This window comes from Pandoraea soli, assembly GCF_902459595.1.
GTDB lineage: Bacteria > Pseudomonadota > Gammaproteobacteria > Burkholderiales > Burkholderiaceae > Pandoraea > Pandoraea cepalis.
In genome coordinates this window covers 518,059-575,729 of record NZ_CABPSG010000001.1, presented here as the reverse complement: position 1 = coordinate 575,729, position 57,671 = coordinate 518,059, and the positions used below count along the sequence as shown (strand labels likewise).

47 protein-coding genes and 1 tRNA gene (1 of these 48 running past the window's edge) are annotated in these 57,671 nt (G+C 64.0%); 30 read left to right on the top strand and 18 right to left on the bottom strand.

All coding sequences use genetic code 11. The features are described from left to right. From PSO31014_RS02365 to PSO31014_RS02325, 9 genes are all read left to right on the top strand, one after another. A protein-coding gene (locus PSO31014_RS02365; protein WP_150550130.1) for a TadA family conjugal transfer-associated ATPase crosses the window boundary here: on the top strand, nucleotides 1–1,117 show its 3' portion. Its footprint begins 257 nt before the window's first position; the window shows 1,117 of its 1,374 coding nt (coding positions 258–1,374); its start codon lies off the left edge, out of view; its stop codon occupies nucleotides 1,115–1,117. After that, complete coding sequence (locus PSO31014_RS02360) at nucleotides 1,114–2,037, top strand: type II secretion system F family protein (RefSeq protein ID WP_150550129.1); 924 nt, start codon at nucleotides 1,114–1,116, stop codon at nucleotides 2,035–2,037. Before PSO31014_RS02365 ends, PSO31014_RS02360 begins: the two co-directional genes overlap by 4 nt. Nucleotides 2,038–2,056: 19 nt before the next feature. Beyond that, nucleotides 2,057–3,076 (top strand): type II secretion system F family protein, encoded by a 1,020-nt coding sequence (locus tag PSO31014_RS02355; protein WP_150550128.1) that lies wholly within the window; start codon nucleotides 2,057–2,059, stop codon nucleotides 3,074–3,076. Then, nucleotides 3,073–4,041, top strand: a complete 969-nt coding sequence (locus PSO31014_RS02350) for a tetratricopeptide repeat protein (RefSeq protein WP_150550127.1) — start codon at nucleotides 3,073–3,075, stop codon at nucleotides 4,039–4,041. Before PSO31014_RS02355 ends, PSO31014_RS02350 begins: the two co-directional genes overlap by 4 nt. A gap of 70 nt (nucleotides 4,042–4,111) precedes the next feature. Further along, nucleotides 4,112–4,651 (top strand): DUF3613 domain-containing protein, encoded by a 540-nt coding sequence (locus PSO31014_RS02345; RefSeq protein WP_174976350.1) that lies wholly within the window; start codon nucleotides 4,112–4,114, stop codon nucleotides 4,649–4,651. A 6-nt stretch (nucleotides 4,652–4,657) separates the two neighbouring features. After that, complete coding sequence (locus PSO31014_RS02340; protein ID WP_150550125.1) at nucleotides 4,658–6,742, top strand: pilus assembly protein TadG-related protein; 2,085 nt, start codon at nucleotides 4,658–4,660, stop codon at nucleotides 6,740–6,742. 130 nt (nucleotides 6,743–6,872) lie between these two features. Then, complete coding sequence (locus PSO31014_RS02335; protein ID WP_150550124.1) at nucleotides 6,873–8,288, top strand: sigma 54-interacting transcriptional regulator; 1,416 nt, start codon at nucleotides 6,873–6,875, stop codon at nucleotides 8,286–8,288. A gap of 441 nt (nucleotides 8,289–8,729) precedes the next feature. Then, a complete protein-coding gene (locus PSO31014_RS02330) occupies nucleotides 8,730–9,458 on the top strand; it encodes a DUF2968 domain-containing protein (RefSeq protein WP_150550123.1) in 729 nt (242 codons plus the stop codon). Nucleotides 9,459–9,872: 414 nt separating this feature from the next. Then, nucleotides 9,873–11,765 carry a potassium transporter Kup gene (locus tag PSO31014_RS02325; protein ID WP_150550122.1) on the top strand — a complete coding sequence of 631 codons (1,893 nt, stop codon included), beginning with the start codon at nucleotides 9,873–9,875 and terminating at the stop codon, nucleotides 11,763–11,765. A 240-nt stretch (nucleotides 11,766–12,005) separates the two neighbouring features. Here PSO31014_RS02325 and PSO31014_RS02320 read toward each other — a convergent pair whose 3' ends face one another. Continuing rightward, entirely contained in the window at nucleotides 12,006–14,354 is a 2,349-nt protein-coding gene (locus PSO31014_RS02320) for a Tex family protein (RefSeq protein ID WP_150550121.1), read from the bottom strand. Nucleotides 14,355–14,495: 141 nt separating this feature from the next. On the opposite strand from PSO31014_RS02320, the gene PSO31014_RS02315 reads away from it, so the two are divergent. The 3 genes from PSO31014_RS02315 to PSO31014_RS02305 all read left to right on the top strand — a co-directional run bounded on the left by PSO31014_RS02315 (nucleotide 14,496) and on the right by PSO31014_RS02305 (nucleotide 17,931). Continuing rightward, nucleotides 14,496–15,338 (top strand): hypothetical protein, encoded by an 843-nt coding sequence (locus PSO31014_RS02315; protein WP_150550120.1) that lies wholly within the window; start codon nucleotides 14,496–14,498, stop codon nucleotides 15,336–15,338. Between the two features lie 45 nt (nucleotides 15,339–15,383). After that, the gene (locus PSO31014_RS02310; protein ID WP_150550119.1) at nucleotides 15,384–15,587 is read left to right on the top strand and encodes a YdcH family protein; all 204 of its coding nucleotides are present in this window, start codon (nucleotides 15,384–15,386) and stop codon (nucleotides 15,585–15,587) included. Between the two features lie 157 nt (nucleotides 15,588–15,744). After that, the gene (locus PSO31014_RS02305; protein WP_246176215.1) at nucleotides 15,745–17,931 is read left to right on the top strand and encodes an ATP-dependent DNA helicase; all 2,187 of its coding nucleotides are present in this window, start codon (nucleotides 15,745–15,747) and stop codon (nucleotides 17,929–17,931) included. A 114-nt stretch (nucleotides 17,932–18,045) separates the two neighbouring features. On the opposite strand, the gene PSO31014_RS02300 is transcribed toward PSO31014_RS02305, so the two are convergent. Next, nucleotides 18,046–18,870, bottom strand: a complete 825-nt coding sequence (locus PSO31014_RS02300) for an outer membrane protein assembly factor BamD (protein ID WP_150550117.1) — start codon at nucleotides 18,868–18,870, stop codon at nucleotides 18,046–18,048. A gap of 21 nt (nucleotides 18,871–18,891) precedes the next feature. On the opposite strand from PSO31014_RS02300, the gene PSO31014_RS02295 reads away from it, so the two are divergent. Continuing rightward, nucleotides 18,892–20,052 carry an RluA family pseudouridine synthase gene (locus PSO31014_RS02295; RefSeq protein WP_174976348.1) on the top strand — a complete coding sequence of 387 codons (1,161 nt, stop codon included), beginning with the start codon at nucleotides 18,892–18,894 and terminating at the stop codon, nucleotides 20,050–20,052. Beyond that, nucleotides 20,033–20,854: a peptidoglycan editing factor PgeF gene (gene pgeF / locus PSO31014_RS02290; RefSeq protein WP_425494833.1), complete on the top strand. Its 822-nt coding sequence runs from the start codon at nucleotides 20,033–20,035 to the stop codon at nucleotides 20,852–20,854. Before PSO31014_RS02295 ends, pgeF begins: the two co-directional genes overlap by 20 nt. A 37-nt stretch (nucleotides 20,855–20,891) precedes the next feature. Here pgeF and PSO31014_RS02285 read toward each other — a convergent pair whose 3' ends face one another. Next, a complete protein-coding gene (locus tag PSO31014_RS02285; RefSeq protein WP_150550116.1) occupies nucleotides 20,892–21,137 on the bottom strand; it encodes a hypothetical protein in 246 nt (81 codons plus the stop codon). 194 nt (nucleotides 21,138–21,331) lie between these two features. On the opposite strand from PSO31014_RS02285, the gene phaC reads away from it, so the two are divergent. From phaC to PSO31014_RS02245, 8 genes are all read left to right on the top strand, one after another. Next, complete coding sequence (gene phaC, locus PSO31014_RS02280) at nucleotides 21,332–23,182, top strand: class I poly(R)-hydroxyalkanoic acid synthase (RefSeq protein ID WP_425494832.1); 1,851 nt, start codon at nucleotides 21,332–21,334, stop codon at nucleotides 23,180–23,182. Between the two features lie 61 nt (nucleotides 23,183–23,243). Then, complete coding sequence (locus PSO31014_RS02275) at nucleotides 23,244–24,425, top strand: acetyl-CoA C-acetyltransferase (RefSeq protein ID WP_150550114.1); 1,182 nt, start codon at nucleotides 23,244–23,246, stop codon at nucleotides 24,423–24,425. 181 nt (nucleotides 24,426–24,606) lie between these two features. Beyond that, nucleotides 24,607–25,347, top strand: a complete 741-nt coding sequence (locus PSO31014_RS02270) for a 3-ketoacyl-ACP reductase (RefSeq protein ID WP_150550113.1) — start codon at nucleotides 24,607–24,609, stop codon at nucleotides 25,345–25,347. Nucleotides 25,348–25,511: 164 nt separating this feature from the next. Continuing rightward, nucleotides 25,512–26,087: a polyhydroxyalkanoate synthesis repressor PhaR gene (gene phaR, locus PSO31014_RS02265; protein WP_017234064.1), complete on the top strand. Its 576-nt coding sequence runs from the start codon at nucleotides 25,512–25,514 to the stop codon at nucleotides 26,085–26,087. A 256-nt stretch (nucleotides 26,088–26,343) separates the two neighbouring features. After that, nucleotides 26,344–27,711: a 30S ribosomal protein S12 methylthiotransferase RimO gene (rimO, locus tag PSO31014_RS02260; RefSeq protein ID WP_150550112.1), complete on the top strand. Its 1,368-nt coding sequence runs from the start codon at nucleotides 26,344–26,346 to the stop codon at nucleotides 27,709–27,711. Beyond that, a complete protein-coding gene (locus PSO31014_RS02255) occupies nucleotides 27,711–28,646 on the top strand; it encodes a sugar kinase (RefSeq protein ID WP_150550111.1) in 936 nt (311 codons plus the stop codon). The genes rimO and PSO31014_RS02255 overlap by 1 nt, the downstream gene beginning before the upstream one ends. 237 nt (nucleotides 28,647–28,883) lie before the next feature. After that, nucleotides 28,884–30,065: a beta-ketothiolase BktB gene (gene bktB / locus PSO31014_RS02250; protein ID WP_150550110.1), complete on the top strand. Its 1,182-nt coding sequence runs from the start codon at nucleotides 28,884–28,886 to the stop codon at nucleotides 30,063–30,065. A gap of 52 nt (nucleotides 30,066–30,117) precedes the next feature. Beyond that, nucleotides 30,118–31,335 (top strand): cystathionine beta-lyase, encoded by a 1,218-nt coding sequence (locus PSO31014_RS02245; RefSeq protein WP_150550109.1) that lies wholly within the window; start codon nucleotides 30,118–30,120, stop codon nucleotides 31,333–31,335. A 60-nt stretch (nucleotides 31,336–31,395) separates the two neighbouring features. On the opposite strand, the gene serB is transcribed toward PSO31014_RS02245, so the two are convergent. From serB to mfd, 8 genes are all read right to left on the bottom strand, one after another. Next, nucleotides 31,396–32,301: a phosphoserine phosphatase SerB gene (serB, locus tag PSO31014_RS02240; RefSeq protein ID WP_150550108.1), complete on the bottom strand. Its 906-nt coding sequence runs from the start codon at nucleotides 32,299–32,301 to the stop codon at nucleotides 31,396–31,398. A 134-nt stretch (nucleotides 32,302–32,435) separates the two neighbouring features. Next, nucleotides 32,436–33,452 carry a GlxA family transcriptional regulator gene (locus PSO31014_RS02235; protein WP_150550107.1) on the bottom strand — a complete coding sequence of 339 codons (1,017 nt, stop codon included), beginning with the start codon at nucleotides 33,450–33,452 and terminating at the stop codon, nucleotides 32,436–32,438. A 58-nt stretch (nucleotides 33,453–33,510) separates the two neighbouring features. After that, nucleotides 33,511–34,077, bottom strand: a complete 567-nt coding sequence (locus PSO31014_RS02230; protein WP_150550106.1) for a cysteine hydrolase family protein — start codon at nucleotides 34,075–34,077, stop codon at nucleotides 33,511–33,513. Nucleotides 34,078–34,235: 158 nt separating this feature from the next. After that, nucleotides 34,236–35,261, bottom strand: coding sequence for an ornithine cyclodeaminase family protein (locus PSO31014_RS02225; protein ID WP_150550105.1), 1,026 nt, complete (start codon nucleotides 35,259–35,261; stop codon nucleotides 34,236–34,238). A 133-nt stretch (nucleotides 35,262–35,394) separates the two neighbouring features. Continuing rightward, nucleotides 35,395–36,423: a threonine/serine dehydratase family protein gene (locus PSO31014_RS02220; protein ID WP_150550104.1), complete on the bottom strand. Its 1,029-nt coding sequence runs from the start codon at nucleotides 36,421–36,423 to the stop codon at nucleotides 35,395–35,397. 101 nt (nucleotides 36,424–36,524) lie between these two features. Further along, on the bottom strand, nucleotides 36,525–37,811 hold the full coding sequence (locus tag PSO31014_RS02215) for an MFS transporter (protein ID WP_150550103.1): 1,287 nt from the start codon (nucleotides 37,809–37,811) through the stop codon (nucleotides 36,525–36,527). A 191-nt stretch (nucleotides 37,812–38,002) separates the two neighbouring features. Further along, a complete protein-coding gene (argE, locus tag PSO31014_RS02210) occupies nucleotides 38,003–39,220 on the bottom strand; it encodes an acetylornithine deacetylase (protein ID WP_150550102.1) in 1,218 nt (405 codons plus the stop codon). Between the two features lie 156 nt (nucleotides 39,221–39,376). Continuing rightward, nucleotides 39,377–42,841: a transcription-repair coupling factor gene (mfd, locus tag PSO31014_RS02205; protein WP_150550101.1), complete on the bottom strand. Its 3,465-nt coding sequence runs from the start codon at nucleotides 42,839–42,841 to the stop codon at nucleotides 39,377–39,379. A gap of 108 nt (nucleotides 42,842–42,949) precedes the next feature. Between mfd and ispD the strand changes: the two genes are divergently transcribed. After that, complete coding sequence (ispD, locus tag PSO31014_RS02200; protein ID WP_150550100.1) at nucleotides 42,950–43,672, top strand: 2-C-methyl-D-erythritol 4-phosphate cytidylyltransferase; 723 nt, start codon at nucleotides 42,950–42,952, stop codon at nucleotides 43,670–43,672. Between the two features lie 100 nt (nucleotides 43,673–43,772). Next, complete coding sequence (gene ispF, locus PSO31014_RS02195; RefSeq protein ID WP_150550408.1) at nucleotides 43,773–44,258, top strand: 2-C-methyl-D-erythritol 2,4-cyclodiphosphate synthase; 486 nt, start codon at nucleotides 43,773–43,775, stop codon at nucleotides 44,256–44,258. Between the two features lie 149 nt (nucleotides 44,259–44,407). On the opposite strand, the gene PSO31014_RS02190 is transcribed toward ispF, so the two are convergent. The 4 genes from PSO31014_RS02190 to ompR form a co-directional block, all read right to left on the bottom strand. Next, nucleotides 44,408–44,935: a carboxymuconolactone decarboxylase family protein gene (locus tag PSO31014_RS02190; RefSeq protein ID WP_150550099.1), complete on the bottom strand. Its 528-nt coding sequence runs from the start codon at nucleotides 44,933–44,935 to the stop codon at nucleotides 44,408–44,410. 59 nt (nucleotides 44,936–44,994) lie between these two features. Further along, nucleotides 44,995–45,543, bottom strand: coding sequence for a peroxiredoxin (locus PSO31014_RS02185; RefSeq protein ID WP_017234080.1), 549 nt, complete (start codon nucleotides 45,541–45,543; stop codon nucleotides 44,995–44,997). Nucleotides 45,544–45,773: 230 nt separating this feature from the next. Beyond that, nucleotides 45,774–47,114, bottom strand: a complete 1,341-nt coding sequence (locus PSO31014_RS02180; RefSeq protein WP_150550098.1) for an ATP-binding protein — start codon at nucleotides 47,112–47,114, stop codon at nucleotides 45,774–45,776. A 180-nt stretch (nucleotides 47,115–47,294) separates the two neighbouring features. Then, the gene (ompR, locus tag PSO31014_RS02175; RefSeq protein WP_017234082.1) at nucleotides 47,295–48,020 is read right to left on the bottom strand and encodes an osmolarity response regulator transcription factor OmpR; all 726 of its coding nucleotides are present in this window, start codon (nucleotides 48,018–48,020) and stop codon (nucleotides 47,295–47,297) included. A gap of 169 nt (nucleotides 48,021–48,189) precedes the next feature. Here ompR and PSO31014_RS02170 point away from each other — a divergent pair, with 169 nt between their 5' ends. The 3 genes from PSO31014_RS02170 to PSO31014_RS02160 all read left to right on the top strand — a co-directional run bounded on the left by PSO31014_RS02170 (nucleotide 48,190) and on the right by PSO31014_RS02160 (nucleotide 51,785). Continuing rightward, entirely contained in the window at nucleotides 48,190–48,519 is a 330-nt protein-coding gene (locus tag PSO31014_RS02170) for a hypothetical protein (protein WP_150550097.1), read from the top strand. Between the two features lie 111 nt (nucleotides 48,520–48,630). Then, the gene (locus tag PSO31014_RS02165) at nucleotides 48,631–50,379 is read left to right on the top strand and encodes a DUF1800 domain-containing protein (protein WP_150550096.1); all 1,749 of its coding nucleotides are present in this window, start codon (nucleotides 48,631–48,633) and stop codon (nucleotides 50,377–50,379) included. Nucleotides 50,380–50,558: 179 nt separating this feature from the next. Further along, the gene (locus PSO31014_RS02160; protein ID WP_150550095.1) at nucleotides 50,559–51,785 is read left to right on the top strand and encodes a DUF1501 domain-containing protein; all 1,227 of its coding nucleotides are present in this window, start codon (nucleotides 50,559–50,561) and stop codon (nucleotides 51,783–51,785) included. Between the two features lie 300 nt (nucleotides 51,786–52,085). Here the strand turns inward: PSO31014_RS02160 and PSO31014_RS02155 are convergent, their stop codons facing one another. Continuing rightward, entirely contained in the window at nucleotides 52,086–52,961 is an 876-nt protein-coding gene (locus PSO31014_RS02155; protein ID WP_150550094.1) for a squalene/phytoene synthase family protein, read from the bottom strand. Nucleotides 52,962–53,277: 316 nt separating this feature from the next. Here PSO31014_RS02155 and PSO31014_RS02150 point away from each other — a divergent pair. From PSO31014_RS02150 to PSO31014_RS02140, 3 genes are all read left to right on the top strand, one after another. Beyond that, nucleotides 53,278–53,364 (top strand) — tRNA-Leu (locus PSO31014_RS02150). Between the two features lie 188 nt (nucleotides 53,365–53,552). Further along, complete coding sequence (locus tag PSO31014_RS02145) at nucleotides 53,553–54,557, top strand: tyrosine-type recombinase/integrase (protein ID WP_150550093.1); 1,005 nt, start codon at nucleotides 53,553–53,555, stop codon at nucleotides 54,555–54,557. 679 nt (nucleotides 54,558–55,236) lie between these two features. Then, complete coding sequence (locus PSO31014_RS02140) at nucleotides 55,237–55,602, top strand: hypothetical protein (RefSeq protein WP_150550092.1); 366 nt, start codon at nucleotides 55,237–55,239, stop codon at nucleotides 55,600–55,602. 143 nt (nucleotides 55,603–55,745) lie between these two features. On the opposite strand, the gene PSO31014_RS02135 is transcribed toward PSO31014_RS02140, so the two are convergent. Both PSO31014_RS02135 and PSO31014_RS02130 read right to left on the bottom strand, forming a co-directional pair. Next, nucleotides 55,746–56,624 carry a restriction endonuclease gene (locus PSO31014_RS02135; RefSeq protein WP_150550091.1) on the bottom strand — a complete coding sequence of 293 codons (879 nt, stop codon included), beginning with the start codon at nucleotides 56,622–56,624 and terminating at the stop codon, nucleotides 55,746–55,748. Next, on the bottom strand, nucleotides 56,621–57,532 hold the full coding sequence (locus PSO31014_RS02130) for a hypothetical protein (RefSeq protein ID WP_150550090.1): 912 nt from the start codon (nucleotides 57,530–57,532) through the stop codon (nucleotides 56,621–56,623). Before PSO31014_RS02130 ends, PSO31014_RS02135 begins: the two co-directional genes overlap by 4 nt. Between the last annotated feature and the right edge of the window lie 139 nt (nucleotides 57,533–57,671).

The window sequence follows — 57,671 nt, the reverse complement described above, 5'->3', positions numbered from 1 at the left end:
CGGCTTCGGACCCATCGAGGATCTGCTCGCGGACCCGGCGGTGGAAGACATTCTGATCAACGGGTACAACGACGTGTATGTCTCGCGCGAAGGCGTGCTGGCGCGCGAAGCGTTGCGCTTTTCGGACAATCAGCATCTGCTGCGCATCGTGCGACGCATTCTTGCCCCCATCGGGCGCCGTCTCGACGAGTCGAACCCGATGGTCGACGCGCGCCTGCCCGACGGCGGGCGTCTGAACGTCGTGATCGAGCCGTTGGCCGTCGACGGGCCGGTGGTGTCGATTCGCAAGTTTCGCAAGGATCCGCTCAAGCCGTCCGATCTGCTCGCGCTCGGCAGCTTCAACGAAGAGATCTACGCGCTGCTCGACGCGGCGGTGCGCTCGCGCTGCAACATTCTTGTCTCGGGCGGGACCAGCTCGGGCAAGACCTCGCTACTCAACGCACTGGCGAGTTTCATTCCGGCGACCGAGCGCGTGGTGACGGTCGAGGATACGGCCGAACTCTCGCTCAACCACCCGCACGTGGTGCGGCTCGAATCGCGTCAGGGCGGCTTCGACGGCGCGGGCGAGGTGTCGATTCGCGATCTGATTCGCAACAGTTTGCGCATGCGGCCCGACCGCATCATCGTGGGCGAAGTGCGCGGGTCCGAAGTGCTGGAAATGATGCAGGCAATGAACACCGGCCACGAAGGCTCGATGGCGACGATCCATGCCAACTCGCCGCGCGAATGCCTCTATCGCCTGGAGATGCTGGCGGGCTTTGCCGGATTTCAGGGCAGCGAGAGCAGCCTTCGCCGGCAAATCACCAGTGCGCTTGATTTCATCGTGCAAATCGGCCGTCTGTCGAGCGGACGCCGACGCATTCTGTCGATTACCGAAGTGACCGGGGTGTCGGATACGGTGATCTCGACGCAGGAGTTGTACCGTCACGAATCGGTCGTGGGGCCCGACGGCGAAGAGAAGGATCGTTGGGTCTCGCTCGGCCTTCAGCCGCACTCGCCGAAGTTGCAGCGGTTCAGGGAGCAGACGCGCCATGCGGCGGCGGCCGCGGCGCAATCGCAAGGCAACACGCCCCCGGATTCGGGCGGCGGTGGCGGCTTTTTCGGACGCCGTCGATGAATGCCATCGTGCTGTGGGTCATTGGCATCGCCCTGCTGCTGATCGCCGCAGGGCTGGAGCTATGGCGCCGCACGCACCAGCGCGTGAGAGCGCAGGCTACGAGCGCGTTCCTCGAGCGGCAGCTTGCCCAGAACGCGCCGCGGTTCGCGGCGAACGAGGGCGACGCCGCGCGCGCGCCGCGCCGCAAGTCGTTGCCGTGGGAGTTCTTCTTCGAGCGCGCGGGCGTGCAGACCGATCCCATGTTCTACACGACGTTGGTCGCGCCCGGCCTGCTGCTGGTGATGCTGTTCTGGATGTGGCACGGACCGCTCTCGGCCATCGTCGTACTGTTGATGTACGCCGTCGGCACGGTGCTGCGCTACTGGTTCAAGGCGGCGCGCCGGCATCGCAATATCGTGCGGCAGTTGCCGATCTTTCTCGACGGCATGGTGCGGATGCTGACCGTCGGCAACAGTCTGCCGGCTGCGTTCCAGACCGCCGCGGGCAATGCCGACATGCCACTGCGCGAGCTGCTCGACCGTGCCGTGCGACAGGTGCAGGCCGGTGTGGATCTCGACGTTGCGCTCAAGCAGATCGCGCGTGTCTATCACGTCGAAGAGATTTATCTGTTCGCGTCGGTGGTCGACCTCTCCACCCGGTTCGGGGGACGCGCCGACCAGATCCTGTCGCGCATGGCGGGCTTCATGCGCGATCGCGAGCAGGCGCAAGCGGAACTGTACGCATTGTCGTCAGAGACACGGCTATCGGCATGGGTGCTGGCCGCGCTCCCAATCATTGTCAGTGCCGTGCTGATGTTGCTCAATCCGAAATTCTTCGAGCCGATGTTCCAGGAGGCGTCCGGGCAGCGGCTGCTCGCGATTGGCCTGGGACTGGAAGTCTTTGGCGGCTTCCTGTTGTACCGGCTCGCCAAGTCGCTGTGAGCGAGAGGGACTGATCGACATGCACCTCGCCAACTCGCACCTGTGGATGATGCTGGGCCTGTTGATGGTCGCGGCCGGGCTGTTGCTGGCGGCGTCGGCGTTGCTGTTGCGTGCGATGCGTCAGGGACGCAGTGAACGGATGATCGATCAGGTGCTGGCCAGCCGTCAGCAACAGGCGCTGGCGGCACTGCGTACGGCGAGTGCGCCGGGCGGGCGGCATGCGACGCCTGACGACGACACGCTGGCGACTCATGAGGGCCGACAGCGCGGCTGGCGCGCGTTGTTCGACCGTGCCGCGGCGCTGGGCAAGCAGTGGTCGGAAACGCGCCTGGGTCAGCATCTGATTGCAGCCGAGGATCGCCTGCTGCTCGCGCAATGCGGCTACGACAGCGTGCGGGCCAAGTCGCTGTTCCTGTTCGCGCGGGTGGCGCTTGCGGGTGTGCTGCCGTTGCTCGTCTGGATGTGGTTCCCGGGCAGCGGGGGTGTTGGCACGATGCTGCGCCTGATCGGTGCAGCCGGGGCCGGACTGCTCGTGCCGAAGTTCTATGTGCAACGCAAGGCGACCCAGCGCCGTCGCGAACTGATCGAGGAACTGCCATTGCTCATCGACTTGCTGCGGTTGCTGCAGGGGGTGGGCCTGTCGATGGATCAGAGCCTGTATGTGCTGGTATCGGATTTCCGCGAAGTGCTGCCGATCCTGTCTAAGGAATTCGAAAGCGCCAATCGTCAGCACGCTTCCGGGCGTGGTCGCGAGGCGTCGCTGGGTCGCTTGCGCGAGGTCTACGACAACGACGATTTGCGCGCGCTGGTGCGGCTTATCGTGCAGGTCGAGCAACATGGCGGGGCGGTGCAGGAGCCGTTGCAACAGTTCAGCGATCGTTTGCGCGAACAACGCCGGCAGACGATGAAGGAGCGCATCGGCAAGCTCACGGTGAAGATGACGTTGGCGATGATGCTGACGCTGTTACCCGCGCTGATGCTGGTGGTTGCGGGACCGGCGATCCTGTCGCTAACGAAATCGATGGAGGCTATGCAGTGACCCGACGAATTCAGACACGACGCCTCGCCCGGGCCGCTGCCGCGACCCGCGCCCCACAGCCACCGCGCGCCCGACGCGCGATGGCCGGCTCGCTGATGGCCGTGCTGTGCGCGGCCGTGCTCGCCGGGTGCGGCGGGCAGCGTATCGGTGGCTACGGTGCGCCGTCGGCGGCGGCGCTCATGCAGGCAGAGCAGAACGACGAAGCCATGGCCAAGGCGGCCAAGCCCGACACACGCGGGTTGTATCTGTCGATGATTCGCCAGATGCAGGAGCAGGGCGCGTATTTTGCGTCGCTGGCGCATATCGACGAGTTTCGGATGCAGTACGGCGCGGCGCCGGATATCGACATTCTCCGGGCCGATGCCTTGCGCGAGACCGGGCAGCCCGACGCCGCCGAGCAAGCCTATCGCCCGTTGCTGATCGGCAGCGAAGCGGCGGCGGCATGGCATGGCATGGGGCTGGTGGCGGCCCAACGCAAGGATTACGCGGCGGCGACGCGGGCGCTGCGCGAGGCAGTGACGCGCGCGCCCACACAGGCGTTCTACCTGAGCGATCTCGGCTTCGCGCTGTTGCGCAGCGGCGATACGGGCGCTGCCCGGGTGCCGCTCGCTCAGGCAGCCGAGCTGCGGCCGGACAGCCGCAAGGTGTTGAGCAATCTGGCGGTGTATCTGGTCGTGGCGGGCGAGCGCTCGCGGGCCGATGAGGTGATGACGCGCGCCGACATGCCCCAGGCGACGCGCGACGCCATCGACAGACTGGCCGCCGATATCCGCGCCGAGGGACAAGCGCGCCGGGCGGCGGCCGATGCAGCGGCGGCACGCGCCGCCGCGCAGGCCGCGGCATCGATTCCGGCACCGCTGGCGCAGGCCCGGCTTGCACGTGCCGCGGTGGCGGCCGATGCCACCGATGGCACCCGTAGCGACATGCCGATGTCGCTGATGGACCGTTTCAGCCACTCGCAGTGATGCGGTGGCTGCCGCCTTCATGCAGGGTGCAAGGCGCACGACGAGAATCACGCAATACCAGGGAGACGTGATGATGGCAGGTCAGAAACCACATGGAACATCGAACGCCTGGCCATGGCGGGCGACGCAGCTCGTTGCGGCCGCGCTCGCGCTCTGGTCGGGGACGGTCGCGGCGCAACTCAATGCGCCGATCACGGGATCGATGGGCGGCGCCGATGCACGTAACGTCGCCGCACCGGCGCCGGTTGTCTCGGCAACGCCCGCAGCGCAAACGGCGGCTGCGCCTGTAGAACAAGCGAGGCGTGTGCCGCACAACGTCGTTCGGCGCGATACGGCACTGCGTGTCGGCGAGCATGCCCGCGACGGTATGCTCGGCGACGAAACCGAAGCGTTGCTCGCGCTGCAGGCGGGCAACCTGGCCGCCGGGCCCGGACTGCCGATGCTCGGCTCGACGGCGTCGCGTGCCTACAAGCGCTATCTGGATAGCTTCACGTATCCGATTCCTCAGTTCTATCCGGCGATCGTCCAGGGCGACACGGGGACCGGCAACAATGGCGGGGGCAGCGCGGGTGCTGCGCCTGCCGCAGCGGGGGCTGGCGCGAGCCAGTAACGTGTCATGACTGTGCGTGCGCGTTTGCGCCGAACGAATCGTAATGCCTCGTCACGTGGGGCGCAGCGGGGATCGGTTCCGATCCTCGCCTTCGTCTTCGTGATCGTGGCACTGATTCTGGCGTTCGCCATCGATGTGGGCTATGCGTTCATGCAACGACGCGATCTGCAGCGCGCGGCCGACATGGCTGCGCTCGCCGGTGCGCAGACGCTGCCGGGATGCGCCAACGCCACGTCGTATGCGAGCGTCGCACAGGCCAACGTGACATCGAACATGGGCAGCAGCGTCACCGGCTTGCAGGTGACGACGTCGTGCGGCGTCTGGACATCGCCGTCGGCGTCGGCGACCGGGCCGGGCACGTTCGTCGCGACCAATGCTGGCAATGCCGCAAGTGGTAACGCTGTGTCGGTGACGTTGTCGTTGGGCGTTCCGTCCTTCTTCCAGCTCGCCGGTACGCGCACGATCACCGCCACCGCGATTGCACGCAAGGCGCCAGCAGTGGTGACGTTCACGGTCGATTCGGGACTGCTGGCGCTTAATACGAGCAATTCGGTGCTCGCGCCGCTGCTTCAGTCGGTCGGTATCTCGCCAACGCTCTACGTCGCCGCGGCGCAGCAGCTTGTCGGCGTCAATATCACGCCGCAGGGATTGTTGCAGGCGCTTGGGGTTCCGGTGACCGGCGATGTCAGCGTGGCGTCGCTTTCGGGGGTGGCCGCGGTGAAGAACCTGACCGTCGGACAATTGCTGAGTGCAACGAATATCGCGCTGGCAACGCAGAATGGCGCGCTCTCTGCGTCGGTCACGGCGATGAACAATCTCATCAATGTGTTCGCGGGTAGCCCGGTGCTGAATCTGCCGATCAACTTGCTGGGCACGGCGACCACGCCCGGCCTCATCGCCAACATCGACGCGGCGGGGGTGAGCGCCGCGAACGCGCTCACGGCCAATATCGGTGTCGCTGATCTGATTTCCGCGGCTGTCGTCGGTGCTAACGGCAGCAACGCCGTAGCGATTCCATCGCTACCGATTCTCGGCGGTACGGTGTCGGTCGTGGCTCGGGTCATTTCGCCGCCACAGGTTGGCGTGGGCGGTGTCGGGGCGACAGCGACGACCGCGCAATTGCGGCTGTTCGTGACCGTGAACTCGTCTGCCGGTACGCTGGGCGGGCTGCTCAATGGACTGGGGACGCAGTTGAATCTACCGCTCGTGCTGGAGGCGGCACAGTCGACGGCGACAGTGACGGCCTTGCAGTGCGGTGCGACTCCTTCCGCGACCCTCCAAATCAATTCCGGGCTGGTAAATGCCTGTGTGGGCGGCACGGCCAGCGGTGTGAACATCGCGAACGACGCTGCGAGCTGCACCACCCTCATGACGCAGCGCACGAACATTGCGACGTTGCTGGGATTGATTAACGTGGGGGGAAACGTCAACCTCTCGCTCGTGACCAATTCGCCCGCGCCGCTGACGTTTACCGGACCGTTTCCACAAACCGTCGGGCCGGTCGGCTCGAGCGTGAATCTGAGCCAGATCGTCAGCGCGTTGGTCACTGGCCTGTCGCTCGACGTGAGTGCGTCTGGGGCGGCGTCATCCAATACGATCGGTACAGGTCTCGTTGGCAGCGTGCCAACCGCGGCCGTGGGGGCTACCGTCTCGACGGTCAACCTGTTTCTCAGTACTGCCGCCGCAGGGCTCACCACCACGACCAACGCGCTTGGCACCACGCTGGGTGGCGTTGCCACCCTCAACCTGCCCCAAGTGGTCGGTGGCGTGGACGGCCTCATCACTGGGCTGGTCAATACGCTTGGCTCAATCGTGAACGGATTGCTGGGCGGCTTTTCGGATCTGGTGTGCAATCTGTCGGGCAGCGGGGCAAATCAGTGCCGCGTCAATGCAGTGTCGGGGTCGATCGGTAGTTCCGACGTCTCGCCCGTGCTCGGCAGCGTGGTCTATACCTTGCTCAATCCGCTGCTTGGGCCACTGAGCACGCTACTCAATACGTTACTCACGTCGCTGGGCATCACGCTCGGCACCACCACGGTGACCGTCGACAGCATCAACTGCCAGAACGGACTCGTCCAACTCGTCTATTAGCGAAGCGGCACGATCGCGCAAGCGAACCGGAACAGGAGCGGTACAGCGAGGCCCAGCAGCGGGTGACGGATATCAGGACTGAAATTCACCATGACGGACGCCTGGCGCGACCGGCAACCAGCGGAACAGCATGAAAAGCAAGCCAGTACGTGAAGATCTCGATGTGTACGTGTGGGAAGGCAAGTCGGACATTGCCGACCGCGTCGCGCATTGCCTCGCGAGCTTCGACATGGAAGTCATTCGTGCCGACGGCGTCGACCTCTCGCGCGAGCGCACCAAGGCGCGTCCGTCCATCGCCGTGGTCAGCGTGTCGGTGATCGAAGGCGCATCGACCAATGCCCAGGAGTGGCAGTTGGGCCACGGCATGCCTGTCATCTGGGTCGCGACCACGCCGCGCGAGAACGATCCGCGTGTCTATCCGCCCGAGTACAGCAACATCCTCACGCTCGACTTCTCCGGCGCGGAATTGCGCACGCTCATCTTCAAACTCTCGGGCGCCATCGCGGAAGCCGACCGCGCCCCCGCGCCGGTGGACCCGCTCGTTGCGCAGTCGAGCGCCATGCTGGGCTTGCTCGCGGAGGTCGACGCCTTCGCCGATTGCGATTCGAACGTGCTCATTCACGGCGAGACCGGGGTGGGCAAAGAGCGCATCGCGCGACTGCTGCACGACAAGCAAAGCCATTACGGACAAGGCCCGTTCGTGGCCGTGAACTGCGGTGCGATTCCGGATGGCCTGTTCGAGTCGCATTTCTTCGGCCACGCCAAAGGCGCCTTTACGGGGGCGCTCTATTCGCACAAGGGCTATTTCGAGCAGGCCAACGACGGCACGCTCTTCCTCGACGAAATCGGCGATCTGCCGTTGTATCAGCAGGTCAAGCTGTTGCGGGTGCTGGAGGACAGCGCAGTGACGCGTCTGGGGTCGGCGCAACCCGTGAAGCTCGACTTTCGGCTCGTGGCGGCGACCAACAAGCACCTCAAGACGATGGTGCGCGACGAACTGTTCCGTGCCGACCTGTTCTACCGTCTCGCCGTGATCGAGCTGCATATCCCGAGTCTCGAAGAGCGCGGTCCCGTCGACAAGCTCGCCGTTTTCACGGCCTATCTCGGCAAGGTCGTCGGCGACAGCGAGGTCGGTGCGCAAGTGCCGCCGTGGCTGCGCGAACAGGTCGAGGGCGGGGTGTTTCCCGGCAACGTGCGCGAAATGCGCAACATCGCCGAGCGTGTCGGCATCATCTATCGGCAATTGGGGGGCTGGGACGAGCGGCGCATCCGCCCGATCTTCGACGCGCTTTCGATGGGCACCCCCTCACGCGGTGATGACGGCGCGCGAGGCGCGGTGCTGACCGATCGCGCCCGTTGGGATGCCACCGAGCGCGCGCGCATCGTCGCGTCGCTCGACGCCAACGGCTGGCGACGCCAGGACACCGCCAACGCCCTGGGCATCAGCCGCAAGGTGCTGTGGGAAAAAATGCGCAAATATCAGATCGTCGGCAACGATTCGGAACTGGCCAGCGAGTTCGATGCGGGCACCGGTAGCGATCGCTAGTTGCGCCGCTACCGGGCGGCCTTCGCCGCGCCTGGTTGGCAAACCGAAGGAAACGACTGAAAAGCCCGTGGCGGTCCGAGAGATGTCGTCCGCCCCTCACCATGGGATCGTGCCCCGATATCGCCGCGTGTTGCGTGGGGAATACCTCGATTCGCGCCTAAATGACGGGATTTGTCTGACATCGAAGTTCCGTCCAGGGGAACTCGCGCGGCGTTCGGAGTTGCGCGGTATCAACAGATGAATTCCGGCGGGCACAATAACGCATTCGCCGCTTGGAAGCGGGCGCGTCAATGGATAGAATTGGCGGCTATTGCGGGCGTGCGGTTATCATTCCACGAATACGCAGGTATCCGATCCTCGGGGCAGAGTCCGGAGGGAGCGTACGAATGCGGCGAACAAGGGTCGTGAAACGATCCGGTCGATAAGAGGAAAACAGATCAGATGAAAATCAGTGATTGCCGGGGGCGGTATTGGTTGGGCGTGGGGGTGGCATGCCTGGCAGCCTGGGGAACGCCAGCGGGGGCGGCGGACGCGGTGAAGGACGTGACGGGCGCATCGCCTGCCCAACTCGCGGCGCCGACAGTGCCTGCGCAGTCGGCCAACGCGCCGGCGGCGGCCTCGGGAACGATCCAGGAACTGCGCGATCGCATTCAGAACAAGGAAGTCTCTGAACTTCGTACGACTTACAACGGCCGCTATGGCGCGAGCCTGTTGTTCTATCCGCAGACGTTGGGCTATTACGTCGCACTGTTCCATGAGGGCCAGTTCTGGCGCGTCGTGAAGCTCGGCAACGAGAAGAAGGCGGAAGCACTTTACGGCGACTTCGTGCGCCAGACGCAGGTGCTCGCCGACGTCGAAATCCGTCGCATCAAGCTGGAAGCGCAAAAGGCGCTGATGGAGCGCCAGCTCGCCGATAGCGAAGCGCGCCTGAACGCGGTGCAGAACGACCTGACGATTCAACGCCAGCAGGAACAAGCGCTGGCCGAGAACCAGCAGGCGGTGCGCGAGCAAGCTTCGGCACTGGAAACCGAGCGTACCGCAGCGCGTCTGCGCCTGAACGACCTGCAAGGCCAGATCCGCTCGCTTGAAGCCGAGCAGAACAGCGCCGACTCGAGCCTCGTGCGCTCGGTCAAGAGCCCTGGCCATCGCAAGGCGACGCGTCATCGTTAAGCCGATGGCCCACCGCGCCACGTTCGGTCGACGGCTCAAATGATGGGAAAACCGCCTTCGGGCGGTTTTTTTATGGGCCGTCGCACCAGCGCCGCACGAGAGGATGCCGAGGTATGCGCAGTCGCCCGGTACACGCAATTGGCGGGACTGTCGACTCGTGAATGCACATGCCGGGCATATGTCGCGCATTTGCAACTCGAATCGCGGCGCCGCTCGCCCAATCCCATGGTGCGCCGGGGTGGCAAAACCCTTGTCGCGCCGCACTGGTCACGGCGCACGGCTCGAATTATCCTAGCGTAGCCTGCCATGTCAGACGTCCGGCACTCCGCACCTGTCCGGACTGGCGAGGGAACCGGCGCCCAGTTAGAATAGCGCCCATTTTGTGCAGCGCAATAAAGCGATTACCCAAACCTTATGACGCAAAACATACGACACGGGCAGCGCCCTCAGGCTTTGCCCGCGCTCATGGTGGCGGCCATCGGCGTGGTCTTCGGCGATATCGGCACCAGTCCGCTCTATGCGCTCAAGGAATGTTTCGATCCGCAACACGGCATTCCGTTTACCCAGCAAGCCGTTTTCGGCATCATCTCGCTGCTGTTCTGGGCCCTGGTGATTGTCGTTTCCCTGAAGTATGTGCTGTTCGTGATGCGCGCGGACAACCGCGGCGAGGGCGGCGTGCTCGCGCTCATGGCGCTCAGCCTGCGTAGCGTGCGGGGTGGCAGCCGATGGGCGTCGGTCCTGATGATGCTCGGCATGTTCGGCGCCTGTATGTTCTATGGCGATGCGGTCATCACGCCGGCCATTTCCGTGCTGTCGGCGGTCGAGGGGCTGGAGATTGCCGCCCCGTCGCTCGGGCGCTTCGTGCTGCCGACCACCATCGTCATCCTGATCGTTCTGTTCTGGATGCAGAAGTCCGGCACGGCCAAGGTCGGACGCCTTTTCGGTCCCGTCATGGTCATCTGGTTCGTGATTCTCGGCGTGCTCGGCGTGTACAACATCATCGCCGCGCCCGAGATCGTTCAGGCGATCAATCCGTATTACGGCATCCGCTTCATCCATACGCACGCCCTGCAAGCCTATATCGTGCTCGGCTCGGTGTTCCTGGTGTTGACCGGGGCCGAGGCGCTCTATGCGGACATGGGGCATTTCGGCATTCGGCCCATCCGATTTGCGTGGTCGCTCCTCGTGTTCCCGGCGCTGACACTGAATTACTTCGGCCAGGGTGCATTGCTGCTGACGACGCCAAAGGCCATCGAAAACCCGTTCTTCCTGATGGCCCCGGACTGGGCGCTGGTGCCGTTGGTGATGGTGGCAACGGCGGCGACCGTGATCGCCTCGCAGGCGGTGATTTCCGGCGCATTCTCGCTGACCAGTCAGGCCATTCAGCTCGGCTATGTCCCGCGTATGAAGATTCTGCATACGTCGGATCGCGAAATCGGCCAAATCTACATGCCGGTGATCAACTGGGCGCTGCTGCTGGTGATCATCTGGATCGTGCTGGCCTTCAAGTCGTCGAGCAATCTCGCGGCCGCGTACGGTATTGCCGTGACCACGACGATGGTCATCACGACGATTCTGGCGTGCGTGGTCATGGTCAAGGTCTGGAACTGGAACAAGTTCCTGGTGGCGTTGATCATCACCGGCTTCCTCGTGGTCGACTTCGCCTTCTTCGGCGCGAACCTGATCAAGGTGGAAGAGGGGGGATGGTTGCCGCTCGCGCTGGGCGCATTCCTGTTCTTCATGCTGATGACGTGGCACAAGGGGCGCCAATTGCTGCGTGAGCGCACGGCCGCCGACGGGATTCCGCTCGCGCCGTTCTTGCAGGGGCTGCTCGCGCATCCGCCGCATCGCGTGGCGGGCACCGCCATCTACCTGACGGGCGGCAACACGCAAGTGCCGGTGAGCTTGCTGCACAACCTCAAGCACAACCGCATCCTGCACGAGCGCACGATCTTCCTTACCTTCCGCACGGTCGATGTGCCGTATGTCGAGGATCTCAATCGCATCGAGGTCCAGGATCATTCCGGCGGCTTGTTCAGCGTAGTGGCAACGTTCGGTTTCAACGAGACGCCCGACGTCAAGGAAGTCCTGAATTTGCTCGAGGGCAAGACCGACATGCACTTCGAGCTGATGGACACGTCGTTCTTCCTCGCGCGCGAGACGGTGGTCCCGACCAAGTTGCCGGGCATGTCGATCTGGCGCGAGCGTCTGTTCGCATGGATGCACCAGAACGCCGCCAAGCCGACCGACTTCTTCAGCATTCCCGCGAACCGCGTGGTCGAACTGGGGACCAAGATCGAGATCTGACGGCGAGTCCCGTGCCCTCAGGGTGAGGGCTCGCTGCGCCGTCTGACAGGGCGATGCGCGACCCGATGCAACGAACCCCCAAGGATTGGCGAGACCGCCAGCCCTTGGGGGTTTGGCGTTTGGGCGGACCGAAAAAAAGCCCGCCTTCCGGAGAGGGCGGGCCGGTCGCAACGAGACGGGACGCGGCGCGAAGTAACGCTTGCGCGCCGCGCGTCGGACTCGTGAGCGCTGGGGCTCGACTTAACGCTTGAGCTTGGCGAACGCGGCTGCCATGGCGTTCACCGTCTCCGGTTCGCGCTGACGTTGACCGCCGCCGCCACGTTGGCCGCCGCCATTGCCACCGTTGCCGCTGCGTGCGCCGCCGCTACTGCTCGGACGATCGGTCGCCCCCGCCACCGGCAGGTCGTCGTTCAGTCGCATCGTGAGCGAGATACGCTGGCGGCGCGGATCGACTTCGAGCACCTTCACCTTCACGATGTCGCCGGCCTTCACGACCTCGTGCGGATCCTTGATGAACTTCGTCGACATCGCCGAGACGTGCACGAGGCCGTCCTGATGCACGCCGATGTCGATGAACGCACCGAAGGCGGCCACGTTCGTTACCACGCCTTCGAGCTGCATGCCCGGCTTGAGGTCGGTGAGCTTTTCGACCCCTTCCTGGAACGTCGCCGTCTTGAACTCGGGGCGCGGATCGCGGCCCGGTTTCTCCAGTTCGGTCAGAATGTCCTTGACCGTCGGCAGGCCGAAACGCTCGTCGACGAACTCGGTCGCCGAGACGCTGCGCACGACCGAGCCGTTGCCCATCACGTCGCCAATGGACTTCTTGATCTTCGCCAGAATGCGTTCGACGACCGGATACGCTTCCGGGTGGACCGACGACCGATCGAGCGGATTGTCGCCGCCGGTCACGCGCAGGAAGCCGGCGGCCTGCTCGAAGGTCTTGTCGCCCAGGCGCGGCACTTTCTTGAGTGCTTCGCGATTCGGGAACGGGCCGTTGCTGTCGCGGAAGTCCACGATGTTCTTTGCAAGCGTGCCGTTCAGGCCCGATACGCGTGCAAGCAGCGGCGCCGAAGCGGTATTGACGTCCACCCCCACGGCGTTCACGCAGTCCTCGACCACAGCGTCGAGCATGCGTGCCAGCTCGCGCTGGTTCACGTCATGCTGATACTGGCCCACGCCGATGGCCTTCGGCTCGATCTTGACGAGTTCGGCCAGCGGATCCTGCAAGCGGCGGGCGATCGACACCGCGCCGCGCAGCGACACGTCGAGTTCGGGGAATTCCTTCGCGGCGAATTCCGACGCCGAGTACACCGAGGCCCCCGCTTCCGAGACCACGATTTTCTGCAGCTTGAGCTCGGGATGGCGCTTGATCAGCTCCAGCGCAAGCTTGTCCGTCTCGCGCGAGGCCGTACCGTTGCCGATACTCACGAGTTCCGCACCGGTGGCAGCGGCGATCTTGGCGAGTCGCGAGAGCGAGCCGTCCCAATCGCGGCGCGGTTCGTGCGGGTAGATGGTGTCAGTGCCCAGCACCTTGCCGGTGCGATCGACCACGGCCACCTTCACGCCGGTACGCAGGCCCGGGTCCAGACCGATCACGCCCTTCTGACCGGCCGGCGCGGCGAGCAGCAGCGCCTTGAGGTTGCGTGCGAACACGCGAATGGCTTCGCTCTCGGCGCTTTCGCGAATTTGCGTGAGCAGTTCCGATTCGAGGTGCGGCTGCACCTTCACGCGCCAGCACCAACGGCAGACATCGCCTAGCCACTTGTCGGCGGCGCGGTTCTGCTGGCGAATGCCGAAGTGCCCGGCGATCACGCCTTCGCACGGATGCGGGATTTGCGTGTCGAGTTCCTCGCCAAGGCCCAGCTTGACCATCAGAATGCCGAGGTTACGGCCACGGAAGAGGGCCAGTGCGCGATGCGACGGCACGGCGGCGATCGGCTCGGCGTAGTCGTAATAGTCGCGGAATTTCTCGCCTTCCTCGCTTTCCTTGCCTTCGACGACCTTCGACGACACGACGCCCTGATGCCACAGATAGTCGCGCAGCTTGCCGAGCAACTCGGCCGTTTCGCCGAATTGTTCCGACAGGATGTCGCGGGCGCCGTCGAGCGCGGCCTTGACGTCCGCCACGCCTTTTTCGGCATCGACGAACTTGGCCGCCTCGGCCTGCGGGTCGAGTGTCGGGTCGGCAAGCAAGGCCTGCGCGAGCGGCTCGAGGCCGGCTTCGCGGGCGATCTGCGCGCGCGTGCGCCGCTTTTGCTTGTATGGGAGATAGAGGTCTTCGAGCGTCTGCTTCGTGTCGGCCGCCTCGATGGCGGTGCGCAGCTCGTCGGTCAGCTTGCCTTGCTCGTCGATGTTCGCGAGGATCGCCGCGCGGCGCTCTTCCAGCTCGCGAAGATAGAGCAGGCGTTCTTCGAGCGTACGCAACTGCGTGTCATCGAGGTTATCGGTGACTTCCTTGCGGTAGCGAGCGATGAAGGGCACGGTGGCGCCTTCGTCGAGCAGTTGCACGGCGGCGGCCACCTGACGCGGCTGCACGTTGAGTTCGTCGGCGATGCGTTGAACGATCTGAAGGGCTACGTTTTGCGTCATGAGTGTTGCGAGTTACCCAAGTGCCAGGAGCGGGGCATTTTGCCATAAACCGCGGGCGCGTCCGGGCAGGCAATGTTAAAATTTGGCATCACTCTGCTCAACCTCATGATTTCCTTCGCAAAATTGTTTTCGCGCCAGTCTTTGTGTCGTCATGCCGCGGTGGGCGCGTTCGGCATCGTGACGGCGGTCGCCGTCGTGCCGGGCACGTCGTTCGCGCAGGGGCTCTCGGCGACCGAGGCCGCAGGACGCACGACCGAACAGCTTCGCGTGCCGAAGGTGCCATTCGATGCCACGGCCGATCGCACACCGTCGCCGGCCAGTGCGGCGAGTGCCGCCATCGCCGAAGATGACAAGCCGGTCGCGTACGACGACGCGCTCGATCTGCACCCCGCCGACGACGACTTCGCCGGCCGCCGTGCGGTGCTCGATCGGCAGCGCGCCTGGATCGACTATCGCTTCGAACAGGCGAAGTACGCGTGCGCCTCGAAGTTCTTTGTGAATTACTGCATCGACAACGCGCGTGACGATCAACGCGCGGCGCTCAAGGCCGTTCGCAGCCAACGGCTGGTGCTGGAAGACCAGGAGCGCAAGGCGCGGGCGCAGGAGCGTGACGAGCGTCTGGCGGAGAAGCGGGCGCAAACGGCGGCCGAAGCGCCGCAGCGCGCGGCGGAGCGTGCGCAGAACGTATCCAATTACCAGACGAAGCAGGCCGAGTATCAGCAGCGTGTGACCGAGCGTACGGGAGAGGCGCCACAGCGTGCTGCCAACGCCGAGCAGTACAATGCCAAGCAGTCCGGGCAACAGCAGAAGCTCGACGACGCGAAGGCGACGGCGGCGCAAAAGGCGGCTGTGCGTGAAGAAAACGTTCGCAAGTTCAATCAGAAGCAGCAGGACGCCATCGAGCGCCAGAAGAAGTCGGATGCGCGCCGCAACGAGTCGCAATCGGGCAGTTCGCCGGCACAGAAGCCGTTGCCGGGGCAATGAACGCCTGCCCCGGAATCTTTTGAGAGTCGCAGGAGAGTGAGCACGATGCAGCAGGATCTTCACTCCGTCGGGCGCCGCATCATCGAGTTGCAGATCGAACACCGCGATCTCGACTTCCTGATCGACAAGTTGCTGACGGAACCGGCGTACGACGAACTCCAGGTCACACGGCTCAAGAAGCGCCGTCTGAAAATCAAGGACACGATCACCCTGCTGCAAGTGCAGCAAATGCCGGACCAGCCCGCCTGAGCGGGCGTTCCGCGCAACGTTTGCGACACGCGTCCGACAGTCGGCGCGATTGCTTTTTTCATTGCCGGCGTCGCGAATCTCGTAGGTGCGATTCGCGGCACCTTTGAGTTTTCTTGCCGTTTTGACCGATTCCGCCGCCTCCAGCGATTTCCCCGACATCTCCCCAAGCCCCGCCGAGACGCCCACGTTCTATGGACTCAGGCCGCTTGCCGCCAAGCGTGAGCGCGAGTTGCAAGAGATCTTCGGCGACGGCGGGATGCTTGCGCGCACGATCGACGGCTATCGCTCGCGCGAGCCGCAGACCGAAATGGCGCGCGCGGTGGCCGCCGCAATGGACACGCACGACACGCTGATCGCCGAGGCCGGCACCGGTACCGGCAAGACCTATGCGTATCTCGTGCCCGCCATGCTGTGGGGCGGCAAGACAATCATCTCGACCGGCACCAAGCACTTGCAGGATCAGATTTTCGCGCGCGACATTCCAACGGTGCGCAAGGCGCTCGCGGTGCCGGTGACGGTGGCCATGCTCAAGGGGCGCGCGAATTACCTCTGTCATTACTATCTGGAGCGCGCCCAGCAGGAAGGGCGCTTCGCGTCACGTCATGAAGCGGCCCAGTTGCGCGAGATCACGACGTTCGCGCAAATCACGCACAGTGGCGACAAGGCGGAACTGGCCTCGGTGCCGGAGAATGCGCCCATCTGGGCGCAAGTCACGTCCACCCGCGACAACTGCCTCGGTCAGGAATGCCCGCGCTACAAGGATTGTTTCGTGATGCAGGCGCGCAAGGAAGCGCAGCAGGCAGATCTCGTGGTCGTCAATCATCACCTCTTTTTTGCGGACGTGATGTTGCGCGACACGGGGATGGCCGAGCTGCTGCCCAGCGCAAACACGGTCATCTTCGACGAAGCGCACCAGTTGCCGGAGACCGCCACGCTGTTCTTTGGAGAGACGGTCTCAACGGGGCAGATGCTCGAACTGGCGCGCGACTGCGTGGCCGAAGGGCTGATCCATGCCCGCGATGCGGCTGACTGGGTCAAACTCGGTGCGAACCTCGAGCGGGCGGCGCGCGATGTGCGTTTGACCTTCGGGCAGGACAATACGCGGATGTCGGTCGCACAATTGGCCGACGATCATGAGTTATTCGGCGCGCTCGATAGCGTGGACGTCGCATTGCAGGACATGATCGAGACGCTCCAGCACCAGTCCGAGCGAGCCGAGGCGTTGGGCACTTGCTTGCGTCGCGCGCTTGAGTTGCATCAGCAGTTGGAACGTTGGCAGACCGGGGCAACGCCGCCCGTGCCGGGCGAGTCGCCGCTGCCGCTGCTGGATCCGGATGCACCGCGTGTCACCGACGGCAAACGCGAAAAGGCGGCCAAGGCGCGCGAGGCGGAAGCCGCGCGGCTGGCGGCCGACGCGAAGGCGCCGGGGACTTCGACGGACGAGGCGATAGCGGGAAAAACCTACACGCCCCCGGAGACGGTACGCTGGATCGAGGTGTTTTCACAGGCGGTGCAGTTGCATCAGACGCCGCTCTCGATTGCGCCGATCTTCTCGAAACAGCGCGCCGGAGCGCCCAGGGCCTGGATCTTCACGTCGGCCACGTTGTCGGTGAAGGGCAATTTCATGCACTATGCGGCGCAATTGGGGCTCGATGCCGGCAAGTCGCTCACGCTCGCCAGTCCCTTCGATTATCCGAATCAGAGTCTGCTGTACGTGCCGCGCGGATTGCCACAGCCGTCAGCGCCGGGCTTCACCGACGCGGTGCTCGACGCCGCCTTGCCGGTGCTCGAAGTGAGCGGTGGCCGGGCGTTTGTCCTGTGCACGACGTTGCGCGCGGTCAACCGGGCCGCGGAGCGTCTGCGTGAAGAGTTCGACCGCCGTGGCTGGCCGTATCCGCTGCTCGTACAGGGCGAGGCGAGTCGCACCGAACTGCTCGATCGGTTTCGCGCGCTTGGCAACGCCGTGCTCATCGGCAGTCAGAGTTTCTGGGAAGGAGTCGACGTGCGCGGCGAGGCGCTCTCGCTTGTCATCATCGACAAATTGCCGTTCGCGCCGCCGGATGACCCGGTGCTGGCCGCGCGGCTCGACGCGCTCACGAAGAAGGGGCTCAGCCCATTCGCCGTGCATCAGTTGCCGCAGGCGGTCATCACGCTCAAACAGGGGGCGGGGCGGTTGATTCGTTCTGAACTCGATCGTGGTGTGTTGATGATTTGCGATCCGCGTCTGGTCGACAAGCCCTACGGCCGCCGGATCTGGCAGAGCCTGCCGCCGTTCAAACGCACGCGCGAGCTCCCCATCGTGCGCGGCTTCTTCGATGAGATCGCTGCCGACGCGGGCGATTGACACACCGACGCACTCCGTGGCACTCGCCGGAATCGGTCCGGCGACATCACGCGCCAAAACAAAAAAGCCCTCGCGCGAGCGAGGGCTTTTCAATGGGGCTGACCGAAGCGACGTTTACCGCCAGAGCTGCCACCAGGACTTCTTGTCGCCGCCGGTGTCGGTGCGATGGCCGACCGTCAGATAACCGCTCTTCGGATAGGTCTTTTCCATCACGCGACGGGCGTCGTCACGCAGTTCGGTCATGCCGAGTTTGTCGTACGACTTGATCATGATGCCCAGTGCGTCTTCGAGCGCCGGTGCCTGATCGTAGTCCTTCAGTGCGCTTTGTGCACGATTCACGGCAGCGAGGTACGCACCGCGACGATAGTAGTACTCGGCGGCATGCACTTCGTGGGCGGCCATCGCGTTGACCGCGTAGCGCATGCGCAGCGCGGCGTCGTTGGCGTACTTGCTGCTCGGATAATGCTCGACCAGGTATTTGAAGCTGTCGTAAGCCGCGCGCAGTGCCTTCGGATCGCGCTCGCTGAGATCCTGTCCCGAGAAGCGGCCGAACAGGCCCAGGTCGTCATTGAAGTTGATCAGGCCCTTGAGGTAATAGGCGTAATCGATCGACGGGCTGTCCGGATGCAGGCGGATGAAGCGGTCGATGGCGGTGAGGGCCTGCGCCGGCTCATTGTCCTTGTAATAGGAGTAGGCCGTGTTGATCTGCGCTTGCTGCGCGTGCGGGCCGAACGGATCGCGCCCTTCGAGCAACTCGTAGTACTTGGCGGCCTTCGTGTAGTCGCCGCTATCGAAGCTGTCCTTGGCTTCCGAGTATAATTTGTTCGTCGACCAGCCGGCCGTTTCGTCGACCTTCTCCGGCAGAATGCCGCAGGCGGCAAGGCTGCCGACCACGATTGCGGCCAGCGTCAGATGTTTGACAAGTTTCAGGGCTTGCATGCTCGTTAGCTTCACTTCTCGATGACCCATTCAATTCTGCCGGATTATAGCGTAACCGCCTCATTTGCCACGGAAAATGCGGAGGATTCGTCTGACGACGACCTCGATTCGCTTCCTGAGGCTTTCCCAACGGCTGCCGACGGCACCCATCCCGGTGCTCCCTTGTCCGGTTCCGCCTTGTCGGGCGGGGCTGGCGTCAGCGTGCCGCTTAACGCCACCCTGCCCGAGTCGCTCGCCGGGGAGCGGCTCGACAAGGCGCTCGCGCAATGTTTTCCCGAATACTCCCGTAGCCGGTTGCAGGCGTGGGTCGAAAATGGCCGCGTCACGCTCGACGGCGAGGCCGCCAAGGTGCGCCAGAAAGTGGCGGGCGGCGAGGCCGTCGTCATCACGCCGGCACCACTGCCCGATCAGCTCGCGTTTGCCCCCGAGCCGGTGCCGCTCGACGCCGTCTACGAGGACACAACACTGGCCGTCTTCAACAAGCCGGCGGGCCTGGTCGTGCATCCGGCGGCGGGTAACTGGTCCGGGACCTTGCTCAACGGTCTGTTGTATCGCTATGGCCAAGCGGCCGCCGATCTGCCACGCGCCGGTATCGTCCACCGGCTCGACAAGGAGACGTCCGGCCTGATGGTCGTGGCGCGCACGCTGGTGGCACAAACCGATCTGGTGCGCCAGTTGCAGGCCCGTACCGTCAAACGCCATTACGCCGCGCTGGTGTGGGGACGCCCGCCGCAGCGCGCGGTCGTGGACGCCCCCATCGGTCGCGACCCGCGCGAGCGCACCCGCATGGCGGTCGTGCCAGGGCAGGGCGGCAAGCCGGCGCGCACGCGTGTGGTGACGGTCGCCAGCGCAGATTGGGACGGTTCCCCTGTGTCGCTCGTGCTTTGCTCGCTCGATACGGGGCGCACACACCAGATCCGCGTTCATCTCTCGCACCTTGGCCATGCGCTGTTGGGCGACCCTCTCTACAAACCCCGTCACAAACGGCCGATGCTGCCGGGCGATTTTGCGCGTCAGGCGCTGCATGCCTGGCGATTGGGGTTGATTCATCCCGAGGATGGCCGTCTCATGCACTGGCAGGCGCCATTGCCGGATGACCTGCGTCAGCTCATGGCCGCGCTTGGGCTCGAGTTCGATTTTTCAACGCTCCCCGATTCGCTCGATGACTTCTTCCCTGCCTGAGTCAGACCTGATGCCCGCGGACTGGATCGTCCCCGACTGGCCCGCCCCGGCCAACGTTCGCGCCGTCTTCACGACGCGCGCGGGCGGCGTGAGTCAAGGGCCGCAAGCCACGTTCAACCTGGGGACCAAAGCGGACGACGATCCTGCCTCGGTGCGCATCAATCGTGCGTTGCTCGCAGCGCGCACGGGCGTGCCGTCGGCATGGGTGGCGCAGATCCATGGTCCGCGCGTGGTCGATGCGCGGGCGGCGCTCGAGGCGGCCGATGCCGGCGACCCATTGCAGGCGGACGCCAGCGCCACGAGCGAGACCGGCCTCGCGAGCACCGTCATGGTGGCGGATTGCCTGCCGGTGCTGCTGTGCGATGCGCAAGGGCGTGCGGTGGCCGCTGCGCATGCCGGCTGGCGCGGACTTTGCGCCGGGGTGATCGAGCAGACAGTGCAGGCATTGCGAGCGCGCTTGCCGAAGGGCGACGCCGACGCGCCGGTCTTGGCGTGGCTCGGCCCTTGCATTGGGCCCCAAGCGTTCGAAGTCGGCCGGGAGGTGAGCGAAGCGTTTCTTGCCGAGGCAACGCCGGACGAGCGTAAAGCGACGCAGTCTGCGTTCGTCCCGCACGGCGATCCTGATGCGGGGAAATCGTTGGCGGATTTGTGTGCGCTCGCCCGGTTGCGACTGGCCCGCGAGGGCGTGACGCAGGTTTCGGGCGGGCAATGGTGTACGGTCGGCGATCCGGCGCGATTCTATTCCTACCGGCGCGACCGGACGACGGGTCGCATGGCGGCACTCGTCTGGCGCACGGCCTGACGCGGTTCACCGCGCAGCGAATCCGTCCGGGGTTTCTTTACGGCAAAGGCGTGGGCGGCGAGCGCGGCGAGGCGTCGCGATCCGACGATGACGGGCCTTGCGCGACGGCGTCATCGGGGCGCGGCGGGCGGGCGCGCCGGAGGCGGGCGCCTGCGATGTACAGGCAGAGCATCGTTGGGGCGAGGCCACCGCAGACAAAGATGACGACACCCAGCGCGACGGAGGGCGCAGTGATGGCGACCATCGCAATGACATAAAGCCAGCCGAGAATGACGATCAGCATTGGGGCAAACGCGCATGCAAAAATAGATGGGGCGGCAAAAAAATGCACGCAAGACCAACGCTGCAAGCATTGACACACTTGCGCGCGCACGCAAGAATGCTTCGCAGGTGGGGCGTATCGCTAAGCAAGCGCTGCGTGCCGCCGCGTTTCGGGCGCTGGCCCGTGAACGCAACGAACGTGACACTCAGGCTATCATGAATCGCGCCAGTGCCAACTTCGATCCGGCCTCGTTGGCCGCCTCGTTCGCCAAGCAGTTTCCCTCCGCTTCGCTCTCCGCTCAGGACATGTCGCAGTGGTTCACGGCCGCCCAACAACTGTTCGGGGCGTTGCCGGGGGCTGCCGGCTCGTCATTCTCCGGTGCCCCTGGGGCGCCGTCTGCTGCCAACCCGTTCGCGGGGCTTTTCGATCTTATGGGCAAGGCCGGCAGCCTGCCGCCACCGACGTCGCCGCACGTCGATCCGGCGCGTCTGAATGCGCTTCAGACGGAATATGCCCGCGAATTTTCCGAACTTGTCGCCAGCTTTACGCAACCCGGACTGGACACGGCGCCCGCCTTGGGCGACCGGCGCTTCGCGGGGGACGGTTGGCGTAATCCGTTCTACGCGATGCCTGCGGCGCTGTATTTGCTCAATGGACGCTTCTTGCTGCGCATGGCCGATTTGATCGATGCCGACGCCAAAACGCGCGAGCGGATTCGATTTGCCGTAGAGCAATGGGTGGCGGCCAGTTCGCCGGCCAACTTCATCGCGACCAATCCGGATGCACAGCAGCGCCTCGTGCAAACGCAAGGCGACAGCCTGCTCTCCGGCATGCAGCACCTGCTTGCCGACATGGGCAAGGGCAAGGTGTCGCAAACCGATGAGGCCGCGTTCGAGGTCGGTCGCAACGTGGCGACGACCGAAGGCGCCGTGGTTTTCGAGAACGACCTGATCCAGCTCATCCAGTACAAACCGCTCACGCCGACAGTGCATCAGCGGCCGCTGCTTGTCGTGCCGCCGTGCATCAACAAGTACTACATCCTCGATCTGCAGCCCGAGAACTCGTTGATCCGCTATGCGGTCGAGCAGGGCAATACGGTGTTTGTCGTGTCTTGGCGCAATCCCGACGCGTCGCTCGCTCACAAGACGTGGGACGACTACGTAGGCGAGGGGCCCATCGCCGCGATCGACGTCGTGCGTGCGATCAGCGGGCAACCGCAGATCAATGCGCTCGGCTTCTGCGTGGGCGGCACGTTGCTCTCCGCCGCACTCGCCGTGCTGGCCGCGAAGGGCCAGAAGGGCGCCAAATCGCCGGTCGCCAGTGTGACCTTGCTGACTACGCTGCTGGATTTTTCCGATACCGGAGTGCTCGACGTCTTCATCGACGAGCCGCATGTGCAATTCCGCGAGCAGACGATCGGCGGTGGCGCAGGGCATCCACCGGGCCTCATGCGTGGCGTGGAGCTGGCGAATACGTTCTCGTTCCTGCGTCCGAACGATCTGGTGTGGAATTACGTGGTCGACAGTTATCTGAAGGGCAATGCGCCCCAGCCGTTCGACCTGCTGTACTGGAACGGTGACGGCACCAATCTGCCGGGGCCGATGTTCTGTTGGTATCTGCGCCATCTCTATTTGCAGAACGAATTGAAGCGCCCGGGTGCGGTGCAAGCGTGCGGCGTGCCCTTGGATCTGGGCGCCATCGACGCGCCGGCATATGTGTTCGGCTCGCGCGAGGATCACATCGTGCCGTGGACGTCGGCGTTTCGTTCGCTGCCGTTGTTGGGCGGCGAGCGACGCTTCGTGCTGGGCGCTTCCGGTCACATTGCGGGCGTGGTCAATCCGCCGGCCAAGAAAAAGCGCAGCTACTGGCGCAACGACGATGTGGGTATCGATGCCAACGACTGGCTGGCCGGCGCGACGGAGCACCCCGGCAGCTGGTGGAGCGACTGGAGCGAGTGGCTTGCAGGCTACGCAGGAAAACGCGTCAAGGCGCCAAAAGCGTATGGTAATGTTGTTTATGCCCCTATCGAACCGGCGCCCGGTCGCTACGTGAAGGCCAAGGCCTGAACGTGCGGCGCCCACGGGCATCCCCCGCGGGTTCGACTCATTTGGAAACGAGGAAAGAGACATGACGGATATTGTGATTGTGTCGGCTGCGCGTACCGCAGTCGGTAAATTTAGCGGCTCGCTCGCCAAGGTGGCGGCGCCGGATCTGGGCGCCATCGTGATCGACGAGGTTCTCAAGCGCGCCAAGCTCAAGGGCGAGGACGTGAGCGAAGTCATCATGGGTCAGGTGCTCACGGCTGGCTCGGGTCAGAACGTGGCGCGACAGGCTTCCATCAAGGCGGGACTGCCTGCGATGGTGCCGGCGATGACCATCAACAAGGTGTGCGGCTCGGGCCTGAAGGCCGTGATGCTCGCCGCGAACGCGATCACCGCAGGCGACGCCGACATCGTCGTGGCGGGAGGGCAGGAGAACATGAGCGCCTCGCCGCATGTGCTGCCGGGCTCGCGTGACGGCTTCCGCATGGGCGACGCCAAGCTGATCGACACGATGATCGTCGACGGCCTGTGGGACGTGTACAACCAGTTCCACATGGGCATCACGGCGGAGAACGTCGCCAAGGAATACGGCATCACCCGCGAAATGCAGGACGCATTCGCGGCCGCTTCGCAGAACAAGGCCGAGGCCGCGCAAAAGGCGGGCCGCTTCGACGCCGAGATCGTGCCGGTCTTGATTCCGCAGCGCAAGGGCGATCCGCTGGTGTTCAACACCGACGAATTCGTTCGCCATGGCGTGACGGCCGAGTCGCTCGCGGGTCTGAAGCCCGCGTTCGCGAAAGACGGCACGGTGACCGCGGCGAACGCGTCGGGGATCAACGACGGCGCGGCCGCTGTCGTCGTGATGTCGGCCAAGCGCGCCGAGCAACTGGGTCTTACGCCGCTCGCGCGCATTGTGGCGTACGCGAACGCGGGGGTGGATCCGAAGGTGATGGGCATCGGCCCGGTGCCGGCATCGCAGCGTTGCCTCGCGCGCGCGGGGTGGAAGGCCAGCGATCTGGACCTGATGGAAATCAACGAAGCCTTTGCGGCGCAGGCACTGGCCGTGAACCAGCAGATGGGTTGGGACACTTCCAAGATCAACGTGAACGGTGGTGCGATCGCCATCGGACACCCGATCGGGGCGTCGGGCTGCCGTATTCTCGTGACGTTGCTGCACGAGATGGCGCGTCGCGATGCGCGTCGCGGCCTGGCATCGCTGTGCATCGGCGGTGGCATGGGCGTCGCGTTGGCGGTCGAGCGCGTCTGACGCGCATCGGCGAGCGTTCGAAAAAAATCGAATCGGTATCGCCCGTGCGTGTAGTGCGCACGGGCGCACGCTGAAGTCGGCAGGAGACGAAAGGCACGCGCGGGAACGCGCGGCTTGTGCGTCAGTCAATTGGCAGTCGCAACAGGCGGCAGAGATGCCGCTATTTTGGGGGAAGCTTTCCATGACTCAACGCATTGCATATGTGACAGGTGGGATGGGCGGTATTGGTACGTCCATTTGCCAGCGGCTGCACAAGGATGGCTTCAAGGTCGTGGCGGGTTGCGGGCCGAATTCGCCGCGCCGTGTGAAGTGGCTGGAAGACCAGAAGGCGATGGGGTTCGACTTCATCGCGTCCGAAGGTAACGTCGGTGACTGGGAATCCACCCTGGCCGCGTTCAACAAGGTCAAGGCCGAGGTCGGCGAGGTCGACGTGCTGGTGAACAACGCGGGCATCACGCGCGATGTCGTCTTCCGCAAGATGACCCGTGAGGACTGGGATGCCGTCATCGACACCAATCTCACGAGCCTGTTCAACGTGACCAAGCAGGTCATCGAGGGGATGTGCGAGCGTGGCTGGGGCCGCATCATCAATATTTCGTCGGTCAACGGGCAAAAGGGGCAGTTCGGTCAGACCAACTACTCGACGGCCAAGGCCGGTATCCACGGCTTCACGATGTCGCTGGCGCAGGAAGTGGCGACCAAGGGCGTTACGGTCAACACGGTGTCCCCGGGGTATATCGGGACGGACATGGTGCGCTCGATTCGGCAGGACGTGCTCGACAAGATCGTGGCCACGATTCCGGTCAAGCGCCTGGGCGAACCGGGTGAGATCGGGTCCATCGTGGCGTGGCTGGCATCGGAAGACTCCGGCTTCTCGACGGGGGCGGATTTCTCGCTCAACGGCGGCCTGCACATGGGCTAAGCGGGATCGGGGCGTAGGGAGCGCGACGTTCGAAACCCGCGCTGCAGGCCCCGTTGCGGGTTAGGGCTTTGCCGCATAGCAGCAAACGTCCTAGAATCGATAATATGTGACTAACCCCGACCGCCGGTCGGGGAAGTCCTTCATAAAAGCAGGAAACCCACCGCATGGCCGCGAGCAAGAAGACTGACGAACGCCTGATCAAAAAGTATCCGAACCGGCGTCTGTACGATACCCAGACCAGCACGTACATCACCCTTGCCGATGTGAAGCAATTGGTACTCGAGACCGAGGAGTTCAAGGTCGTCGATGCCAAGTCGGGTGAGGATCTGACACGCAGCATTCTGCTGCAGATCATTCTGGAAGAAGAAACCGGTGGCGTGCCGATGTTCTCGAGCGCCATGCTGTCGCAGATCATTCGTTTCTATGGGCATGCGCTGCAGGGCATGATGGGCACGTATCTCGAGAAGAATATCCAGACGTTCATCGAAATTCAGAACAAGCTGGCCGATCAGTCGAAGGGCATCTACGAAGGTGCGTCCTTCAACCCGGACGTCTGGGCGCAATTCATGAACATGCAGGCGCCGATGATGCAGGGCATGATGACCAACTACATCGAGCAGTCGAAGAACCTGTTCGTGCAGATGCAAGAGCAGATGCAGACCCAGGCGAAGTCGATGTTCAATACGTTCCCGTTCCCGGGAGCACCGGGCGCTCCGGGCGACCCGAACAAGAAGCCCTGACGGTTTGGCCGACGTTGCGATGTGGCACGGGGCGCGCAACGCAGCGATCGGCAACATCTTTGGAACGCCCCACGGGCGAACAGGGTAAAATACGCGGTTGTTCGCCGCGAGGTACTTCTTGCGGCGGTTTCGGCGGCAGGCAGGATCTGCGTCTCGCGCGGTGTTTCGGCATTGTGGGGGACGCGCCAGGAGTGGCTGAGGTCGCTGCTTCGCCGGTCGATCGTTCCCCGTATTTTCTAGATCAGGATTTCGCCCCATGTCCCGCCCATCGCCCGCCGGCACCCCCAAGGTCGGCTTCGTTTCGCTCGGATGCCCCAAGGCGCTGGTCGACTCCGAGCAAATCCTGACGCAACTGCGTGCCGAAGGTTACGACATCGCCGGTACCTATGACGGTGCCGATCTCGTGGTGGTCAATACTTGCGGCTTCATCGACGACGCCGTTCAGGAAAGCCTCGACGCCATCGGCGAGGCGCTGGCGGAGAACGGCAAGGTGATCGTCACCGGTTGCCTGGGCGCCAAAAAGGATGCCGCCGGTCAGGACATCGTAACGGCCGTGCACCCGAAGGTGCTGGCCGTCACCGGTCCCCACGCCCTGGGCGAAGTGATGAACGCGGTGCATACGCATCTGCCGAAGCCGCACGATCCCTTCGCCGATCTTGTGCCGCCCGCCGGCATCAAGCTCACGCCGCGTCATTACGCGTATCTGAAGATCTCCGAAGGCTGCAACCATCGCTGCACGTTCTGCATCATCCCGTCGATGCGCGGCGATCTCGATTCGCGCCCGGTGGCCGAAGTGATGCTCGAGGCCGAGAACCTGTTCAAGGCCGGCGTGAAGGAGTTGCTGGTGATCTCGCAGGACACCAGCGCGTATGGTGTCGACGTGAAGTACCGCACCGGTTTTTGGGCGGGGCGTCCGCTCAAGACCCGCATGACCGAACTGGTCACGGCGCTGGGCGAATTGGCCAAGCAGTACGGCGCTTGGGTGCGGTTGCACTACGTCTACCCGTACCCGCACGTCGACGAGATCATTCCGCTGATGGCCGAAGGCCACATCCTTCCGTATCTCGACGTGCCGCTGCAACACGCCCATCCGGATGTGCTCAAGCGCATGAAGCGTCCGGCCTCGGGTGAGAAGAATCTTGAGCGCATTCAGGCGTGGCGCAAGCTGTGCCCGGATCTGACGATCCGTAGCACCTTCATCGCGGGTTTCCCGGGTGAGACCGAGGCCGAGTTCGCGTATCTGCTGGACTTCCTGCGCGAGGCCGAACTGGACCGCGTGGGTTGCTTCGCCTATTCGCCGGTCGAGGGGGCCAAGGCCAATGAATTGCCGGGCGCGTTGCCCGACGAGGTGCGCGAGGAGCGCCGCGCGCGCTTCATGGAAGTGGCCGAAGAGATCTCGGCGCAGCGCCAGCAGCGCAAAGTCGGCACGACGATTCAGGTCATCGTCGACGAGATCAATCAGGACGGTGGTGTGGCGCGCTCCGCGGCCGACGCCCCCGAAATCGACGGCCTCGTGTACATCGAGCCCACGCCCAAGGCGGCCAAGCGCCTGAAGGTCGGCGAGTTCGTGAACGTGACGGTGACCGGTGCCGACGGCCACGATCTGTGGGGCGAGGTGGTCTGATGGCGCTCACGCATACGTCGGGTCCGCAAGTGCTGGCCATGGGCGAAGCCATGGTCGAGTTCAACCAGTCGCCCGACGACGCCCGCCAGTATTTGCAGGGCTTCGGCGGCGACACCTCCAACTTCGCCATCGCAGCGCGTCGCCAGGGCGTCACCACGGGCTTTGTGAGCGCGGTCGGCGATGACCGCTTCGGTCGCATGCTGCTCGATTTGTGGCGTGAGGAAGCCGTCGATACGAACGTCGTTCGCATCGACGCGCAGGCCCCGACCGGCGTCTATTTCGTGTCGCACGACGCGAGCGGGCACCATTTCGACTATCTGCGCGCGGGTTCTGCCGCGAGCCGTTACCGTCCCCAGGATCTGCCGCGCGAAGCGTTGGCGGGCGCATCGTTTCTGCACCTGTCGGGGATCAGCCTGGCGATCAGCGCGAGCGCTTGCGACGCCGCTTTCGAGGCGATGTCGACGATTCGCGCCGTCGGCGGCAAGGTGTCGTTCGATACGAATCTGCGCCTCAAGCTGTGGCCGTTGGCCCGCGCCCGCGCCACCATGCGCGAAGCGTTCAGCCTGACCGACGTCTGCCTGCCGAGCTGGGACGACGTGACGGCGGTCACTGGGCTGGACGATCGCGATGCGATCCTAGACGCACTGCTCTCGTATGGCGTGAAGGTCGTGGCGCTCAAGCTGGGTCGCGAGGGCTGCTACGTTGCCACGCCGGACGAGCGTCGGATCGTCGCGCCATACCCGGTGCAGGCCGTTGACGCCACCGGGGCCGGCGATTGCTTTGGCGGCGCTTTCGTGGCCCGTCTGGCGCTGGGCGACGATCCGTTCGCGGCGGCGCGCTACGCCAACGTTTGCGCAGCGTTGTCGACGACCGGATACGGTGCGGTCGCGCCCGTGCCGCGTGCCGAGCAGGTGCTTCAGCTACTGGTGGGCTGATCCGCATCAATGCTTGATGTACCGGGGCACGTCGATGCTCCGGTTTCCCCTCACTTCGCTTCCCCCGACGTCCGCCGCTTCCCGCCGTTTCCCGCAGCAGCGCGACGCGCGGCACCCGACACGGCTGCCCGCCCCCGCAAGCTCGCTCATCGAAGTTTCCCTCCACTGCGTCTGCCATCGCGGTAACCCCTGCGGCGCTATACTCATTGCCAACAGAAATTCACCCGGAGAAGAGACATGCAACGAGAAGTCGTGATCGTCAGCGGTGTGCGCACCGCGATTGGAGATTTTGGCGGCAGCCTGAAGGATTTCGCACCGACGCAGCTCGGTGCCATCGTCGCTCGCGAGGCCATGGCGCGCGCCAATGTTGGCGGTGAAGATGTCGGACACGTGGTGTTCGGCAATGTCATTCATTCCGAACCGAAGGATATGTACCTGGCGCGCGTGGCGTCCATCGAGGCGGGCGTTAGCCAGCACGCGCCCGCGATGACCGTGAATCGCCTGTGCGGCTCCGGTCTGCAGGCGGTCGTTTCCGCCGCGCAATCGATCCTGCTGGGCGACACCGATGTAGCGATGGCAGGCGGCGCCGAAAGCATGAGCCGCGCGCCGTATGTGATGCCGGGCGCCCGCTGGGGCACGCGCATGGGCGAATCGCGCCTCGTCGACATGATGCTGGGCGCGTTGCACGATCCCTTCGCCAACATTCATATGGGCGTGACGGCAGAGAACATCGCGAAGAAGTGGGGTATCACGCGTGAAGATCAGGACCGTCTCGCGGTCGACTCGCATCAGCGCGCCGCGCGCGCGATGGCGGCGGGGTACTTCAACGACCAGATCGTGCCCATCGCGATCAAGTCGAAGAAGGGCGAGGTGTCGTTCACGACCGATGAGCATGTGCGCGCCGAGGTGACCCTGGCCGATATGGCGAAGCTGCGCCCCGTGTTCGAGAAGGACGGCACCGTCACCGCCGGGAATGCCTCGGGGCTTAACGACGCGGCCGCCGCGCTTATCCTGATGGAGCGTGCCGAAGCCGAGCGCCGCGGCGCCAAGCCGCTGGCGCGCCTCGTGAGCTACGCCCACGCCGGGGTCGATCCGAACTATATGGGCATCGGTCCGGTGCCGGCGTCGCGCAAGGCGCTTGAGCGCGCCGGGCTCAAGGTTGGCGACATCGATGTGGTGGAAGCCAACGAAGCATTCGCAGCACAGGCGTGCGCGGTCACGCGCGATCTCGGGTTCGATCCAGCCAAGGTGAATCCCAACGGTTCCGGCATTTCGCTGGGCCACCCGATCGGCGCGACCGGTGCCCTGATCACGGTCAAGGCTTTGCACGAGTTGCAGCGTACCGGCGGGCGCTATGCGCTGGTGACGATGTGTATCGGTGGCGGCCAGGGCATTGCCGCCGTGTTCGAGCGCGTGTAAGTTACTCCCGGGGGCCGGTGTCGTTGCCGGCCCGAGTCTTTCCGGAGCCGTAATGACGCAAGACAACCGTAAGCCCCTCGACACGCCGGAAGCCAACGGCTGGCACTGGCAAACCAATATTCTGCATACCGACACCCACGTGCCGGCCGGTTTCGCCGCGATGCCGGTGCCCGTCGCCCGTGCCTCGACGGTGATCTTCCCCGATCTGGCCGCCATGCGCTCGCTCGACTGGAAGAACGACAGTCAGTGGCGCTATGGTCTGCATGCCACGCCCACATCGATGGAGTTGATGCGGCGATTGGCCGCGCTCGAAGGCGGCAAGCACTGCCTGCTGTTCCCGTCGGGACTTGCCGCGATCTCCAATGTGTACTTTGGCCTCGTCAAGAGCGGTGACGATGTCCTCATTCCAGACAACGCCTACGGTCCGAACCGAGAGCACGGCGACTGGCTCGCCGAGTCGTTCGGCATCACCGTGCGCTACTACGATCCAATGATCGGTGACGGCATCGGCGCGCTGATTCAGTCCAACACGAAGGTGATCTGGCTCGAGGCCCCGGGCTCGGTCACGATGGAAGTCCCCGACGTGCCGGCGCTCGCGCGCGTGGCGCGCGAGCGGGGTGTGCTCACCGCCATCGATAACACGTATTCGGCCGGCCTGGCGTTCCGTCCGTTCGATCACGGGGTGGACATCTCGGTGCAGGCCCTCACCAAGTACCAGTCGGGCGGCAGCGACGTGCTGATGGGCTCGGTCGTGACCGTCGCCGATAACGTGCACCACCCTCTGAAGCAGGCGCGCATGCGCATGGGCGTGGCCGTGTCGGCGGACGATTGCAGCCTCGTGTTGCGCAGTCTGCCGAACATGCAGCTACGCTTCGAGGCGCACGATCGTGCCGCGATGACGTTGGCGACGTGGCTGGGCACGCGTCATGAAATCGCGGCCGTGCTGCATCCGGCATTCGAGGATTGCCCCGGCCATGCGCATTTCCGTCGCGACTTCACGGGCGCGGGCGGTCTGTTTTCCGTGGTATTCGACGAGCGCTACACGCCGGCGCAAATCGACGCGTTCATCGAAGCGCTGCGCTTGTTCAAGATCGGTTTCAGTTGGGGCGGCGCGCACAGCCTGGTGGTGCCGTATCGCGTGCCGTCCATGCGCTCGGCAACGCCGTGGCCGCACAAGGGCGCGCTGGTGCGCTTCTACGTCGGTCTCGAAGACGTGCGCGATTTGCAGGCCGATATCGAAGCCAGTCTGACGGCGCACCTCGGCGCCTGAGGCGGGGGGGACGCGCGCCCACCAAGGGCGCGGCGCCGTCGGCGCATCGCGCCGGCGATGTCAGTCCTTGCGGAACAGCGAGAGCAGGGCGTCCAGACCCGCGTAATTCAACGCGACGGACGCCTTCTCCCGCACCACTGGTTTCGCGCGAAACGCCACCGACAGCCCGGCGATGGCCATCATCTGCAGGTCGTTCGAGCCATCGCCCATGACGATCGCCTGAGCGGCGCTGGCGCCGAGCTGTGTCGCCACCTCGGTCACGGTGCGCGCCTTGACCTCGGCGTTGACGATCTCGCCGACCACTCGGCCCGTGAGCTTGCCGTCGACGATCTCCAGCGTATTGGCGCGGGCGACATCCAGGTTCAGTCGCGCCTTCAGTCGCTCCGTGAAGAACGTGAAGCCGCCGGACACCAGCAGCGTGCGGATGCCGAGTGCCTGAACGCCGCGCAACATGGTTTCGGCGCCGGGCGAGAGTTGCAGACGCTCGTCGAAGACCTTTTCCAAGGCGCTCGCGTCAAGTCCCTTGAGCAGCGCCACGCGCCGCGTGAGGCTCTCGTTGAAGTCCTTGATCTCGCCGCGCATGGCGGCTTCCGTGATGGCCGAGACTTCCGCCTTCAGCCCACAGTAATCGGCAATCTCGTCGATGCACTCGATAGTGATGAGCGTCGAGTCCATGTCCATGGCCACGAGCTTGAAGTCCGTGAGGCGGCGATGGCTGTCGACGAGGACCGTGTCGACCTCGTGCTGCTGGGCAAATGCGCCCATCGCCGCGCGCAGGGCGGGCGTGTCGACGACGTCGGCAATGCGCGCCGCGCCCGGCGTGAACGTGACGTTGGCGCCGGGTACGAAAGCGCCGACGGCCGCTTGCAGATGAGGCGGGAATGTCGTGGTGGGTGCGACGGGCGTAGTGGCTGTGGTGGACTGGGTGGGCGGGGTGCCGCCCAGAATGACGAGATCGTTGGCCATCGTGAAGTCGAGAGTCTTGCGTTTTGCGTGCGATCGACATTCTACCGGGTTGCGGCGAGCCGACGCTGGTTTCCCGACGTTTCCCCACGGTGTCTTGGCATCCCGGGCGTCGGGCGTCTTCCGGACGCCATGCTTCAGCCGTCGTGCGCGATACGGCGTGCGCGGCTCGGCGGGAGCACATCGAACTTGTGCCAGACACGTCGCAGATGCCGGCTCGAACCGAAGCCGGTGCGCTCAGCGATATGTTCCAGGTCGAGCTGGCTGTTGCCGAGCATCTCGCGCGCCAGCGCGATGCGCAGTCGATGCAGATAATCGATGGGCGCGACGCCGGCGTGCTCGCGAAAGAGACGCGTCACGTGCCGTTCGCTGGCGCAGGCGATGTCCGCCATCGAGGCGAGTGTCCAGTCGTGCGCGGGGTCGGCGGCGATGGCATCCTGCACGCGATGCAAGGCCGGGTGCAGATGGTTGCGGCCTTCGAGCCACGGGGACAACTGCGGGTCGGCGCCTGCGCGCCGGGCGTAGACGACCATCTGCCGCGCGACGGCCGCCGCACACAACGGGCCGGTGGCGTCGGCGATGAGCGTCAGCATCAGATCCAGACCGGTCGTGACGCCGGCACTCGTCCACACATTTCCGTCATGCACGTAAAGTCGATTGTCGGCCACCCGGGCGCTGGGGGCCAGCGCGCGCAGGGCGTCGCAACTGCCGTGGTGCGTGGTGCAGGCGCGGGCGTCGAGCAGTCCTGCGCGCGCGGCCAGCAAGGCGCCCGTGCAGATGCAGGCCAATTGATGCGTGGGGCGCACGACACGCTGAAGCCACGCGATGGCAAGGGCTTCCGCATCTTCGGTGGGCGCCGCAGAAAGGTCAGGTGCCGTGCCGCCGTCTGCCGCCCGCACCGGCAGTGGCTTCTCGACGGTTCCCGTGACGACCAGCCAGGCGTCGTCGGGAACGTTGTCCGGCAAGATGTCGAGCGGCGAGACGTACAAGCCGATCGAGGTGGCGACTGAGCGCTGTGTGCCGACGTAGTGCAACACGAAGCGCACGTCGTCCTGCTGGTGATTGGCGATGCGCAGGGCTTCGGCGGGAGCCGCCACGTCGAGCAGCAGCGCGTCGGGCATGACCAGCAGGTAGACGGGTTGCAAACGCGGCATGGCGGCAGGCGTTCAGGTCAGATTCGGACAGCGGGGGCAGGGCGGGTTGATCACGACATTACACCGCGGCGAGCGCTTCCTCAACCGTCACGATGCGCGCGAAACGATCGACGAGCACCGTTTCCGTGCGCTCCTTCAGCTCGGCCACCGACAACTCGCGCCCGGTGCGCGGGTGCTGCATCGGGAACGTGAGGGTGGCTTCGGTGACGAAGTCCACGGCGTAACCCGCGTCGGACGCGGCGCGCGTGGTCGTCTCGCAGCATTGCTCGGTGCGGATGCCGGAGACGATCAGGCGCGTGATGCCATGCTCGACGAGCCACGCACCGAGGGTGGAACCGGCCAGGGCACTATGCTTGACCTTGTCCACCGTGAACGCCGGGGCGATACGGAGTTCTTCGAGCGTGCGAACGAAGCCGGAATCGCGCGAGAACGCGCCCGACCCGATGTGGAAGACTTGCACGACCGGCACGCCACGCGCCACGGCACCGTCGACGAGCGCCTGCTGACGGTCGAAATACGCGGCGAGATCGTCTTCACGCCAGTACGGGCGTTGGCGAAACGACTCCTGGGCGTCGATGACGAGCAGGGCGGTACGGGGCGTGTGGGCAGCTTGGCTTTGCGACATGAGGGAATCTCCGTGAGGTGGGCTAGCGATGACACCATCTTACGGCGTCTTCCAATGCCTCGACAGGCCGCCTCCAGACCGGAACCGGACGGATCCGGACATTGCATTCGGCGGCCCGTCGAACCCGTGGCCGCCGTTGCCACCGGCGCGTCGGACCTTCAGATCGCTACGCTTGTGCCAATGCCTGCGGCGTGTGCGCGTTGATACAGCGCGGCGGCAAGGGCAACGTCCTGCGCGCCCATGCCAAGCGACTTGAAGACCGTGACGGCTTCGGCATCGGTGCGCCCGGGATGTTTGCCAATGACCAACTCACCGAGTTCCGCGAGCAGATCTGCCGGTCCGATGCTGCCCTCGGCAGCGGCGGCGAGATAGTCGCCGGATTCGTTGATCGTCGACTCGCGCCGGTCGACGAACAATTGCGCGTGCGCCATGAGCGCCGTGTCGGCCTCGCGGTGGCGTGGGGTGCTGCTGCCCACCAGGTTGACGTGCGTGCCCGGCGCGATCCAGTCCGCTTGCAGCACCGGTTCCGTGGCGTTGGTCACCGTGACCACGATGTCGGCGTCGCGCACAGCCGCTTCGACGCTTTGAGTGGCTTCGAGGCGAAAGCCGTAGTTCGGCTGCTCCTTGTCGACAAATGCCTGTGCCGTAGCGAGCGAGCGGCTCGCCACGCGCACGTGATGCAGCTCGCGCGCTGCGGCGAGGGCCGCGAGATGCCAGTGCGCCTGATGGCCGGCGCCGATCAGCGCGAGACGGCTGGCGTTGTGGCGGGCGAGCTGCCGCGTCGCGAGCCCTGTCACGGCGGCAGTGCGAATGCCCGTGATCTCCGCCGCGTTCATGACCGCGAGGAGTTCCCCCGTCAGCCCGCTCATCAACAGGACGCACCCTTGATGCGGATCTTTGCCTTGGGCGCTATTGCCGGGAAAGAAAGTGCCGACCTTCGCGCCGTAGACCGGCATGCCGGACGCCGTACCGCCCAGGAACGCAGGCATCATGCCGAGCATGCCCTTGGCCCCGAGCGCTTCCGGTGGGCGAATGATCTGACGCAACGGCAGGTGAATCTGCTCGCGGGCCAGCGCGCCAAACATATCGGACATGACGGGAATCGCGTCGGCCACGGGCATAAGCGCGGCGATTTGCGTGGCGTTGAGCAGCAAGACGGGCGGCGTGGGGGAGGTGGCGGACATGCGAAATCCTGGTGACGTTGCTGGAAAATGCCGGAAGCGGCCGCAGGCCAAGCGACGACGCGACCGTCGTCGGGTCGCGTCGGGGAGCGGCGTGGCTTGACGTGAACGCTGGGCGAAGGCAGTGCGACGCCGCTCAGCCGTTCGCTTCCGCCGCGATGGCGGCTTCAATGTGCCGGTTGAACGTTGCCGTGTCAGTGTTGGTGCCGCATAGCAGCACGCCCACGCGCTTGCCCATGAGTTTGTCGCGCAGCGGCCCCATCAGCGCGGCGGTGGCTGCGGCACATGCCGGCTCCACGGCCAGCTTCAGTTGGCGGAACAGCGTGAGCATGCCCGCGCGCATCTCATCGTCGGTGACGGTGACCAGTTCGTCGATATGGCGTTGGCACAGCGTGTAGCTGTACAGCTCGGTGTGCGGCGCCATCAGGCTGTCGGCAATGCCGCTCATCGGCCCCATCTTGACTGGACCACCCGTGGCGAAGCTCTGTGCCATCGCATCGGCCCCCGCCGGCTCCACGCCATACACCTTCACGTGCGGGGCGAACAGCTTGAACGCTGTCGCCACCCCGGCAATCAGCCCGCCGCCGCCAATGGGCACGATCACGGCGTCGAGGTCGGGGGCTTGCTGCGCCCACTCGTAGCCGAGCGTGGCCGTGCCCAGCACGGTGCGGTAACCGTTGAAAGGATGCACGAAGTAACGGCCTTCCTCCTGCTCGACGCGCTTGACCACCTCGAACGCCTCATGCACGTTCTCCGCCAACATCAGATCCGCGCCGTATTCGCGGCACAGGGACGAGCGTGCCGGGCTGGCGGTCTTGAGCATGACCGTCTTGGCCCCGACACCCATCGCGCGTGCGGCGTAGGCGACCGCCACGGCATGATTGCCAGCGGATACGCATGTCACGCCCGCCTTGCGCTGCGCATTGTCGAGCGAGAGCAGGTTCGAGAACGCGCCGCGCGCCTTGAACGTACCCGACGCCTGCAGCAGTTCGTACTTGAAGGTCACCTGCGTGTCGCCCAGCGTCGGAAAGTCGCTGCGCGTGAACACTGGCGTGGTTCGCACATAGGGGCGCAGCTTTTCGTGGAGTGCGGCAATGGCGTCCCGGGTCGGAACGGGTTGCGTGTCGATGGTTTCGGCGTGCGGGGCAGGGGTCGGTTGCGTCACTTGGACAGGGTCTCCGTAGTCGTGGAATCCCCGGGGACGGGCGCACACCGGTAAACGCATGTGCGCCTCGGCGCCCGGGGGGCGCTGGGTCTTCGCTGAAATCAGCGCAGGCCGAGCTTACGGGTGCGCAGCAGCGCGGTAATGCTGATAAGGGCAGCGAAAATCAGATAAAAGCTCGGCGCGAGTTTGTTGCCGGTAGCGCCGATGAGCCACGTGATGATGAACGGGGCGAAACCGCCGAACACCGTTGCTGCGATGTTATACCCGAGCGAGAGGCCGGTGGTGCGCACCTGCACCGGAAACAGTTCCGTGAGCAGGGCGGGCAGGGCGCCGAAGTACGTTGTCATCAGCAGGCCGAGCACGATCTGGAACACCATCAGCGCGCCGAACGTCGGGTTCGCGTCGAGGAGGCTGAACATCGGGTAGACCAGTACCAGCAATGCCACGGCGGCCGCGAGCATCGGTTTGATCCGGCCATGCGTATCCGACCAGTGGCCGACGATGGGGGCCACGATCAGTTGCACCACGCCGGTGAGCAGTACCGCCGAGAACGCGGCCGACGACGGCAGTCCCAGTTGCTTCACGGCATACGTCGGCATGTAGAGCACCAGGTAGGTCGCCACGGTGGCCATCACGACCACGCCGATGGCGAGCAGCAGCCGCTCCTTCTGACTCGCGAACGTGTCGCGCAGCGGGCTTTGCGTGGGCTCGATGTCGAGGAACTCGGGCGTCTCGTCCAGACGGCGGCGAATGTAATACGCGACCGGGCCGATCAGCAGGCCGAAGAAGAACGGCACGCGCCAGCCCCACGACATCATGGCCTCCGGCGACAGATTGCCGGTCAGCAGCGCGCCGAACCCTGCGGCGAGCAGCGTGGTCAGCCCTTGCGAGGCGACCTGCCAGCTCGAGAAGAAACCGCGGCGTTTCGGCGCGTGCTCGGCGAGAAACGCAGTGGCGCTGCCGAATTCGCCGCCCGCCGAGAAGCCCTGCACCATGCGGGCGATGACGATCCCGATCGGTGCCAGCACGCCGATGGTGGCGTACGTCGGCATGAGCGCGATGAGCAGCGTGCCGACCATCATCATCAGAATCGACAGGGTGAGGGCCGCCTTGCGACCGGCGCGGTCGGCATAGGCGCCGACCACAATGGCGCCCAGCGGTCGCATGAAGAACGACACGCCGAACGTGCCGAGGGTGAGCAGCAGCGATACCGTGTCGTTACCGGTCGGGAAGAACAGTTTGGCGATGGTCACGGCGAAAAAACCGTACACCACGAGATCGAACCACTCGAGGGCGTTACCGATCGAGGCCGATACGATCACACGCCACGCGTGCGGGGAAGTGCGGGCGGCCGGGGCCGTCGCGTTGGGGGCTGCGCTTGCGCTCATGGGGCGAGATCTCCAATACCTGTCTGGCGTACGTGATTGTTATCTTGCGGAGGAATGTCCTGTGCGCCCTTGCGATAGGCGTCTGCTACTGCGTAAGGCATGTTGCAAGGCAACGGGCCGCATCCGGCAGTCGGAATACGGCCCGGTCAAACGTTTGTCGATGCGTCGGCCTGAGCGAGTCAGGCGTGGGTTCAGGCGCCGACGGTGTTGCTGCGGATCAGCTTGCGCAGGAACGACTCGCACTGCGCGATCTGTTCGAGCGACACGAACTCGTTGGGCTTGTGCGCTTGTTCGATATTGCCAGGGCCGCATACGATCGACGGCACGCCTGCGCGTTGGAACTGACCGGCTTCGGTGCCATAAGCGACTTTTCGCTTGTCGGTGTCCTTGGTCAGCGCGCGCACGAGTTGCGTGATGGCGTCCTGCTCCGACGCGTCCAGCGCCGGGGCCGCGGCAATCCGCTTGAACTCGATACCTGCGTTCGGGTGCTCTTTCTGCATCTTCGGGATCAACTCGTCCGTGGCGTATTGCTGAATGCGCTGGAAGATGCCGTCGGCATCCACGCCCGGCAGGTTGCGGTATTCGAAAACGAACTCGCACAGCGCCGGAATCGTGTTGAGGGCGATACCGCCCGAGATCGTGCCCGTCTGCGCCGTGGTGAACGGCACGTCGAACAACTCGTCGAACGGACCGTTCTGCTTGAAGTGATCGGCCAGATCGCGGATGTAGCAGATCAGGCGCGCGGCGTATTCGATCGCGTTCGAGCCCTTCGGCGTGAGCGACGAGTGCGCCGCATGACCGCGCACACAGCACTGGTAGGCGTTGATGCCCTTGTGAGCGACGATCACGCGCATGCTCGTCGGCTCGCCGACGATGCAGCCGTCCGGGCGAATGCCGCGCTCACGCAATGCGGCGAGCATGACCGGTGCGCCCACGCAACCGATTTCCTCATCGTAGGAGAACGCGAAATGGAACGGCGTCTTGAGTTTGGCGTCGCGCATTTCCGGCAGCAACGTCATGACCGAGCCGATGAAGCCCTTCATGTCGCACGTGCCGCGGCCGTACAGGTTGCCGTCGCGCACCACCGGCTTGAACGGATCGGTGTCCCATGGTTGACCGTCGACCGGCACCACGTCGGTGTGGCCCGAGAGCACGATGCCGCCCTGCGTGTTGCCATCCGCGGCCGGCAGCGTCACGAACAGATTGGCCTTGCGCTGGGTGGCGTCGTAAGACAACCACGGCTCGACGCCCGCGTGCTTGAGGCTGTCGCGCACGGTCTCGATCAGGCCGAGGTTCGATTCGCGGCTGGTGGTGTCGATGCTGACCAGCTTCGTGATCCAGTCGAGCGATGCCGGCTGGGCCTCGTTGGCGGCCTGCGGGGCGATGGCTTGGGGGGAAGCGCTTGTCATTCGAATCTCCGGGAATCTCCAGTCATACGTCGCTACGTACCGGTACTGGGGAAATATTACTCAAAAACAATTTAGACGTAAAAGATTGAGTGAACAACCATTCTCGCCTTGTGGGAAAAGACGCGCCGGGCTTGGGTTGACCCGGGCGTGCGAGTGTCAGGCAGCTTTGGCGTTCGGCGTGCCGAGCGCGCGCAGTGTCTCCTTGATCGCGCGTACGCGATCGGTCAGTTGCACGTGCTTTGCTTCGATGCGCAGCTTGTCCTGTCCTGCGAGCTTGATATGGCGATGCGTCTGCACCAGCGCGATGATGCGCATCGGGTCGACGGGCGGGGTCGGCTCGAATTGCAGGGCGATGGCGTCTTCGCTCGCGTCGATCTTGATGATACCCAGCGGCTTGGCAAGCAGTCGCAGGCGATGCGTCTCGATCAGCGCCTGCGCCTGTTGCGGCAGCTTGCCGAAGCGATCGACGAGTTCTTCCTGGATCGTGTCGATGGCGTCGGCGTGGGTGCCGTTGGCCAGGCGCTTGTAAAGCGAGAGGCGTTCCTGCACGTCGCCGCAGAAGTCGCTCGGCAAGATGGCCGGGACATGCAGATTGATCTCGGTGGTCGCCGAGAGCGGCGCGGTGAGATCCGGTTCGCGTCCGGCTTTCAGTGCGCTCACGGCGTCGGCCAGCATGTCGGTATATAGCTGGAACCCGATGTCGTGAATTTCCCCCGATTGCTTGTCGCCCAGCACTTCACCCGCGCCGCGAATCTCCAGATCGTGCATCGCGAGATAGAAGCCCGCGCCGAGTTCTTCCATCTGCTGAATCGCTTCGAGACGCCGCTGTGCCTGCTTGGTCAGCACCTTCGGATCATGAACGAGCAGATAGGCGTAGGCCTGGTGGTGCGAGCGCCCGACGCGGCCGCGCAACTGGTGCAATTGCGCCAGACCGAACTTGTCGGCGCGATGCATCAGGATCGTGTTGGCGGTCGGCACGTCGATGCCGGTCTCGATGATGGTGGTACACAGCAACACGTTGGCGCGCTGCGAGACGAAGTCGCGCATCACGCGTTCGAGATCGCGCTCGTGCATTTGTCCGTGCGCCACGACGATGCGGGCCTCGGGCACCAGGGCTTCCAACTGTGCCTTGCGGTTCTCGATGGTTTCGACTTCGTTGTGCAGGAAGTACACCTGCCCGCCGCGCTTGAGTTCGCGCAGCATGGCTTCGCGGATGACGCCATCCTCTTCGCGGCGCACGAAGGTCTTGATCGCCAGACGCTTCTGCGGTGCGGTCGCGATGACCGAGAAGTCGCGCAGGCCTTCGAGCGACATGCCGAGCGTACGGGGAATCGGGGTGGCGGTCAGGGTGAGCACGTCCACCTCGGCACGCAGCGCCTTGAGGGCTTCCTTCTGCCGCACGCCGAAACGGTGTTCTTCGTCGATGATGACGAGGCCCAGGCGCTGGAACTGGATGTCGTTCGACAGCAGCTTGTGCGTGCCGATCACGATATCGACTTGTCCCTCGTTGATGGCCTTCACGCTCGCGTTCACTTCCTTGGTCGTCTTGAAGCGCGAGAGTTCGGCGATGCGTACCGGCCAGTCGGCAAAACGATCGGAGAAGGTTTGCGCGTGCTGTTCGGCGAGCAGCGTGGTCGGGGCCAGCAGGGCGACCTGCTTGCCGTCGAGCACGGCAATGAAGGCGGCGCGTAACGCCACTTCGGTCTTGCCAAAGCCGACGTCGCCGCACACGAGGCGGTCCATCGGACGGCCGCTCGTCATGTCGCTCATCACGGCCGCAATGGCGGCCGCCTGATCCGGCGTTTCCTCAAAGCCGAAGCTATCGGCGAACTTCTCGTAGTCGCGCGGCGACAGTTCGAAAGCGTAGCCGGAACGCGCGGCACGACGGGCGTACAGGTTGAGCAGTTCGGCCGCGGTATCGCGAATCTGCTGCGCCGCCTTGCGCTTCGCCTTTTCCCATTGGCCCGAGCCCAGCGAGTGCAGTGGCGCGGTATCGGGATCGGCGCCGCTGTAGCGCGAGATCAGGTGCAACTGCGAAACCGGCACGTACAGCTTGCTGTCGCCCGAATATTCGAGATGCAGGAATTCGGTCTCGCCTTCGCCGAGATCCATGCTGACCAGGCCCTGATAGCGACCGATGCCGTGCTGGCTGTGAACGACTGGGTCGCCCACCTTGAGTTCGGCCAGATCTCGCACCATCGAGTCGACGGACGTCGCCTGCTCCTGGCGGCGCTTGCCGGCGCGGCGTGCGAGGCCTTCGTAAAGCTCGTTCTCCGTGATGAAGGCGAGATCTTCCGTCGGCAGCAGGAAGCCTGCGGCCAGCGGGGCGATGCCGATCGCAAAGCGAGCGTCGGACGTCAGGAAGTCTTCGAACGACTCGACGGACGATGGGCGCAGGTCATGGTCATGCAGCAGTTGCAGCAGCGTCTCGCGACGGCCGGCCGAATCGGCGCACAGCAGCACGCGGGCTGGCGTGCGGGCGAGGTAGGCGCGCAGGGCGGCCAGCGGGTCGTCGGCGCGGCGGTTGATGGCCAGTGGCGGCAACGCGATGGCCCAACTGCCGTCGCTCGGCGTGGGCAGCGTCAGGCGGGCGAACGGCTTGGCGAGCGTGAAGAAGTCCTGATCGAGCAGGAACAGTTGCTCGGGCGGCAGCACCGGCCGTTCGCGATCGTGCGACAGGAAGTTGTAGCGTTGACGCGTGTCGTTCCAGAAACGGTGGATGGCCGCGTCGAGATCGCCCACGAACACCAGTTGGGCGTCGGCGGGCAGATAGTGGAACAGGGTGGCCGTTTCCTCGAAGAACAGCGGCAGGTAATACTCGATGCCTGCCGACGGCACGCCGCTGCCGATGTCCTTGTAGATCGGGCTGCGGGTCGGGTCGCCCTCGAACACTTCGCGCCAGCGTCCGCGAAAGGCGGTGCGGGCAGCGTCGTCGAACGGGAATTCGCGCCCGGGCAGCAGGCGGACTTCCTTGACCGGATACAGGCTGCGCTGCGTATCGGGGTCGAACGCGCGAATGCTGTCGACGGTGTCGTCGAACAGATCGAGACGATAAGGCAGGGCCGAGCCCATGGGGTACAGGTCGATCAGTCCGCCGCGCACACAATACTCACCGGGCCGCATCACCTGGCTCACATGCTCGTAGCCTGCCAACGTCAGTTGCGACTTCAGGCGCGCTTCGTCGAGCCGCTCGCCCTGCGTGAAGAAGAACGTGTAGGCCGCCATGAAGCTCGCCGGGGCCATGCGGTAGAGCGCGGTGGTGGCGGGCACCAGGACGATGTCGCAGCGCTTCTCCCCGAGGTCGTGCAGGGTGGCGAGCCGCTCGGAGACCAGATCCTGGTGTGGCGAGAACGTGTCGTACGGCAGCGTTTCCCAGTCGGGCAGCAGCCGTACTCGGGCTTCGGGTGCGCACCACTTGAGTTCCTGCTGCAGGCGCAGGGCATCGGTGGCCTGGGCGCACACGACGGCGAGCAACGGCAGGCGCTCGCGGTTGTCGTTGAAATAGCGGGCGATGAGCAGGGCGTCGCTCGACGCGTGCGAGCCGGCAAAGGCGTAACGCTGTCCCGCTTTCACGAGCGGCACAGGCGCGGTATTACGGGATAGGGCGTTGGCGGCGGACATAGAGGAACGTTGCAGAAATGGCAAAGCACGGAGCTCCTTTCGCATGGGGCCCCGTGACAGTCAGCGTCTATTATAAAATCCCTGCTTTCCTCTTACCTGCGTTTTATTGTGAGCGACCGACTTTTTGCTGTCATCCCGTGTGCCGGGGCCGGTGTACGCGCCGGGGCCGACGTGCCCAAGCAATACCGAAGCGTGGGCGGACGCGCCATGCTGCACTATGCGCTCGCCGCGTTCGACGCCTGTTCCGAGTTCGCTCAGACCGTGCTGGTGCTGGCGCCCGACGACAATCATTTCGACGGCAGGCGCTTCGGCCCGCTGCGTTTTGCGGTGCGACGTTGCGGCGGGCCGTCGCGGCATGCGTCGGTGCTCGGCGGGCTGCAGGCGCTCACCGAGTTCGGGGCGCAGGACAGCGATTGGGTGCTGGTGCACGATGCGGCGCGTCCCGGCATTACGCCGGCGCTGATTCGCGCGCTGGTCGAGGCGCTGCGCGACGACCCGGTCGGCGGCATCCTGGCCTTGCCCGTGGCCGACACGCTCAAGCGCGAGCAGGCGCCGACGGCGAAGGGTGGGTTGGCGGCCGTGCAGGCGACCGAGTCGCGCGATGGCCTTTGGCAGGCGCAGACCCCGCAGATGTTTCGCCTCGGCATGCTGCGTCACGCGCTGGAAGACGCGCTCGCCTCGGGGGCCGAAGTGACCGACGAAGCCAGCGCCATCGAACGAATCGGTCACGCACCGAAGCTCGTTCGCGGCAGCCTGCGCAACTTCAAGGTGACCTATCCCGAAGATTTCGCGCTCGCCGAGGCCTTCCTCGGCGCGGCCAAGTCCGTTTGAGGGCTTGGCATGCGCCGCCGTCCCAAACCGACGCAACGCATTCTTTCGCATTTGGCGACTCTCCATGACTGAACAAGCTGTTTCTCAATCCCCGCTCGCGATGTTGTCGAAGCTGCGCATCGGCCAGGGCTACGACGTGCATGCCCTCGTGCCGGGACGCCCGCTCGTGATGGGGGGCGTGACCATCCCGTTCGATCGCGGCCTGCTCGGCCATTCGGACGCCGACGTGCTCCTGCACGCCATCACCGATGCCGTGCTGGGTGCGGCGGCGCTGGGTGACGTCGGACGCCACTTCCCCGACACCGATCCCACGTTCAAGGGCGCGAACAGCGTGGTTTTGCTCCAGGAGGCCATGCGGCGCGTGCGTGAGCATGGTTACGAGGTCATCAACATCGACTGCACGGTGATTGCGCAGGCGCCGAAGCTCGCGCCCCATATCGCCGCGATGACACAATCGATTGCCGACGCGCTGGGCGTCACCGTCGGCCAGGTGAACGTGAAGGCGAAGACGAACGAAAAGCTGGGCTATCTCGGCCGTCAGGAAGGGATTGAAGCGCAGGCGGCAGCCCTGCTCGTGGCACGCTGAGGTGACGACGGCGCCGCACGCAACGCCGTGACGCGCGCGCAGCACAATCCATCACGCACAACGGCGCTACCGGTTGAACCCGGTAGCGCCGTTGTCGCTTTGGCGGTTTGCGCCGGCCTCGGCGCGTGGGGGCTTCAGCGCTTGCGGACTCAGGCAGCCTCGGCGGCGATGACTTGGGCGGCGGCATTGACGACGGCGGCGATACGGCCGACGTCACGCAGTTGCGCGGTACTCATCCCGTGCTCGGCGGCGAGCAGGTGGGCGTGCGACTTCACACAGAAGTGGCACTTGCCGATGATGGATGCCGCCAGTGCATACATCTCGAAACGGCGTTGATCGACGCCCCCGCGCGTGGCGTAGCCGTTCATGCGAAGCTGGGCCTTCTCGTTCTTCAGTTCGGCGTTGTCGGCCATCTCGAGATACGGATACCACGTGTTGTTCATGCCCATGAGCGCGGCAGCGGTCAACGCGCCTTCCAGCTCTTCGGGAGCGAGTACGCCGGATTCGCGAATCGCCTTGATGATCGGCTGGCTTTTGGCCGCAAAGGCGGCGGCGAGGGCCGCACCGACGGCGTCGTTGCCTTCCAGCGAGGAGCGGGCGATGGTGCCGTCGAGGTTCAGGCGGATGTCCTTGGCGTAGTCAGGGATTAGCGCCTTAATCGCGGTGATGAATTCCATAAATTTCTCCTATTGCTTTGGGCTGAAAAAGCCCGCTTTCGCGGGCTTCGAGACGGCGCTTACAGCGTTGCACCGCCAACCGCGCGGTTGCACGGGCAGAGTTCGTCCGTTTGCAGACCGTCCAGAATACGCAGCACTTCTTCCGGGTTGCGGCCGACGTTCAGGTTGTTCACCGAAACGTGCTGGATGACGTTGTCCGGATCGACGATGAACGTGGCACGCAGGGCCACGCCGGCGGCCTTGTCGCGCACGCCGAGTTGGTCGATCAGGGCACCGGTCGTGTCGCCGAACGAGTAGTGATTCAACTTGTTCAGGTCTTTGTGCTCACGACGCCATGCCAGCTTCACGAATTCGTTGTCGCCCGAACCGCCGAGCAGGACAGCGTCACGCTCTGCGAAGTCGTTGGCCAGCTTGCCGAACTCAACGATTTCGGTCGGGCACACGAAGGTGAAGTCCTTCGGGTAGAAGTAAATGATCTTCCACTTGCCGGGGAACGAGGCTTCGGTGATCGTTTCGAAAGCCGAGACGCCGTTTTCTTCGTGGTTGTTGAAGCCAGGCTTGGCAGCTTCTACCGAGAACGCTTCGAGTTTGTCGCCGACAGTCTTCATCGATTGACTCCTAAATTAGTGCGGTTTAAGTCGAGATGTCGCTGGGACATCGCAACCAGCAACTGACCGAAATCTGCTGATCCCGGTCAACCCATACATCATACGCTATCGAATAATAGACAGCAATAGTTTATTTTTATTTTGGAGATAGTTAAAACAAATCCCGTCGATAGGATCGTGCTCAACAATGGGCGGGCAAGCCTTGAGCATAGACAAAATTCCGCAAACCGTTATTTAGCAAGCGGAAATGACACGGTGATTTCAAGGCCTGGACCCGGCCGTACATTGTGCAGCGAGGCGTGACCTTTGTAGCGTGTGGCGATGCGCTGAACGATCGCCATGCCGAGGCCGGTGCCGTCTGCCTTCGTGCGGGCGGTGTCCACCCGATAGAAGGGGCGGAAGACCAGGGTGAGCTGGTCCTCGGGAATGCCCGGGCCGGTGTCGCGCACGCGCATCTCGACGCGTTCGCCGAGAATGCGCGTCGTGATGTGGACGTTGGCGACATTGGTGTCGGCGTCGCGGCCATATTTACGCGCGTTCTCGATCAGGTTCGTGAGCAGACGCTTGAGGTCGGTGCGTTCGGCAAGTACGGGGGCGGCGTCGGCGAGTTCGGTGCTCAGGTGCAGGTCTTCGCGGCCCTCGAAGGCGAGTGCCGTGTCGCGGACGATTTCCGACAGATCGAGCGACTGCATCGTTCGCGATGCCGGACGGGCGTAATCGAGGAAGCGGCCGATGATGTCGTCCATCTGTTCGATGTCGCTGATCATGTCGCGCTTGACCGATTCGTCGGACGGACTCATCTCCGTCTCCAGTCGCAGCCGTGCCAGCGGAGTGCGCAGATCGTGCGAGATGCCCGCGAGCATCAGCGCCCGGTCTGCGTCGAGGCGCTCGAGTTCCTCCACCATCTGATTGAAGCTACGATTGGCCTCGGCGGCCTCGCCCATGCCGCGCTCGGGTAGCGGGTCGGGGCGCTGTCCTTCGCCGATGGCGCGCGCCGCGTGGGCGAGCCGGGCGAACGGTCGGTTCACGAGCGCGGTGATGAAAGCCGCGCCGATGAGCGAGAGCGCCAGCGCAAATGTTCCCCAACTGAAGAGCTGTAGGCCGGTGGCCGTGTCGATCCGGTCCTGTTCGATGGCGACCCAATAGTCGTCTTCATCGATCTTGAAGCTGATCCACATGGCCGGAATTTCGTTGACCGAGGCGGCGATGACGGTGTCTGTCCCCAGCCGGCGCTGCACGTCGCGCACGATCAGGTCCTGTACCACGCCGCCCGGCTGTCTCTCGATCTTGTCAGCCGGCTCGCGCGGGTACACGCGGATCCCTTCGTTGCTCTCGAGATCCTGCAGCAGGGCGCGGCGCAGATCAGGCTCCGAGTAGAGCAGCGCGGTGCGCGTCAGCTTGACGATCGATACGAGCTGCTGCGCGACACGTTGCGCGCGCGGCTCACGCTCGATCACGCGAAAGCTCTGGTACCAGGCGGCCAGGCTGACGCCGATGAGCAGTGCGATGAGGAAGAAGGTACGCCAGAACAGACCGCCGAACAGCCCGCGTACCATCCGGATCGGATGCATGGGGTTGCTCCGTCTAAAGCGTGACTTGCGCGAGTTGGCAGACCCGACGTGCTGGATGGCGAGCGTCCGGACGAGAGACGGGGTACGCCGTTGGATGCGGCGTGAGACGCGACGCAACGCCGGTGGGCGAGCGTGTCGCGACCGGCGTTGTTTTGCTGCTTGAGACGCAAAGGCGGACGATCACGCGCCGCCGTCCGGAATGAACACGTAGCCGAGGCCCCACACGGTCTGGATGAAACGTGGGCTGCCCGGATCCGGTTCGATCAGCTTGCGCAGACGCGAGATCTGCACGTCGAGGCTGCGATCGAACACTTCGTATTCGCGCCCGCGTGCCAACTCCATCAGCTTTTCGCGCGACAGCGGCTGACGCGGATGACGCGCGAATACCTTGAGCACCGAGAACTCGCCCGTCGTGAGCGCGATCTCCTGGCCGTTCTTGGTGAGTGTGCGCGTGGCGAGGTTCAGGGAGAAGTCGCCGAACTCGAACGTTTCCATGGTTTCGCTGGGCGCGCCGGGGAGTTCGGGCGGTGCCTGACGGCGCAGCACGGCGTGAATGCGCGCGACGAGTTCGCGCGGATTGAAGGGCTTGGGCAGGTAATCGTCTGCGCCCATCTCGAGGCCGACGATACGGTCGACATCCTCGCCTTTGGCCGTTAACATGATGATCGGCGTGCGGTCGTTGGCGCCACGCAGGCGGCGACAAATCGACAGACCGTCTTCACCGGGGAGCATCAGATCCAGCACGAGCAGATCGAAACGCTCGCGCACCCAAAGCTTGTTCATGGCCGTTGCATTTTCCGCCACGAAGACATTGAAACCCTGTTCCCCGAGGTAACGACGAAGCAGGTCGCGCAGTCGCGGATCGTCGTCGACAACCAGAATTTTGGGAGAGTTTTTGTTTTCCATGCCACGTATCTTAGCCCGAAATGTTACGAACTGATGGGGCCGCCAAAGCGGGTTACAAAGGGTTACACAATTTACCCTACAGCTTGCGCGCTGACCATAGGCTGTGGGTACACTTGCACCCCTGCCAGGGGGAAAACCTGTCGCACGGCATGAAGGACATACGCACAAGATGAGATGGGCTGCTGAGTGGACGCTACTGTTCGGGGGAATCATGCTCTGGGGGCACCTGGGCGTGACGTACGCCCGTCCCATCTCGCATTTCAGTGCGCAGATGCATCGGGTGAGTGCCCCGCGCTTCCACCACGCGGGGGCTGCGCCGTCGCCCCGCAATCCGACGAAGCGCGAGCCGTCGCAGAACGATTCCGGTGCTGCGCGCCGCAACGACGAGTTTCCCCCCGCGCCGCCGGACCGTCGTCCCAATGGTCATATGTCGCCGGAAGACCGGCGCCTGCTACGGCAACATATTCAGGACGCCGTGCGCGAGTTGTACACTCACTAACGATAAAGACGCGCGCCCTCATGGCTGATGGTTCATGGATCGAGAGGGCACCGCAGCGTCGCCAAACGCTTCCCCAAAACGCCAGTGATGTCGCGATGACGCGAGCGTCCCATGAAGCCCACCCCAAACTTGCCAGCCTGCGTCGACGCCGGCTTTTTTTGCGCTTGCCGAAAGGGCATTGAGGCGACGAACGGTGTCAGGGCGATGATCGCCGTGCTGCGTCGCCTGCCGTCGTCAATGTCGTGGATGCCTGGGCAGCTCACGTCTGGTGTGCTTGCCATCGTGTGGCTGGCGTGGCCGCTCGTCGGTCACGCGTTGCCGACGCGGCCTGCCGGCGCGGCGCATGCGGCGAGTGCGACGGCGCCACGCGCAACCGGGGCCGCCGGTGCTGCCGATGCCGTTGCCGATCGCGCGACGCGCCCGCTCACTGCCGACGACGCGCGCTACTTGCTCACGCGCATCGGCTACTCGCCTGACGCGCGCGAACTCGCCCCGTTCGTTGGACGCACGCGTGCGCAAGCCGTCGATCTTCTGTTGTCGCGAGCGCGCCGCATGGCCGTGACGCCGCCGCCCGCCTGGGTTGAAGATCCGCCGCTGTATGGCGCGCCGGTCAAGTCCATGACGGCCGAGCAGCGTCGCGAGCTGAACCAGCGGCGCAACCGTATGGCGGCGTCGCTGGCGGCATGGTGGGCACAGGAGATGGCAACGACGCCGTCACCGCTCACGGAGCGCATGACGATGTTCTGGCACAACCATTTCGTGTCGAGCGACGACAAGGTGCGCGAGCCCGTCATGCTTTATCGGCAGAACGTCTTGCTGCGCGCGAACGCGCTCGGCAACTTCGGGACGTTGCTGCATGCGGTGTCGAAGGACCCTGCCATGCTGGTTTATCTCGACGGCGCGGGCAGTCGGAAGGGGCGCCCGAACGAAAACTTCGCGCGTGAAGTCATGGAGCTGTTCACGCTCGGCGAAGGGCATTACACGGAGCAGGATGTGCGCGAGGCGGCGCGTGCCTACACCGGCTGGGGCATCGATCGGGCGACGATGACGTATGTCTGGCGCCCCAAACTTCACGATGCGGGCACGAAGACGGTGCTGAACCAGACCGGCGACTTCGATGGCGACCAGATGCTCGACATCCTGCTGGCGCGTCCGGAGACGGCGACGTTCATCATCGGCAAGTTGTGGCGCGAATTCGTGTCACCGACCCTGGATCCGGTGCAGGTGGAGCGTATCGCGAGCCGCTTCCGCGCGAGCGGCTACGACATTCGCGAGGCATTGCGTGCGTTGCTGCTGACCCCCGCCTTCTGGGACGCCCGAACCCGCGGGACGTTGGTCAAATCGCCGGCTGAATTCGTGACCGATACGGTGCGCGAGTTCGACATCGGCTACGACGATCCGCAGTTGCTGGCGCGACAGATGCGCGTTCTCGGGCAGGACCTGTTCCGTCCTCCCAATGTGAAGGGATGGCTGGGCGGCGACGCGTGGATTGACAGCACCACGTTGCTTGCGCGCAAACAGTTTGTCGAGCGCATGTTCCGCGCGACGGAGAACGCGAATGCGGGAGGGGCGTCGATGGTGTCGCCGACCCTGTCGATCTCGGCGCGAACGGGTGTACAGCGCACGGCGTTGGGAGCGGTGCCATCGATGCCGAGAACGGTAGCGGGGGTGCGCTTCGATCTGTCGCGCTGGCTGCAACCTTACGAGCTGGGGCCAGTCGACGTTCCGGACGCCGCGTTGCGCGAGGCGTTGCAGCGGGCCGTGCTCCCTCTCAAGCCTGCGGCGCCGCAGGCCGCTGGCGTGGACAGCACGGCCTACTTGCAAGGGTTGTTGATGGACCCCGCGTATCAGTTGAAGTGACGACGTGATAGCACGTGGTAGGGCGGGCGCGTCACTCAACGACCGCTTCGGAGGGTTGCGAAGCGGGCCGAGAGGGGTGACGAGTGGCGTGACAAGAGGCGTGACGAGCTGCGTGACGAGAGCCGTGACGAGTGGCGTGACGAGTGGCGTGACGAGTGGCGGGACGAGAGAGGTGTGAGATGCGTCGACGCAATTTTCTGACTTTTGCAGGGGGGCTTGGCGCGGCGTGGCTGGCGCCGATGCCCGTGTTGGGCGCTGCACGTAACTTGTCCGGGACACGGCCGGGCACCGGCGGTAACTACGGCAATCTGCTGATCCTTATCGAACTCAAAGGAGGAAACGACGGGTTGAACACGGTCGTTCCTTATGCCGATCCGCTTTATGCCACTTTGCGCCCCAGCATAGGGATTGCACGCGATCACGTCGTGCAACTTGATGAGCGAAGCGGTTTGCATCCGGCGATGGGGGTGTTGCTGCCGATGTGGCGGGCGAACGAGTTGGCGATCGTGCAGGGGGTGGGATATCCGCAGCCGAACCTGTCGCATTTCCGGTCAATCGAGATATGGAATACGGCGTCGCGTTCGGACGAATATTTGCGCGACGGCTGGTTGTCACGCGCCTTCGCGCAACGGGCAGTGCCCGCAGGGTTCGATGCCGATGGCGTGATCGTGGGCAGCGCCGAGCCAGGGCCGTTGGGCGGTGGCGCGCGTGCGGTGACGCTGACCAATCCGGCGCAATTCCTGCGGGAGTCCAATCTTGTGTCGGCGAATGCGGCACAGGTGAGCAATCCTGCGCTGGCGCATGTATTGCGGGTGGAGAACGATATTGTCAGGGCGGCGGACGGGTTGCGTCCGCGCCAGGGCCAGTATGTGTTGCGCACGCCGATGCCGGCGGGGGCGTTCGGCAATGGGGTGAAAACGGCGCTGCAGGTGGTTGCGGCTGCCGATTCGTCGGCGGGCGTGCCGCAGGCGGGGCGGGGGGTAGCGGTGGTGCGTTTGACGCTTACCGGGTTTGATACTCATCAGAATCAGCCGGGACAACAGGCGAATTTGTTGCGTCAGTTGGCGCAGGGAATGATGGCGTTGCGGGCCGGGTTGATCGAGCTGAACCGCTGGGAGTCGACGATGATCGTCACGTATGCGGAATTTGGTCGGCGCGCGCGACAGAACCAGAGTCAGGGGACGGATCACGGCACGGTGGCGCCGCACTTCATCGCAGGCGGTCGCGTGCGAGGGGGGCTTTACGGCGACGTGCCGCGTTTGGACCGGCTCGACGGCAACGGCAACCTGCCGTTCGCCGTCGATTTCCGCGAGGTATATGCGACGGTGCTGCAGCGCTGGTGGGGGCTTGACCCGCAGCCCGTGCTGGGTGGCCCGTTCAAGCCGCTGGACGTGTTGCGGGCATGATGCGCAGAGGCTGGCGGACTTGAGTGGCTGCGTGGCTGCGTGACTAAATTTTTTAATCGCTGTATTGCTCAGTCGCACTGTCGCTAAGTCACTCAGCGGCTCAGTCGTCCCGTCGCCCCGTCACCCCGTCACCCCGTCACCCCGTCACCCCGTCACCCCGTCACCCCGTCGCTGTGCTGCAGTGCCAATGTGCCAATGTGCCAATGTGCCAATGTGCCAATGTGCCAATGTGCCAATGTGCCGCTGCCGGGTGGGGCGAGGCGACGCCGAGAGCCGGGGCGAGGTGTCAGCCGGCGTGTGTCAGCGTGCGCGCCGGGCTCGCCAGAATTTGCGCAGCGGGGTGAGATCGATGCGTTGATGCAGCACTTGGTAATCGCCGGCGGCGACTTCGTCCATCAGTGCCAATTGCAGCGCAGCGAGGGCGAGCAGCGGCTTTTGTCGGCGGCGATCCGGCGCGGGGATGGCGGCGGCCGCCTCGGTAATGGCCTGACGGGCGCGCGCGTGCTGGAACTTCATGAGATCGACGAACGCGGGCGAGTACTTGCCGTTTTGCAGGTCGGCGGCAGTCACGCCGAATTGTTGCAGTTCGTTGATCGGGAAATAAACGTAACCGGCGCGCGCATCGACACCCGCATCGGTGATGCGTCGACCGAGGGTGATGGCGTGGCCTAGGGCGTGGGCGAGGGTTGGGGTTCGCGGGTCGTCGAAGCCGTAGACGTGGGACGCAAGCACGGCGGGGGCACCGCCGGCGGCGTCGCAATAATGGGAGAGGCCGGCGAAGTCGAGATAGCGCATCTGGGCGAGATCCATCTCTGCGCCGTGCAGGACGGCGTCGAACGTGGCGCGGGCGAGACCGCGCTGCTGGACGACGGGGGCAAGGGCGCGGGAGACAGGGTGGGCCGGCGCACCGGAGAAGAGGCGCGCGAGTTCCTGGCGCCACCAGTCGAGCTTTGCGTGGGCGACGCCGGGGTCATGCACGGCGGCGTGGATATCGGCGATTTCCTGACAGAACGCGTGGGCGGCGTAAGCGGCGTCGCGCTGGGACGGCGGTAGCTGGAGTAGTGCGTAATAGAGGGCGGAGCCGGGAGGGCCGGCTTTCTGGCGGCAATATGCGTTGGCCTGCGCGGGGCTGGCGGGGGTGCCGGAAGTATCGTCGGCGGTCTCGTGGGGTTGCATGCGAATGGGGTATCGGTTGGGTCAGGTGCCCGGGTGCCGGTGCGCGGGCGCGCCCGTGGGGCAGATGCCATGAATTGGGGCGAATTCTAGCATTGAGGGGTTGGCGGTGCCGGTGGCGTTGACGCGGGAAGGGCGGGGCGGCGTTGACGCGGCATGAGATTGCCGGTGAATATCACTTCGTGTAGAATTCTCGCCTGCTTTGACGCATGCGAGCGGGGCGGCGACGAGTCGCCCTTTTTCATGTCCGACAGGACGCATGCCGTCGACCCGATGCTGGGGTGTCGTGCCTGACCAGGGCGACCGACGCCCACGGGCTGCGAGGATGGCGAAATTGGTAGACGCACCAGGTTTAGGTCCTGACGCCCGCAAGGGTGTAGGGGTTCGAGTCCCCTTCCTCGCACCAACTCCCCGTTTTGGCATCGGTTACGTAGGTCTCACTTCTTCCCGGAAAATCTCGCAAACGCTCGCCGAATAAGGCGGGGCGGGGTTTTTGCGTGGATTCTGATTGTTCCCCACTTGCTCAAAATCTAACCTCTTCACACCTAAAATCGTGGCGGGTCCCCCATTTTTTACCCGAGGTTTCCCCACGAAATGGCATCGATTCAGAAGTTAGCAAAGGGTTGGCGTGCACAAGTGATGGTTGATGGTCAGCGCGACAGCCGGACGTTCGACACGAGAGCGGCGGCGCAGGCGTGGAGTGCGCAGCGAGAGACGGAGTTGCGGTCGATTGCTAGCGGCTCAGGTAGTAAGACGCTGACGGTTGGCGATGTGCTCAAGGAGTATGAGCTGAAGGTGAGTCCCACGAAGCGCGGCGCGAGATGGGAGAAGTTGCGGCTTCCACTGATTGGGAGTCGGGTGATCAACGGGCGGAAGTTTGCCGATATCCGGCTGGCGGATCTCCGGCCTAGTCATATTGCCGCTTGGCGGGACGCTCGGATGCGTGAGGTTTCGGGGGCGTCGACGTCGAGGGAAATGTCGCTGATGTCGCATGCGTTTCTGGTGGCCCGGAAGGAATGGGGCTGGCTGGTGACCAACCCAATGGCCGAGGTGCGACGGCCGCCGGAGCCGCCTGGTCGCGAACGGCTGATTTCGCAAGAGGAAATCGAGTCGCTACTTGCGAGCATGGGTTACGAAGATGGGCTTCCCATAAAAACACCGATGCAACGCGTGGCAGTCGCGTTTCTCGTGGCGATAGAGACGGCGATGCGTTCAAGTGAAATCCTGACGCTTACCGCATCGTCGGTGAACTACAAAGGCAAGTTTGCCCGCCTCCCGATGACAAAAAACGGGACTGCGCGAAATGTACCGCTCTCGTCGCGCGCAATCGAACTGTTGAAGATGCTTCCGGCGGTAACGAAAGGGGAACCGCTGTTCGCACTGTCGACGTCAAGCCGCGACGCACTCTTCCGAAAGGCACGGGACAGGTCACAGATTCCTGACGTGACGTTCCACGACACCCGCCACGAGGCCATTACCCGTTTGGCGAAGAAGTTGCAGCCGCTGGACCTAGCCAGGATGACGGGACACAGAAACATCTCGGAACTAATGACCTACTACAACGCCACCGCGACAGATATCGCGGGGAGACTTGGCTAATCGCGAAGGGACATTCCACCGAGGAGATTGAAGTGGCAGGTGGAGCATCAATCGAACTCACGATCAGAAAGACTACCCGTCAATCAATAGATTGGTGGGTATTTTATTCATTCGAGCTCCGGTCTTGATGGGCTGCATTCGACCCGTTTCGGCCTGTCACCGCATCGTAAACCTGTGTCCGATTTGCGACGCAGAGCGGACACACATCGACGGATCGTCGGCCTACACAGGCATTGAAAGTTTCGAGCGCCGGCGCAATCCGGTGGGCCGTACAAGGCGTGGCATGATTCTCATATTGCCACCTAATATCCGCGCCATGCGCCTAGACCCGGAATCACTATATATCCACTTAGGGCGCCTTGTTGAGACGATGCCTGACCTGAACCGTCCCGGCCCCATTACGGCGGAAACAAACCAGTGGCTTGGACGTGCAGCAGTGCTCGTTGAGGCGGTATTCGGGTGATCGGTAGACCTCATCTCCTTCACGGTTTCTGTAGACGGGTTGGATTCGGCGCTTCGCGGCATAAATGCGCAAACTATCGCGGCTACTGTCCATCGCGCATTAGCCAAGGCTGAAATAGCGGCGCCAGCTGCATCGCAAGGGGCATTCATTGCAGTGGGAGAGTCATTTTCTGCGCTCGCGGCCGTGTCGAAAGTTATGGCAGCGGCACGACGGAGCGTGCTGATTGTTGACCCATATGCGGATGCCAAAGCGCTTACGGACTTCGCGGTGCTGGCGCCGGAAGGAGTAATAGTCCACGTCCTTTCCGATGCCGGCACCGTAAAGCCGAGCCTCAAACCTGCGGCTGAAAGCTGGGCGAGGCAGTACAACGGCGCACGACCGCTCGAAGTCCGAGTGGCAAAGGCCAGAAGCTTGCACGATCGCCTCATCGCTGTGGACGACTCGCTGGCTTGGACGCTCACGCAATCGCTGAAGGACTTTGCAGCGCGTTCGCCGGCCACCATTGTCAAAGTGGATGCCGAGACGGCTGGAATGAAGATCGGAGCATATGCAGAGATCTGGCAGAACGCCGAACCACTATAGGTATCGCGGCGAGTCTCCATCGCGCGTCCGGACGGGCGTATCTTCGGATAAGTACTTTCTCTCGACTGCGAAGAAACTTACTTGTTCTGCTAGGCGGTGGCGCCACTTAGCAGGGGCACAGCACAATGCGCCACTAGGATTTTTTAAGTCTGGTTGAGCCACTGCTGAAAGGTCCCTTGATCAAACGCGCGCGTGCCATCCGCCGCCTCAATCATCCCTACACCTCTATCCGCAAGAAATACTGCCAGTTGCACCCCACCCCGAGCTATGATCCCCGCATCGCTCGCCAATCTCTCGGCGCCAGCAGTGATTGTGCCGGTCGTGAACAGGAGCGGAAGCAACGGATTAAATGGCTTCAACCGCAACGAGTCAAAGGCGGTAGTCTCACTAGAGAACGTTCCTGACCGAGCCAAGCTAATGGACCCAATTAGTTCGCGAACCGTCGCTGTACCCACGGATCTCGTCGGATAGTGTTTAGCTTGCCCAGCAAACCGCAGCTCAACATCATGGGTAAGCCGGAAAAATTGCATGGGAAAATTCTGTAGCCCGCCGAGGTTTAGCACACCAAAGAAATCAATGCCTTGATCGTTCGAGTGCGCAGTAACACTGACACTCTGTGCTCCCAGTTCCCGCAGCACACAAGCCCCAAAGCGCTCAAAGTCCTCAAATGACAACGTCTTCATTGCCGCAAGCAGAGGCTCCGCCTGCAGGCGGTTTAATTTCGCCGCAAGCACCGCCGCCCCGTCTCCTGGTGCCTCTCTGCACGAACCTACCACTACATTACCCGCCGAGCCAATGATACTCAACGTTGCGAACGTGCCCTGATGGTCCGCTGCGTTCTGCTTTGCAATAATAAGCTCTGCAACTCGTAGTTCAAATCTCTCCGCGGTCTCCGCCGCTTGAATCTCCAAAATCCCAAAATGCCAGCGAAGTTCGTATTCGATAACATCTCGCAGTCGGCGAGGAGCCCCTGCTGCACCGATTACGTCCTCCAAGCGGGTCAAAATATCCCTCGGCTTCACCGATCGCGCTCCATAATCGGACGCACTCTATCGACCAGTTGGACAAGTTCTCCCCATATCGTCACCGCACGCTCAGTAGGCGCCAGCCACGTATCAATACTAGGCTGCCGAAGCGCTTGCAATGCGACACCAAGCGAGTGTTCCAGCACGCCCGTCTCATCCTCTACTGTCTCCTCTTCGGCCGCTCGAACTGCCTCTTCGAACGAGCGCTCAGGGTCGAGCAAAGTCCTCAAGGGTATCGTTTTGTCCACGATTTCCTTAAGCTGGCGAACCTGTTTGTTTGCGTTTACAAGCTTGGCAGAAAGTGTTTCGCCATCAATCACCCGCGGACTTAGCAATTCATAAAACGCACGTCGTGCCTCTTCATTCTCAGCACGATACGTTTCATCCGAGAAATGTAGCCACTCGCGAACTTTCGGCTGCGAAACCGCCTCGTGAAAAAACGAGTACAACCGCGGCGATGCGAATTCGCCAAATTCGTCGTCGTCTTCCATCTGTTGTAGTGCCTTCGACGCGCGATACCGGCGTGCGACCTCTCGTGCAGAGATGCCGATTTGCTGCGCAACTGCGCCGAAAGATCCGGTTCGCTCATACAGTTCCACAACTAGTTTAGCTTGCTGGTACGGACCCCACTCCCGAATACCGGCGATATGGCGAATCGCCATCAAAGTTTGCTGGTACGCGGCCCTTTCTTCGTCCGTCCCAATGACCTCGATAACTGGTAAGCGATCTACCGTCGGCCTTATTGCTTCAGTGATATCAACTGCACCTGCGTCATGATCGGTCAACAATGTCTTCACAGCAGCGACACGACGATTACCTTCGATAACCAAATAAAGCGGGACGCCATCGTTGTCGCTGTACTTCTCGACGACAATTTGCTCGAGCGGAACAAACCCATTCGTCAAGATAGAATCTTTTAATGCTCCCAACTCGAATGATTCCGTGCTTTGCAACAACTGAAGTGCCCGATCTTGAACACCAGCTTCTGCATACCGTGCTCGGTTAGCGACTGCACGATATCCTGACAAATCGTGAAAACGGTAG

Bases quoted from the DNA above. Each gene is read 5' to 3' on its own strand.
- PSO31014_RS02360 (WP_150550129.1), top strand. From the start codon at position 1,114: ATGAATGCCATCGTGCTGTGGGTCATTGGCATCGCCCTGCTGCTGATC.
- PSO31014_RS02355 (WP_150550128.1), top strand. From the start codon at position 2,057: ATGCACCTCGCCAACTCGCACCTGTGGATGATGCTGGGCCTGTTGATG.
- PSO31014_RS02345 (WP_174976350.1), top strand. From the start codon at position 4,112: ATGATGGCAGGTCAGAAACCACATGGAACATCGAACGCCTGGCCATGG.
- PSO31014_RS02340 (WP_150550125.1), top strand. From the start codon at position 4,658: ATGACTGTGCGTGCGCGTTTGCGCCGAACGAATCGTAATGCCTCGTCA.
- PSO31014_RS02335 (WP_150550124.1), top strand. From the start codon at position 6,873: ATGAAAAGCAAGCCAGTACGTGAAGATCTCGATGTGTACGTGTGGGAA.
- PSO31014_RS02330 (WP_150550123.1), top strand. From the start codon at position 8,730: ATGAAAATCAGTGATTGCCGGGGGCGGTATTGGTTGGGCGTGGGGGTG.
- PSO31014_RS02325 (WP_150550122.1), top strand. From the start codon at position 9,873: ATGACGCAAAACATACGACACGGGCAGCGCCCTCAGGCTTTGCCCGCG.
- PSO31014_RS02320 (WP_150550121.1), bottom strand. From the start codon at position 14,354: ATGACGCAAAACGTAGCCCTTCAGATCGTTCAACGCATCGCCGACGAA.
- PSO31014_RS02310 (WP_150550119.1), top strand. From the start codon at position 15,384: ATGCAGCAGGATCTTCACTCCGTCGGGCGCCGCATCATCGAGTTGCAG.
- PSO31014_RS02300 (WP_150550117.1), bottom strand. From the start codon at position 18,870: ATGCAAGCCCTGAAACTTGTCAAACATCTGACGCTGGCCGCAATCGTG.
- PSO31014_RS02295 (WP_174976348.1), top strand. From the start codon at position 18,892: ATGACCCATTCAATTCTGCCGGATTATAGCGTAACCGCCTCATTTGCC.
- pgeF (WP_425494833.1), top strand. From the start codon at position 20,033: ATGACTTCTTCCCTGCCTGAGTCAGACCTGATGCCCGCGGACTGGATC.
- PSO31014_RS02285 (WP_150550116.1), bottom strand. From the start codon at position 21,137: ATGCTGATCGTCATTCTCGGCTGGCTTTATGTCATTGCGATGGTCGCC.
- phaC (WP_425494832.1), top strand. From the start codon at position 21,332: ATGAATCGCGCCAGTGCCAACTTCGATCCGGCCTCGTTGGCCGCCTCG.
- PSO31014_RS02275 (WP_150550114.1), top strand. From the start codon at position 23,244: ATGACGGATATTGTGATTGTGTCGGCTGCGCGTACCGCAGTCGGTAAA.
- PSO31014_RS02270 (WP_150550113.1), top strand. From the start codon at position 24,607: ATGACTCAACGCATTGCATATGTGACAGGTGGGATGGGCGGTATTGGT.
- phaR (WP_017234064.1), top strand. From the start codon at position 25,512: ATGGCCGCGAGCAAGAAGACTGACGAACGCCTGATCAAAAAGTATCCG.
- rimO (WP_150550112.1), top strand. From the start codon at position 26,344: ATGTCCCGCCCATCGCCCGCCGGCACCCCCAAGGTCGGCTTCGTTTCG.
- PSO31014_RS02255 (WP_150550111.1), top strand. From the start codon at position 27,711: ATGGCGCTCACGCATACGTCGGGTCCGCAAGTGCTGGCCATGGGCGAA.
- bktB (WP_150550110.1), top strand. From the start codon at position 28,884: ATGCAACGAGAAGTCGTGATCGTCAGCGGTGTGCGCACCGCGATTGGA.
- PSO31014_RS02245 (WP_150550109.1), top strand. From the start codon at position 30,118: ATGACGCAAGACAACCGTAAGCCCCTCGACACGCCGGAAGCCAACGGC.
- serB (WP_150550108.1), bottom strand. From the start codon at position 32,301: ATGGCCAACGATCTCGTCATTCTGGGCGGCACCCCGCCCACCCAGTCC.
- PSO31014_RS02235 (WP_150550107.1), bottom strand. From the start codon at position 33,452: ATGCCGCGTTTGCAACCCGTCTACCTGCTGGTCATGCCCGACGCGCTG.
- PSO31014_RS02230 (WP_150550106.1), bottom strand. From the start codon at position 34,077: ATGTCGCAAAGCCAAGCTGCCCACACGCCCCGTACCGCCCTGCTCGTC.
- PSO31014_RS02225 (WP_150550105.1), bottom strand. From the start codon at position 35,261: ATGTCCGCCACCTCCCCCACGCCGCCCGTCTTGCTGCTCAACGCCACG.
- PSO31014_RS02215 (WP_150550103.1), bottom strand. From the start codon at position 37,811: ATGAGCGCAAGCGCAGCCCCCAACGCGACGGCCCCGGCCGCCCGCACT.
- argE (WP_150550102.1), bottom strand. From the start codon at position 39,220: ATGACAAGCGCTTCCCCCCAAGCCATCGCCCCGCAGGCCGCCAACGAG.
- mfd (WP_150550101.1), bottom strand. From the start codon at position 42,841: ATGTCCGCCGCCAACGCCCTATCCCGTAATACCGCGCCTGTGCCGCTC.
- ispF (WP_150550408.1), top strand. From the start codon at position 43,773: ATGTTGTCGAAGCTGCGCATCGGCCAGGGCTACGACGTGCATGCCCTC.
- PSO31014_RS02190 (WP_150550099.1), bottom strand. From the start codon at position 44,935: ATGGAATTCATCACCGCGATTAAGGCGCTAATCCCTGACTACGCCAAG.
- PSO31014_RS02185 (WP_017234080.1), bottom strand. From the start codon at position 45,543: ATGAAGACTGTCGGCGACAAACTCGAAGCGTTCTCGGTAGAAGCTGCC.
- PSO31014_RS02180 (WP_150550098.1), bottom strand. From the start codon at position 47,114: ATGCATCCGATCCGGATGGTACGCGGGCTGTTCGGCGGTCTGTTCTGG.
- ompR (WP_017234082.1), bottom strand. From the start codon at position 48,020: ATGGAAAACAAAAACTCTCCCAAAATTCTGGTTGTCGACGACGATCCG.
- PSO31014_RS02170 (WP_150550097.1), top strand. From the start codon at position 48,190: ATGAGATGGGCTGCTGAGTGGACGCTACTGTTCGGGGGAATCATGCTC.
- PSO31014_RS02165 (WP_150550096.1), top strand. From the start codon at position 48,631: ATGAAGCCCACCCCAAACTTGCCAGCCTGCGTCGACGCCGGCTTTTTT.
- PSO31014_RS02160 (WP_150550095.1), top strand. From the start codon at position 50,559: ATGCGTCGACGCAATTTTCTGACTTTTGCAGGGGGGCTTGGCGCGGCG.
- PSO31014_RS02155 (WP_150550094.1), bottom strand. From the start codon at position 52,961: ATGCAACCCCACGAGACCGCCGACGATACTTCCGGCACCCCCGCCAGC.
- PSO31014_RS02145 (WP_150550093.1), top strand. From the start codon at position 53,553: ATGGCATCGATTCAGAAGTTAGCAAAGGGTTGGCGTGCACAAGTGATG.